We start from the raw sequence: 55,731 nt of genomic DNA on the forward strand, positions 1-55,731 counted from the left end.
GCTGTTCGCCATTTAAAGAGGTACGTGAGCTGGGTTTAAAACGTCGTGAGACAGTTTGGTCCCTATCTTCCGTGGGCGCTGCAGATTTGAGGAAGCCTGCTCCTAGTACGAGAGGACCGGAGTGGACACACCTCTGGTGTATCGGTTGTCACGCCAGTGGCATTGCCGAGTAGCTAAGTGTGGAAGAGATAACCGCTGAAAGCATCTAAGCGGGAAACTCGTTTCAAGATGAGATCTGCCGGGGCCTTGAGCCCCCTGAAGAGTCGTTCAAGACCAGGACGTTGATAGGCTGGGTGTGGAAGCGCAGTAATGCGTTAAGCTAACCAGTACTAATTGCTCGTGCGGCTTGACCCTATAACTTTGATAGCCAATACGCACCCCATCAAGGGTTCGCGAAAAGCTCAAAGTCTGTTATGCCAAGTTAGACGCAGTCAAAATACACCTGCTGATTCCAAACTCTATGAATTCGCCAGGCAGTTCTCAACAACTGCCCAGCACCAAGTTATGCCTGATGACCATAGCAAGTTGGTACCACTCCTTCCCATCCCGAACAGGACAGTGAAACGACTTTGCGCCGATGATAGTGCGGGTTCCCGTGTGAAAGTAGGTCATCGTCAGGCTCTTACAGCCCCAAACCGCCCTTCTGCTCCTCCCGAGTAGAAGGGCGTTTTGCTTTGGCGGGGCGAAAAGACCAGTTTTTCCACTCTCGAAATCTCCAAAATGCGCGCGTCATCGGCCCCATGAGGACGGCTCACGCCGCTGCGCCGACTTCGCGTTGTCGCGTGTTCCGGGTGTTCCCCAGCCCCCGTGCCGGCGAAGGGCCTTGGGATGCAAGTCTGCTCAGGCCTGCGGAGTCCGGTGAAACCGGTACACCCCACCGGAATCCAGCACGCGCTGCAACTGCCCGTCCCGCCACAGCCAGTGCAGGTGTGCGAGGGCCTCGCCCATGGCGAAGGTCATCTGGTGGGTGTCGAGCTTGCGCCGAAACATCAGGTGCATCGCATCGGCGGCCGACAAGGGGCCCTTTTCCGCCGCCTTCAAAATTTCGCTGAGCCGTTCTTCGTGGTGCTGTTGCAGCTGGTGAATGCGTTCCCGCAAGCCCAGAAACGGTTTGCCATGCGAGGGCAACACCAGCGTTGTCGCCGGCAGCGGCAGATAGCGGAGCAGGGACGTCAAGAAGAGCCGAAGGGGGTTTGACTCGGGCTCGGTGGCGTGGACGCTCACGTTGGTGGAGATGCGCGGCAGCACCATATCGCCGCTGATGAGCACGCCCAGCTCTGCACAGTACAGCGCTATGTGCTCGGGCGCGTGGCCATAGCCGCTGATGCACTGCCAAGCGTGGTCGCCAATCTGCACGGCATCTCCGTCCATGAGGCGGTGGTAACGGGCGGGAATGGCGGGCACCAGCGTGGGGAAATACGAGGCCCGGCCGCGTACATGCTGCAGAAACGCCGGGTCTTGCATCCCGTGCACGGTGTAGAAGTCTGCGCCGGCCTCGCCGCCAAAGCCATCGCGGTCATAAACCGCGGTGCGGGCCACGTGGTAGTCGGTGGCGCTGATCCACAGGCGCACGTTCCAGCGCTCGCACAGCCAATGTGCCAAGCCGATGTGGTCGGGATGCATGTGGGTCACGACCACGCGCAGGATCGGCAGGCCCTCCAGGGCACTGGCAAACACCTGCTCCCATTGCGCGCGTGCGCCAGCGCTGTCGATACAGCAATCCACCACGGTCCAGCCTTCCACCAGCGCTCCGTGGGCGTCCACCTGCCGGTCCCGCAGCAGCCACAAATTGATGTGGTCGAGTGCGAACGGCAGCCCGATCCGGATCCACTTGACGCCCGGCGCCACCGTGAGGGCGGAGCCCGGGGGCGGTAGCGCCTCGCCGTGGGGGTAATCGATCTGGTGTTCTTGGGGGTTCATGGCGGCCGATCGCATGCGGTAGGATTGACGTTAACGTAAACGTCACGAATCCGGTGCATTGTAGGCAGCGATGGCCGCGGGGCTGTCTCTTGTGCGAAAGGGCACCGGGCTCCGCTCCAGCACACCATGGCCACCACCTACACCATCAGCGATCTCGCCAAAGAGTTTGATCTCACCACGCGGGCCATCCGCTTCTACGAAGACATGGGCCTGCTGCAGCCGGCACGCACGGGGCCTGCGGGCCGCAACCGCGTCTACAGCGCCCGTGATCGCACCCGGCTGCGGCTGACCCTGCGGGCCAAGCGCCTGGGCCTGTCGCTGACGGAGGCCAAGGAGATCATCGACCTGTACGACAGCCCCCGCGACACCGGGGTACAGCTGCGCAAGTTCCTGGATGTGCTGGTGGTCCACCGCAAGCAGCTGGAGGAGCAGATGGCCGACCTGCGGGCGAACCTGGAAGAGGTTCAGGAGCACGAGGAAGAGGCCCGCGCCCTGCTGCGCAAGGTGGAATCAGAAAAATGATCCATAATTGACGTTTACGTAAACGTAAATCAAAAACCGTGACGACCCAGCCCTCTTTCGAGCCCCGGTGCGCCCACTACGCTGAGCGTGTGCGGGAGAGCTTTGCCCGCCAGGGCGCCATGCAGACGCTGGCGGCGGAGCTGGCCGTGATCGCTCCAGGGGTGGTCGCCATCGAACTGCCCTGGGCCCCGGGACTGACGCAGCAGCATGGGTTTTTGCATGCCGGCATGGTGGCCGCCGCGCTGGACTCGGCCTGCGGCTACGCGGGCTTCACCCTGATGGCGGAAGACGCGGCCGTGCTCACGGTGGAATTCAAGATCAACCTGCTCGCGCCTGCCCAGGGCGAGCGGTTCCGGATGGAGGGCCGCGTCCTCAAGCCCGGCCGGACCCTCACCGTTTGCGAGGGCCGCGCCTTTGCCCTGAACGGCAGCCGCGAGAAGCTCGTCGCCACCATGGGGTGCACCCTGATGGCGGTTACCGGACGAGACACCGTCCAGGGCTGAGCGCGCGGCTTCCTGTCTTTCGATTACCTGCCACTTCCAAGGAGACACCCCATGAGCCTTTCCTCCAACCTGCCCGGCCTCAACTTCCAGTTGGGCGACGACATTGACGCGCTGCGCGACGCCGTGCGGGATTTTGCGCAGGCCGAAATCGCGCCCCGCGCGGGGGAGATCGACCGCACCGACCAGTTCCCCATGGACGTGTGGCGCAAGATGGGCGACCTGGGCGTGCTGGGCATCACCGTGCCCGAGCAGTACGGCGGTGCCAACATGGGCTACCTGGCCCACATGGTGGCCATGGAGGAGATCTCGCGTGCCAGCGCCTCTGTGGGCCTGTCCTATGGCGCCCACAGCAACCTGTGCGTGAACCAGATCAACCGCAACGGCAGCGATGCGCAAAAGCAGAAGTACCTGCCCAAGCTGATCAGCGGCGAACACGTGGGCGCGCTGGCGATGAGCGAGCCCGGTGCCGGGTCCGACGTCATCAGCATGAAGCTCAAGGCCGAGGACAAGGGCGGCTACTACCTGCTCAACGGCAGCAAGATGTGGATCACCAACGGGCCGGATGCGGACACCCTGGTGGTCTATGCCAAGACGGAACCCGAACTGGGCGCCCGTGGCGTGACGGCCTTCCTGATCGAGAAAGGGATGAAGGGCTTTTCCATCGCGCAGAAGCTCGACAAGCTGGGCATGCGCGGCTCGCACACGGGCGAGCTGGTGTTCCAGGATGTCGAAGTGCCGGCCGAAAACGTGCTCGGCACCGTCAACGGCGGGGCCAAGGTGCTGATGTCGGGGCTGGACTACGAGCGCGCCGTGCTCACAGGCGGGCCGCTGGGCATCATGCAGGCGGTGATGGACAACGTGGTTCCCTACATTCACGACCGCAAGCAGTTCGGCCAGAGCATCGGCGAATTCCAGCTCATCCAGGGCAAGGTGGCCGACATGTACACCGTGCTGCAGGCAGGGCGCTCGTTTGCCTACACGGTGGCCAAGAACCTCGATATGCTGGGCACCGAGCACGTGCGCCAGGTGCGCAAGGACTGCGCCAGCGTCATCCTGTGGTGCGCCGAGAAGGCCACCTGGATGGCTGGCGAGGGCGTGCAGATCTACGGCGGCAACGGCTACATCAACGAATATCCGCTGGGCCGCTTGTGGCGTGATGCGAAACTCTACGAGATCGGCGCCGGCACCAGCGAAATCCGCCGCATGCTGATCGGCCGCGAGCTGTTCGCCGAAACCTGCTGACCGCGTCACCCTTCAACCCTTGACCCGCCAACATCCCATGTCTTCCTCCATCGACGACCTGTTTGTCCACAACCGCGCCTGGGCGGCCCAGATGGAGCGCGAGCGGCCGGGCTTCTTCACGGCCCTGCTGGCGCAGCAAAAGCCCAAGTACATGTGGATTGGCTGTTCCGACAGCCGCGTGCCTGCGAACCAGATCACCGGCCTGGAGCCGGGGGAAGTGTTCGTGCACCGCAATGTGGCCAACGTCGTGGTGCCCACCGACCTCAACTGCCTGTCGACCATCCAGTATGCGGTGGACCAGTTGCGGGTGGAGCACCTCATGGTGGTGGGCCACTACGGCTGCGGCGGCGTGCTGGCCGCGCTGGAGGGCACGCGGGTGGGCCTGGCCGACAACTGGATCCGCCATGTGACCGACGTGCGCGACCGCCACCGCGACCTGATCGCGTCCATTGCGCCCCAGTGGCGCCACGATGTGCTGTGTGAACTCAATGCCATCGAGCAGGTCGTGAACGTGGCGCAGACCACCGTGATGCTGGACGCCTGGGGCCGCGGCCAGAAGGTCACGCTACACGGCTGGTGCTACGGCCTCAAGGACGGCCTCATCAACAACCTGCACATGACGGTGGACAGCACGCAGGGGCTGGAGTCGCTCTACAAGGCCGCCATCGCCGGTGTGGCGGCCGTGCAGCGCCAGTAGGCGGCGTGCCGCAGGTACCCCGCGGTTGAGAGCCCGCCATGTTCCCGCCACGGCTTGACGCGCCCCAGGCCTATGGCATTGCCAAGGCCATGATGGACGGGTTCAACCGCCACTACCGCCTGTTCCGCACGGAGTCGGCGCGGGCCAAGCACCGCTTTGAAACCGCCGACTGGGCCGGCCAGCAGCGCGCGCAGCGCGAGCGCATCGAGTTCTACGACCTGCGCGTGAAAGAGTGCGTGCGCCGGCTGGAGAAGGAGTTTGGCGCGGGCTCGCAGCCCATGGAGGTGTGGCACCAGGTGAAGCTGCACTACATCGGCCTGCTGGTGAACCACTACCAGCCCGAGCTGGCCGAGACCTTCTTCAACTCGGTGACGACCAAGATCCTGCACCGCACGCACTTTCACAACGACTTCATCTTCGTGCGCCCGGCCGTGAGCACGGAGTACATCGAAAACGACGAGCCGGCGGCCCGCCCCACCTACCGCGCCTACTACCCGTCGCGCGACAACCTGGCGCAGACGCTGCGGCAGATGGTCGAGCACTGCGAACTCCAGCGCGAATTCTCCGACCTGGCACGCGACAGCGCCCTGGTGGGGGCGGCCATGCGGACGCGGCTGGACAAGGTGCGGCTGCGGGCCAACTTCCAGATCCAGGTGCTCACCAGCCTGTTCTTCCGCAACAAGGGCGCCTACCTGGTGGGCAAGATCATCAACGGCTTCACCGAGATACCGTTTGCCCTGCCCATCCTGCACGGGCAGGACGGCAAGCTGCTGATCGACGCGGCGCTGTTCGGCGAGGACGACCTGCAGGTGCTGTTCAGCTTTGCCCGGGCCTACTTCATGGTGGACATGGAGATCCCCAGCGCCTACGTGCAGTTCCTGCGCAGCCTCATGCCCCGCAAGCCGCGCGCGGAAATCTACAACGCCCTGGGCCTGGCCAAGCAGGGCAAGACGCTGTTCTACCGCGACTTCCTCTACCACCTCAGGCACTCCACCGACCAGTTCCGCATCGCGCCCGGCATCAAGGGCATGGTGATGCTGGTGTTCGACCTGCCGAGCTTTCCCTTCGTCTTCAAGCTCATCAAGGACTATTTTCCGCTGCAGAAGGAAACCACGCGCGAGCAGATCAAGGCCAAGTACCTGCTGGTCAAGCAGCACGACCGCGTGGGCCGCATGGCCGACACGCTGGAGTACAGCGAGGTGGCGTTTCCCCGCGAGCGCTTTGACGACGCGCTGATTGCCGAGATCGAGAAGTTCGCGCCCAGCCAGCTGGAGATCAGCGACCGGGACGGCGACGGCCAGACCGAAGTGATCATCAAGCACCTGTACATCGAGCGGCGGATGATTCCGCTGAACATCTACCTGCAGGAGGCCTTCGACACCGGCCTGTCGGACCCGCGCGCGCGCCAGCAGATGGAGCACAGCGTCATCGAATACGGCAACGCCATCAAGGACCTGGTGGCGGCCAACATCTTCCCGGGCGACATGCTGTGGAAGAACTTCGGCATCACCCGCAACGGCAAGGTGGTGTTCTACGACTACGACGAGATCGAATACCTCACCGACTGCAACTTCCGCCGCGTGCCCGCGCCACGCAACGAGGAGGAGGAGATGAGCGGAGAGGTCTGGTACAGCGTGGGCCCGCACGACGTGTTTCCCGAAACTTTCGGGCCCTTCCTGCTGGGCAACGATGCGGTACGCGAGGTGTTTCTGCGCCACCACGCCGACCTGCTGGACCCCGGCTTCTGGCAAACGCACAAGGAGCGCATCCAGGCCGGCCACCTGTTTGACGTGTTTCCCTACGACGCCGACCGGCGCTTCGAGCACGCGGCCGCGCCCCATGCCGTGGGCAGCGGGTAGGCGCCCAAGCGCCCTGGCGCCGCCGCCTGTCCGTGCCCGTTTGTTTCTCAACCTTTGTTCCAAGACCTTTTGAGGAGACCTCCCATGTCCACCACCGTTCAAGACCCCGTCGTCATCGTCGGCGCCGCGCGCACGCCCATGGGCTCGCTGCAGGGCGATTTCTCCAGCCTTGCCGCGCACGACCTGGGCGGCGCTGCCATCCGGGCCGCTATCGAACGCGCGGGCGTGTCGCCCGGCGCCGTGGGCGAAGTGCTGTTCGGCAACTGCCTGATGGCGGGCCAGGGCCAGGCGCCCGCACGCCAGGCGGCCTTCAAGGGCGGCCTGCCCAAGGAAGCGGGCGCGGTCACCCTCAGCAAGATGTGCGGCTCCGGCATGAAGGCCGCCATGATGGCGCACGACATGCTCCTGGCCGGCACGCACGACGTGATGGTGGCCGGCGGCATGGAGAGCATGACCAACGCCCCGTACCTGCTGCAGAAAGGGCGCGGCGGCTACCGCCTGGGGCACGACCGCATCTTCGACCACATGATGCTCGACGGCCTGGAAGACGCCTACGAGCCCGGCCGCAGCATGGGCACCTTTGGCGAAGACTGCGCCGCCAAGTACCACTTCACCCGCGAGCAGCAGGATGCCTTTGCCACCGCCAGCGTGCAGCGCGCCAAGGCCGCCACCGAGTCCGGCGCGTTCGCGGCCGAGATCGTGCCCGTCACCGTCAAGACCCGCGCGGGCGAAACCGTGGTGTCGGTGGACGAAGGCCCCGGCAAGGTCAAGCTCGAAAAGATCGCCACCCTCAAGCCCGCGTTCAAGAAGGACGGCACCATCACCGCCGCGTCCAGCTCCAGCATCAACGACGGCGCCGCCGCGCTGGTGCTGATGCGCCAGTCCACGGCGCAGAAGCTTGGCTGCAAGCCGCTGGCCCGCATCGTGAGCCACGCCACCCACGCGCAGGAGCCCGAGTGGTTCGCCACCGCCCCGCTCGGCGCCACGCAAAAGGCGCTGGCCAAGGCCGGCTGGCAGGTGGGCGACGTGCAGCTGTGGGAAATCAACGAGGCCTTCGCCGTGGTGCCCATGGCGCTGATGAAAGAGCTGGACCTGCCGCACGACAAGGTCAACGTGAACGGCGGCGCCTGCGCCCTGGGCCACCCCATCGGCGCCAGCGGCGCGCGCATCATGGTCACGCTGATGTACGCGCTGAAGGCGCGCGGCCTGACCAAGGGCCTGGCGACGCTGTGCATCGGCGGCGGCGAGGCCACGGCCGTGGCGCTGGAACTGTTGTGAGCGGGCGGGGCGCACGGCTGCGCGGCCATGCGCCGTGCCTGCGCTGTTGTGCCCTGTCGCTGAATGCTTCTGTTTTGATAGCTGCTAGCGCTTGCTGGTAAAGCGCTAGAGGCCCATTTGCTTAAAAAATGAACGCTGTACTCATCATCGGCGCGTCCCGCGGCATCGGCCTGGAGCTGGTGCGCCAATACACCGAGGCGGGCCGCCGCGTGATCGCCACCGTGCGCGACGACCCCGGCCGCGAGCGCGTGCTGGCGCTGGGGGCCGAGGTGCTGACGGTGGATGTGGCGAACCCCGCCAGCGTCAGCGGCCTGGCCTGGCAGCTCGACGGCGAGAAGATCGACATCGCCTGGTACGTGGCCGGGGTGATCCGCCGCCCGGATGCACGCACGCCGCCCACGCAGCAGGACTTTGATGCCGTCATGCACACCAACGTGCTGGGCGCCATGCAGACGATTCCGCAAGTGGCGCCGCTGGTGGCGGCGGTGGGCGGCGTGTTTGCATTCATCTCGTCCTCCATGTCCCAGATCGGCAGCGTGCCCAACAGCAACGCCTGGCTGTACCGCACCAGCAAGGCCGCGCTCAACATGGCCGTGGCTGCGGCCCAGCACGACTACCCCGGCGCCACGCTCATCACCATCGACCCCGGCTGGGTGCAGACCGACATGGGCGGTGGCGGTGCCCCGCTGGCGGCGGCCGACAGCGTGCGGGGCCTGCGCAACACCGTGGCGGGCCTCACGCCGGCTGACAAGGGCTGCCTGCTGCACCACGACGGCCGCCGCGCTGCGCACTGGTAGGCCCCTTTTCAACGAACAACGAAACGACTTTCGGAGACACCCCAATGCTGCTGACCCAAGACCAGGAAATGATCCGCGACGCGGTGCGCGACTTTGCCCAGACCGAGCTGTGGCCCCACGCCGCGCGCTGGGACAAGGAACACCACTTCCCCAAGGACGCCCACCAGGGCCTGGCCGCCCTGGGCGCCTACGGCATCTGCGTGCCCGAGGATTTCGGCGGGGCGAACCTGGATTACGTCACGCTCGCGCTGGTGCTGGAAGAGATCGCCGCTGGCGACGGCGGCACCAGCACGGCCATCAGCGTGACCAACTGCCCGGTCAACGCCATCCTCCTGCGTTATGGCAATGCGCAGCAACAGCGCGACTGGCTTACGCCGCTGGCCCGCGGCGAAATGCTGGGGGCGTTCTGCCTGACCGAGCCGCATGTGGGTTCCGACGCCTCTGCCCTGCGCACCACGGCCGTGAAGCAGGGTGACGAATACGTGATCAACGGCGTCAAGCAGTTCATCACCAGCGGCCAAAACGGCCATGTGGCCATCGTCATCGCCGTGACCGACAAGGGCGCAGGCAAGAAGGGCATGAGCGCCTTCCTCGTGCCCACCCACACGCCGGGCTACGTGGTGGCGCGGCTCGAAGACAAGCTCGGTCAGCACAGCAGCGACACGGCGCAGATCAACTTCGACAACTGCCGCATCCCCGCCGAGAACCTGATCGGCGCCGAGGGCGAGGGCTACAAGATCGCCCTGGGCGCGCTCGAAGGCGGGCGCATCGGCATCGCGGCGCAGAGCGTGGGCATGGCGAGGAGTGCGTTTGACTTTGCCGTGCAGTACGCGAAAGAGCGCGAGAGCTTCGGCACCGCCATCTTCAACCACCAGGCCGTGGGCTTTCGCCTGGCCGAGTGCGCCACGCAGATCGAGGCCGCGCGCCAGCTCATCTGGCACGCGGCGGCGCTGCGCGATGCGGGCCGCCCCTGCCTGAAGGAGGCCGCCATGGCCAAGCTGTTTGCCAGCGAAATGGCCGAGCGCGTGTGCAGCGCCGCCATCCAGACCCTGGGCGGCTACGGCGTCGTCAACGACTTCCCGGTGGAGCGCATCTACCGCGACGTGCGCGTGTGCCAGATCTACGAGGGCACCAGCGACGTGCAGAAGATCCTCATCCAGCGCGCGCTGGCGTGAAGCGCTTTTGCTATAGAAAGAATAGCTTCTTGCGCTTGCTGGACAAGCGCTGTGGCCGAAATTGGCTTGATTTTTCCTCGGGGCCGGCAAGGCCGCGCGAGGAGCTAGCAACAGCCCCGGGGCCTGTCAAGCGGCGCTGCGCCGGGCCGCCCGCGGCTGGGCCGGCGGGTTGCGGGGGCTGGCCGCGCGGCCCGCTTGCGGCTGCACCTTGGTGAGGTGGCTGGCCACCATGCCCGCCACGGTGCGCGCCACGGCATTCACATCCAGCGGCTCGTCGAAGATCATTTCAACGGTGGCATAGATCAGCTCCACCACGATGCGACTGACCAGCTGCAGTTCGGCCGCGTCCGCCCCGGGCAGCGCCCGGGAAAGCAGGCGCGCCTGCTCCTGCGTGACGGTGGCGTGCGACGCCAGGCGCACCTCCTGCAACGCCGGCACTGCGCGCAGCGCCCGCATGATCCAGACCCCGCCCACCGTCTGCACCGTGGCTTCGTAGGTGTCGAGGATCAGCCCCTCCACGGCGCGCTCCAGGCTCTCCACGCCCCCCGCCAGCGCGTCCAGCGTGATCCAGCGGTCCACGCGCGCGTTCTGCGTTTGCATCAGGCGCTTGCCCAGCTCGGACAGCAGGGCGTACTTGTTGGGGAAGTAGCGGTACAGCGCGGGCGGCGTCAGCCCGGCGCGCTCGCACACCAGGTTGGTGGACAGCCGCTCGATGCCTACGTCGGCCAGCGTCTGGGCCGTCACCTCCAGGATGCGTTCGTACGTCTCTGCGGCCCGCTGCTGCGCAGGCTGTTTCTTGGTGGCCAGCGAAGGCGGGTGGTGGCGGGTGGCAGGCATCGGGGGGAGCGTCCGGGGATATCAGGGATTGTCCCAGTATCCGTGGTTTACGCAAACAATAGTCATAACTATATACTAGCCATCGCTATCTTGGCGGTTTTGCTTTGGCTCAAGAAAGGAGCGCGCGATGAAGACCACGATCTGCTGGCTGGCCCTGGGGAGCTGCCTTCTGGCGGCCGCCGCCCGCGCGGCCGGGCCCGACGATGCCCAGGGCTTGTGGATGACGGCCGAGCGCGATGCGGTGATCCGCTTTGCCGCCTGCGATGACGCACCGGCCGCGCTGTGCGGAACCGTGGTGTGGGACAAGGATGCCGGCACCCCCGCCAGTACCTGCCATGTGCGCATCGCCCAGCTGGCTCGCTATGCCGGTGATGCGTGGCGCGATGGCTGGGTGTTCGATCCGCGCGACCAGAAGAAATACAAGGGCGCCGTGCGCGCCAAAGGGGACGAGCTGCGCATCCGCGCTTTCGTGGGGGTGGAGGTCCTGGGGCAGACCGAGCAGCTCCAGCGCGTCGCGGCCTTGCCGGCGGCACCGTCGTGTGCGCCGGGCTCCTGACCCGCCCCGCTGCAGCTTTCCACGCCGTCGCGCTTTCTTCCGTCCACCCCCACCCAAGGAGTCTTCCATGAGCCTGATCCGTGTCCCGTCCGCCGCGCTTGCCGTGGCCTTCTGCTCCGGCGTGGCCCTGCCGGCATCCGCGCAGGAAACCGCCAGCTATGCGGTCACCACCGATGTGAAGCTCACCACCGACCAGCGCAGCCGAGGCGTGTCGGACTCGCTGCGGGGCCCGGCGGCCAAGCTCAACGTGCAGCTTGCCCATGAAAGCGGCTGGGTCGCCCTGGCCGAGTTCGCCACCGTGAGCCGCAAGCAATTCCTGGACGGTGCGGGCCTGGGCGTCACGCTGGCCGGCGGCTACCGGTTCGGAGACCCGGACGGCTGGCACTACGGCCTGGGCCTGGCCGCCGAGATGTTCCCGGGTGCCAGGTTTCAGGCACCCCATGGCTTCAACATGGAAACCGGTGAGCCCACCGACTGGCGCAGCACCCGCTACAACAGCGCTTTTGCCGTGGCCGAGATCGGCTACGGCAACCTGGAGGCCCGCGTGATGAACGTGATCTCCAAGACCTACCGCGGCATCAACACCGGCGGGGTCTGCGGCACCATGCTGTCGCTGATGGCGGACCCCACCCCGGCGCTGGAATGCTATGCCCGCGGCGACCACAACTCGCGTGGCAGCTGGCTGTTCGACGTGGGCTACAAGCACCCGCTCAACCCGACCACCACGCTCAACCTGCACGCCGGCTACCAGCGCATCGCCCACTTCAAGGAAGCGAACTTCTCGGACTACGCCATCGGCATCACGCACAAGCGCTGGGGCTTCCATTGGACCGCCGAATGGATGACCACCCGCACCCGCGTGCGCGAGCTGTACATCGCCATGGACGGCGCCCGCCCCCGAGCGACGGACAACAGCCGCGTGGTCCTCTCGGTCTCGCGCAGCTTCTGACAGGACCGGTGGATGCACGAAAAGCAGCTGGTGCTGGCGGTGGACCTGGGTACCTCGGGTTGCAAATGCGCCCTGGTCGCGCTGGACGGCAGCGTGCACGCGTGGGCTTTCCGCCCGGTGCCGCTGCAGGTGCAGGGCGCGCTGGCCGAGCAATCTCCCCAGGCGTGGTGGAACGCCTTCCTCGACAGCGCCGGGGAAATCCTGGGGGCGGACGCTGCGCTGCGCCGCCGTGTGGCGGCCGTGTGCTGCTCCACCCAGACCGAGGGCACCGTGTGCGTGGACCGCGATGGCCAGGCCATCGGCAACGCCCTGACGTGGCTGGACGCCCGTGGCGCAGCCGCCATCGCCCGGCGCGTGCGCGGCAGGGCATTGAATATCGAGGGCTATGCGCCGCTTCGGCTCTGGCGCTGGCTGCGGTTGACCGGCGGGGCGCCCTCGCTGTCCGGGCGCGACTCGGCCGGGCACATGGCCTACCTGCACGACGAGGAGCCTGCGCGGTACGCGCGCACGTACAAGTTCCTCAACGTGCTGGACTACCTGAACCTGCGCCTGTCCGGGCGCTTCTGCGCCACGCAGGACTCCGCCGTCACCTCCTGGATCACCGACAACCGAGACCCTCACCGCGTGCGCTACGACGCGGGCCTCGTCCGCCTGCTGGGCCTGGATGCCGCCAAGCTGCCAGACATCGTGCACTCCACCGACGTGCTGGGCCCGCTGCTGCCGCAGGTCGCGCAGGCGCTGGGGCTCAGCCCGCAGACCGTGGTGGTGGCGGGTGCGGTGGACACCTCGGCCGTGGCCGTGGGCGCGGCAGTGGCCGATTTCGAGACCCACCTGTACCTGGGCACCTCCTCCTGGCTGGGCGCGCACGTGCCCTTCATGAAGACCGATGTGCGCCACAAGATCGCCGCCATCCCCAGCGCCGTCGATGGCCGTTACCTGGCCATGGCGCTGCAGTCCACGGCCGGAGCCAACCTGTCGTTCCTGCGCGACCGCATCCTCTACCACCCGGACGAGCTGGCCAGCGACGAGGAACATCCCGCCGTGTACGAGGTGCTCAACCGCATTGCCGCCCGCGTGCCGCCGGGCGCGCGGGGCCTGATCTACACGCCCTGGCTGCTGGGCGAGCGCACCCCGGTGGACGACCCGCGCCTGCGCGCCGGCCTGCTCAACCTGTCGCTGGAGCACACGCGCGAGGACATCTTCCGTGCCTTCCTGGAGGGCGTGGCGCTCAACACCCGCTGGATGCTGGAACCGTTTGCGCGCCTGCTGGGCCGCGAGGCCGGCGCCATCAACGCCGTGGGCGGCGGCGCCCAGTCGGACGTGTGGTGCCAGATCATGGCCGACGTCACGGGCCAGCCCGTGCGGCAGCTGGAGAACCCCATCCAGACCAACGCCATCGGCGCGGCCTTCATTGCCGGCGTGGGCCTGGGCGTGTGCACCTTTGCCGACCTGGCCCACCTGCGGCGAACCCGCGCCGTGTACGAGCCCAGCCGCGCGCTGCGCCGCCTGTACGGGGACCAGTTCGAGACCTTCAAGGAAGTGCGCACCCGCCTGGCGCCGCTCTACCACCGCATCAACGCCCCGCGGGGCGCCGCCGCATGAAGCACACCCCCGCCACCTTGCCCATCCGCCAGAGCGTCGTCGAGCTGTGCCTGGAGCTGTCGCGCCGCGGCCATTTCTCGGGCACCGGCGGCAACATTGCGCTGCGCGTCGATGCCGGGCACATCGCCGTCACGCCCTCGGCCACCGACTACCTCACCATGGCGGCCGACGACATCTGCGTGCTGCGCCTGGCCGACCTGCAGCAGGTCGCGGGCGCACGCGCCCCGTCGGTGGAAAGCGGCCTGCACGCCAAGGTGCTGCGCGCCCGGCCCGACGTGCAGGCCAGCATCCACACCCACCAGCCCGTGGCCAGCGCCTGCGCGCTGCTGGGGCGGCCGTTGGCCGTGCCGCCGGGGCGCCTGCAGGCCACGCTGGGGCCGTCCATCCCGGTGGTGGGCTATGCGCCTTCGGGCAGCGGCTGGCTGTCGTCCCGGCTGGCGCGCGCGTTGCGCCCGGACACCCATGCCTACCTGATGCGCAACCACGGCGTGCTGTGCTGCGGCTCCTCCGCCGGGGCGGCCGTGCAGGCGGTGGAAGCGCTGGAGGCGCTGTGCCGCCAGCAGCTCTTGCAGGCCCTGTCGGAGCGTGCCCGCCGCGAGCCCGCCCTGCAGGCCGCGCTGCGCCGTGTGGCCGACGCGCTGGCGGCTTGAGCGACCTCCTCCTCCACCTTTTCACCTTCGCACCTCCGCACTTGTTCACCATGAGCAACCTTGCCCCCCTCCACACCGCCGCATCGGCTGCCACCCCGCGCCCTGCCATTTCCGCCTGGCCCGACGTGGACGATCTGTACCGCCGCTTTGCCGAGCTGGTGAAGCAGCCCATGCGCCCCATCCGCGCCGACAAGATGCCGCAGGTGATGCGCTACTTCGACGAGCGCTGCCAAGGCTCCAAACGCTTGTCCGAGCGCGCCAAGGCCGTGATCCCTGGCGGCGTGCAGCACAACCTGGCCTTCAACCATCCGTTCCCGCTTGCCATCACGCAGGCCGATGGCGCGCACATGACCGACGTGGACGGCAACCGCTACATCGACTTTCTGCAGGCCGGTGGCCCCACGCTGCTGGGCTCCAACCACCCGGCCCTGCGCCAGAAGGTGAACGAGGTGCTGGATTCGTGCGGCCCCGTCACCGGCCTGCTGCACGAATACGAGGTCAAGCTGGCCGAGCTGGTGTGCCAGAGCATGCCCGGCGTTGACATGGTGCGCCTGCTGGGCTCAGGCACCGAGGCCGTGATGGGCGCGGTGCGCCTGGCGCGCGCCTACACCGGCAAGAAGCGCATCATCAAGGTGGGCGGCGCCTACCACGGCTGGAGCGACCAGCTGGTCTACGGCATGCGCCTGCCCAAGACCGGCCGCATGGAGGCCGTGGGCATCCCGCGCGGCGCCACGGGCAACACGCAGGAATGCAACCCCAACGACCTGGACGCCCTGCGCAGCCAGCTGCGCTGGAACCGCCTGCGCGGCGGCACTGCGGCAGTGCTGGTGGAACCCCTGGGCCCCGAGAGCGGCACCCGCCCCGTGCACCCCGACTACAACCGCCAGGTGCGGGCGCTGTGCGATGAGTTCGGCGCGCTGCTGATCTTTGATGAAGTGGTCACGGGCTTTCGCATCGGCATGGGCGGCGCGCAGGCCTACTTCGGCGTCAAGCCCGACCTCACCGTGCTGGGCAAGTGCCTCACGGGTGGCTACCCCATGGCCGGCGCCATCGGCGGGCGCCGCGACATCATGATGATGCTGGTGGGCGGCATCGGCACCACCGCCAAGCGCGCCTTCGTGGGCGGCACGCTGTCGGCCAACCCGCTGTCGTGCGTGGCCGGCTACTACGCGCTGCGGGAGGCGCAGCGCACCGACGCGGCCGGCGTGGCCGGGCGCGCCGGCGACCGGCTGCGCCAGGGGCTCGACGGCATCATCAACCGCCTGGGCCTGCCCTACGTGACCTACAACCTGGGTTCCATCGTGCACCTGCAGACCTCGGGCGTGCTGCTGCTGGACACGGGCAGCCTGTGGAAGCTCTTCCGCGCCAAGGACGAGGCCAAGCGCCGCAAGCACATGATGGAAGAGATGGGGGCGGCCTACACCGCCCACGGCCTCATCACCCTGGCCGGCAGCCGCATCTACACCAGCCTGGCCGACACCGATGCGGTGATCGACGATGCGCTGAACCGTTTTGAAGACGTGTTCAAGCTGGTGTGACGCGTGCTGCTTTACCCCATGCACCAACCGTTCGGGCTGTGCTTGTCGAAGCGCTGCGCAAGGCTTCGACTGGCCCAGCCCGAACGGGCATGAATGATCGAACACGGATTCGCAGGAGGCATCACCCCATGAACACCCCAGACCCGCTGCGCCAAGAGTGGACCGCGTTGCGCAACCGCCTGCAGGCCAGGCAACTGTTGCAAGGCGAGGGCGCCAGCCTGTCGCTGCGCATCCCCGGCAGCGGTGCCATGTGGTTCGGCTTGGTCGCGGACGAGCAGCCGCAGCGCGTGCCCCTGCACACGCCGCTGCCGCAGGCCGCGGTGCACCGGCAGGTCTATGCGCGGCGCGCCGACGCAGGCGCGGCGGCCCTGGGCGGCGGGGCGTTCGGCCAGTGCCTGGCGGACTTTGGCGGCACCCTGCCCCAGGTGTTTGACGAGCAGGCGCGCCACCTGGGCCCCATGCACCCAGCGGGCGCCGCAGTGGCCGTGCCTGGGCGCGGCAATGTGGCGCTGGTGGCGGGGCAACCGCTTTGCCTGGGCACCACGGCGCTGCGGCTTGCGCTCAACGCCGAACTGTTTGAAAAATGCGCCAAGGCCTATGTGCTGGCCGTGGCCGGCGGCGGGCGCGTGCGCCCCTTGCCCTGGATCGTGCGGTGGGTGGCCAACCGCCGGCTGGGCAAAGATCAGCAGCGCGCTGCGGCACGCCTCCAGCAGGGCTTGCTGCCCGAGGAAAGCGCGGGCTACTGACCGGCCTCCACCCCCACAACGAAGGGCGACCCCATGAGCATGCACCCCACCGCACCCATTCCTGCCTCTCAGGTGGTCGCCGCGCTGGCCATCGGCACCATCGCCGTGCTCATGGTGGGCGTGCAGCCCATCGTGCTGGGCGAACTGGTGGACGCGCGCCAGGTCAGCCTGGAAGGCGTGGGCATCGTGGCCATGGCCGAGATCATCCTGCTCGGCCTGGGTGTGGTGCTGGGCGACGTGCTGCTGCCCGTGGGCCAGCTGCGCTGGATCACCCTGGCTGCCGCGCTGGCGGCCGGGGGCTTGGACGCGCTGACCGTGCGGGCCACGGGCGATGGCGCCATGACAGCGGTGCGTGCAGCCGCGGGCCTGGCCGAGGGCGTGCTCATCTGGGGCACCACCGGCGTCATCGTGCGCACGGCCCATCCGGCGCGCGTGGGCGGCATCTTCTTCGTGCTGCAGACCCTGGCGCAGGCCCTGCTGGGCCTGGTGCTGGCCCACGCCATCATCCCGCGCTGGGGGTGGCAGGGCAGCTTCGGCATCCTGGGCGTGCTGGCACTGTCGTGCTGCGTGCTGGCCTTCCTGCAGCCGGCGCGCCTGGCGCCGCTCGTGCCGCCCACCGTGTCGGGCTTTCGCTGGTCCGGGCGCACGCTGCAGCCGCTGGCCGTGGCCTTCCTGCAGCTGGCCACGCTGGGCTCCTTCTGGGCTTACCTGGAACCCTTGGGCCAGGCCGCGGGGTTTGATGGGCGCGGCGCCCAGACCCTGATTGCGGCCGTGCTGGCCACCCAGGTGGTGGCCGGCTGCGTGGCCACGTGGGCCGTGCGCCGCCTGCCTGTCGTCCCCACGCTGGTGGCCTGTTCGCTGGCGCTGGCGGCTGTCACCGCCACCGTGTACCAGCTGCCCGCCGGCAGCACGCGCAACTTCGCGCTGGCCTGCCTGCTGTTCGGCTTTGTGTGGCTCTTCATGCTGCCCTTCCATATCGGGCTGGCCTTTCGCGCCGACCCCAGTGGGCGCCTGGCCGGCCTGGTGCCTGCTGCGCAGTTGCTGGGCAGCGCGTTCGGGCCGCTCATGGCGTCGTTCATCGTGCACGGCGACGACGCCAGTGCCGTGCCGCTGCTCAGCGCGGGGTTTGCCCTGGCGGCAGGCGTGCTGGTGCTGGCCGGCCGCGCACCACGCTCTACCGCACGGGCCGCGGCCTTGCCGTGAGCAGCCGGCGGGCCCGCTACCGAAAGTTCCCATGGACCCTGCCGACGACACCGCCCCCCAGGTGCTCCAGCACCTGTTTGACCGCCAGGCGCCCACCGCCTTGGCCCTGCGCAGCTCCACCGCCCGCGAGCGCGCGGCCAAGCTGCGGCGACTGCGCGACGGCCTGCTCAGCCGCCGCGAGGCGCTGTACCAGGCCTTCGCGGCCGACCTGCGCAAGCCGCCGCTGGAGGTGGACCTGACCGAGCTGCTGCCCGTGGTGGACGAAGCGCGCCACGCCATCGCCCACCTGGCGCGCTGGATGCGGCCCCGGCGCGTGGGGCCCACGCTCACCACGCTGGGCACGCGCGCCCGGGTGCTTTGCCAGCCCCGGGGGCGCTGCCTCATCATCGGCCCGTGGAACTACCCGGTGAACACCTTGCTGGGGCCGCTCGTCTCCGCCATCGCGGCGGGCAATGCCGTCATCCTCAAGCCCTCGGAGTTCACGCCCCACGTCAACGCCGTGGTGGCCGAGCTGGTCGCCGCGCTGTTCGACCCCGCCGAGGTCGCGCTGGTGCAGGGCGGCGTGGCCACGGCCCAGCACCTGCTGGCACTGCCGTTCGACCACGTGTTCTTCACCGGTTCGCCCGCGGTAGGCAAGGTGGTGATGGCCGCGGCCGCCCGGCACCTCACGTCGGTCACGCTGGAGCTGGGCGGCAAGTCGCCCGTGGTCGTGGACGCGTCGGCCGACCTGCGCCGCGCGGCCGCGCTGGTGCTGTGGGGCAAGTTCACCAATGCCGGCCAGACCTGCGTGGCGCCCGACCATGTGTACGTGCACCGCAGCGTGTACGCCCGCTTTGTGCAGCTGTGCCGGGAGACCCTGGCCGCGCGCTACGGCAGCACCGACGCGGCCGTGCAGGCCAGCCCCGACCTGGCGCGCATGGTCACGCGCCGCCATGCTGAGCGCCTGGGCGGACTGATCGATGATGCCCTGGCGCGCGGCGCCACGCTACTGGCCGGCGGCCGGCATGACGCCGCACAGCGCTACGTGGCGCCCACGCTGCTGGGCGATGTGCCCGCCGGCGCGCGCATCAGCGGCGAAGAGATCTTCGGCCCCGTGCTGCCCATCGAGACGTATGACGATCTGCAGCAGGTCATCGACCGCATCAACGCCCAGCCCAAGCCGCTGGCGCTGTACCTCTTCAGCCACCACCGGCCTGCGCAGGCGCTGGTCACGGCGCAGACCAGCTCGGGCGGCATCTGCCTCAACCACTGCATGCAGCAGTACGCGCATGGTGGGTTGCCGTTCGGCGGGGTGAACCATTCGGGCATTGGCAACGCGCATGGGCGCTACGGCTTCAAGGCGTTTTCGCACGAGCGCGCCTGTCTGGCCGCGGGGCCGTTCACGGTGGTGCGGCTGTTCTTTGCGCCCTACACCGTGCTGCGGCACCGGCTCAGCACGGTTTTGGTCAAAGCCTTGCGCTGGGTGTGATGGCACGCCAAGAAACCAGGAGACGGGCCATGCCATCCGAAGCGAAATCCCCCGGCGCCGCCACCCTGCGGGAGGCGCGGTGTGGCGCCCCATGGAGGGCCGTGCGCGCGCGGGTCACCGCCCGGGTTCTCTCCCTTTGCTGCGCGGGTGGGGTGTGGCTGCTGGCGGGTTGCGGCCCCAACCCTGCGCCGCCCACGGACGCCGACGTGCGCCGCGCCGAAGCCCTGCGCCCGCGCGATGCGCAGCTGGCCGCCAAGTACGAGCGCTCCTGCCTGCTGTGCCACGGCGTGCGCAGCGGCGCACCGCTGGCGGGGTTTGCCCCCGCCTGGAAGGCCCGCGCAGCGCAGGGCGAGGGCGCCTTGCTGGCCCATGTGCGCGAGGGCTTCAACGCCATGCCCGCCATGGGGCTGTGCACCGACTGCAGCGACACCGAGCTGCGCCAGCTCATCCACTTCCTGATCCAGGGGTCATGAATGACCATGCCAACCCACCCTTCGGCGTTCGCGCGATTCAGCCGCCGCCGCGCCATGGCCGCGAGCGCCTCCGCCGTGGTGGCCGGCCTGCTCGCCCCGCCGCAGCTGGCGGGCAGCGCCCGGGCACAGAGCCAGCCCGCGCCAGGGACGGGGCTGCCCACGCCGCCGGCCCCGCCGCAGCCCTGGCAGAACTGGTCGGGCGTGCTGCGCGCACAGCCCCGGGCGCGCGCCCTGCCGGCCGATGAGGCCGAGCTCGCCGCGCTGCTGGCGCGCTCCACCGGAGAGGTGCGGGTGGCGGGGGCGGGGCATTCGTTCTCGGCCCTGGTGCCCACCGCTGGCACGCTGGTGTCGCTGGACCGCCTGTCCGGCATCGTGCGCATCGACAAGGCTGCGATGACCGCCACGGTGCACGCGGGCACGCGCCTGGGCGCCCTGGCGCGCCTGCTGGACGCCGAAGGCCTGGCGCTGCCCAACCTGCCGGACATCGACGCGCAGACCCTTGCCGGCGCCATTGCCACCGGCACGCATGGCACCGGTGCCGCGCTGCCCGCGGTGCACGACGGCGTGGCGGGTGCGCGGCTGGTCACCGCGGCCGGGCAGGTGGTGGAGCTGGGCGGGCCGCGCGACGCGGATGCACTGGCGGCGCTCCGCGTCTCCCTGGGCTGTCTGGGCGTGGTGTCGCAGCTCACGCTGCGCGTGGTGCCCGCGTTCAACCTGCGGCGCAAGGTGTGGCTGCAGCCCGTGCAGGACCTGCTGCGCGACGCACCGGCCCTGGCCGCCAGGCACCGCCACTTCGAGATGTTCGTGCTGCCCTTCACCGGCTATGCGGCCGGCGTGGCCCATGAGGTGTACGAGGGCAACGACCTGCTGCTGCCCAGTTCTGCCGAGGATGCGATGCTGGCCGACCTGCAGCGCCTGCGCGACTGGCTGGGGCGCTTTCCCGCGTTGCGCACCTGGGCGGCGCAGCGCTTCATCGACCCGCAGCAGACCGAGGAAGCCCGCGAGCGCGCCCACCGGCTGCTCTCCACCGTGCGGGCGTCGCGCTTCAACGAGACCGAGTGGCATGTGCCGGCGGAGAACGGCATCGCCTGCTTGCGCCAGGTCATCGATGCCCTGCAGCAGCACAACGAGGCTTTCTACCCCATCGAGTTCCGCTGGGTGCGGGGCGACGGCGCGTGGCTCAGCCCCTTCCATGGCCGCGACAGCTGCTCCATCGCCCTGCACGCCGCCGCGGGCGAGCCCTACGACTACATCGTGCAGATCGGCGCCACCATTTGCCGGGCCCACGGCGGCCGCCCGCACTGGGGCAAGATGCACCCGCTCGCGGCCACCACGCTGGCGCCGCTGTACCCGCGCTGGCGCGACTTCCAGGCGCTGCGCGCGTCGTTCGACCCGCAGGGCCGCATGCTCAATGCGCACCTGCGGTCGGTGTTTGGCATTGCCTAGGGGACCCCATGAAGCGTCAAGGACTCACCCGGCGCCGCGTGGTGGCGGCGGGTGCGCTCGCCGCCACGGGCGCCGCGCTGCTGGCCGCACGCCCGGCCGACCGGGGCGCGCCCCACACCGGCGACTTCGCCGCCATGGCCCAGGCGCTCAAGGCTGCCGGCCTGGCCCTGCAGCCTACGCTGGTGGTGGACCGGGCGCGGCTGCGCGCCAACGCGGCCAAGGTGCGCGCGCACGTGCAGGGCCGACCGCTCGCGCTGCGGCTGGTGAACAAATCCCTGCCCTGCCTGGGCCTGCTCGACGAGGTGGGCGCCGCCACCGGCAGTGCCCGGCAGATGGTGTTCAGCCTGCCTTATCTGGCCCTGATCGCCCAAGAGCGGCCGCACACCGATGTGCTGCTGGGCAAGCCCGTGCCCGCCGCGGCGGCGGCGGCCTTTCTGGCCATGCCGCCAGCCTCCGGCTTTGACCCGGCGCGCCAGCTGCAGTGGCTGGTGGATACGCCCCAGCGCCTGGCGCAGTACCGTGAAATTGCGCGTGGGCGTGGGCAGCCGATGCGCATCAACATCGAGATCGACGTGGGCCTGCACCGCGGCGGCGTGGCGGACGCCGACACGCTGCGCGCCCTGCTGCAGATGGTGCAGGAAGAGCCGCTGCTGCGCTTTGCGGGCTTCATGGGCTACGACGCGCACACCCAGAAAATTCCGGACATCGCCGGAGCGCGCGCCCGCGCGCACCACGACGCGCTGGCGGCCTACCAGGGCTTTGTGGATGTGCTGCGCGCAAGCCCGCTGCCATCGCCGTCCGGGCCGTGGACCTTCAACACCGCCGGCTCGCCCACCTTCCGCCTGCACGACGGCAGCGGCGCGGCCAACGAGGTGGCGGTGGGCTCCGCCATGGTGCTGCCCTCGGACTTCGACACGCCCCTGCTGGTCGACCTGGCGCCCGCCGCGTGGATCGCCACGCCCGTCCTCAAGGTGGGGGCGTTCGCGGCGCCCGACGGCGTGGGCGCCCTGGGCCGTCTGGCGCGCGCGTGGGACGCCAATGAGCGCACGGCGCATTTCATCCACGGCGGCAACTGGCTGGCCGACCCCGTGTCTCCGCCGGGCCTGGGCACCAGCGTGCTCATGGGCCTGTCGTCCAACCAGCAGCTGCTGGTCGGCTCCGGCACCCAGGCCCTGCGGCCCGACGACGTGGTGTTCTTCCGCCCCCGGCAGAGCGAGGCCGTGCTGCAGCAGCTGGGCGATATCGCCGTGTACGAGGGCGGGCGCATCGTGGGCCAATGGCCCGTGTTCCCGGCGCGGGGCTGAGCCCGGCAGCGGGTGCGGGGGCGCGCCGCTCAGCCCGGCGCGCTGTCGCGCCGCTTCAGCACCACGGTGATCTGGCCGTTGGTCTCGATGGTCGCGCGCTCCACCTCGTGCAGGTCCAGGCAGCCGCCGGCCCGCAGCGCGGCCTGCAGGTCGCGGGTGGACAGCAGCTCGCTGCGCATGAGCGCGGTGTCCAGCTGCCCGTGCTGCACCAGCACCTGCGGCCTGCCGTCCACCAGTCGTTCCAGCCAGGCATGGCGGAAGGTGAGCCAGGCCAGCGCCATGTGGCACATGATGAGTGTCGATGCCGAAATGAGGCCGCCGACGAGCGAGTTGTCGCCCGCGTTCATCGAGTTCTGCACGGCGTTCGACAGGATCAGCAGCAGCACCAGGTCGAAGGGCGCGAACTGCCCCGTCTGCCGCTTGCCCGTCAGGCGCAAGAAGACCAGCAGAAACACATACACCACCACGCCGCGCAGGATGAACTCCCACCACGGCACGCTTGTTGTCCACATTGCCTGACTCCTTCTGTTGGGCTGCAAGCACCATGGTACCCAGCGCCGTCCGTTGACGCCAAGGCGACTGTGAGGCGCCCCGTTGCGGGTTGTGCAGGTTGCGCCTGGCGTTGCCCGGCGTGCAAGATGGCCGCTTCATTCCAGCAAGGAGCCCTGCATGCCTTTTGCGCACGTCAACCAACAGAAGCTGTACTACGAAGACACCGGCGGCGACGGCCCGGTGATCGTCTTTTCGCACGGGCTGCTCATGGATGGCAGCATGTTCGCGCCGCAGGTGCAAGCCCTGCGCGGCGCCTGGCGCTGCATCACCTGGGACGAGCGCGGCCACGGCCAGACGGCCGATCCGGCGCGGTGCGAACCCTTCAGCTACTACGACTCGGCCGACGATCTGGCCGCCTTGCTGGCGCACCTGGGCGTCCGGCAGGCGGTGCTGGCCGGCATGTCGCAAGGCGGGTACCTGTCGCTGCGCTGCGCGCTGACCCATCCGGACATCGTGCGCGCGCTGGTGCTCATCGACACCCAGGCCCTGCAGGAAGACCCGGCCAAGATGGTGGGCCACGAGGCACTGATGAAGGCCTGGCTGGAGGGTGGGCTGTCGGACGAGATTGCCGCCGTGGTGGCCCACACCATCCTGGGCGACGGATGGCCCGGCACGCCGGCGTGGCAGGCCAAGTGGCGCCAGCTCACCGTGCCCAACCTGGTGCAGTGCTTCACCACCCTGGGCAGCCGCGACGACATCAGCGACCGCCTGGGCGCGATCACCGTGCCAGCCCTGGTGGTGCACGGCACGCTGGACCACGCCATCGACCTGTCGCGGGCGAAGGCCATGGCCCATGCCTTGCCCCAGGCGCGGATGGTGGAGATCCCCGGCGGCGGCCACGCCAGCAACCTCACGCACCCGGAGCCCGTCAACGCCGCGCTGGTGGAGTTCCTGCGCGCGCTGCCTTAGGCGTCCTCTCGGCGCGAATCGCCGTGCCGCCAGGAGAGGGGCCCCGTGTGGGCGAAAATCAGCGGTTCCGGCGCGGGCGCACCCGCTTGAAAGGGCGCGGCTTCCACGGCAGCGCCCGGCGCGGCGCCCGCGGGGCCGCTTGCCGGACCGTTCTCCCGCCACCCTCACCACAAGGACTCTTTCGCCATGCTGCGTCGCCAGTTCCACCACACCAGCGCGGCGCTCTCGCTGGGCGCCCTGCTGCTGTTCACCCACCAGCGGGCACGGGCGCTGTCGATGGGCGACCTCACCAATGCGGACGCGGCCAGCGGCGTCAAGGCGGCGCTGGGCCAGGGCGCGCAGGCGGCCGTGGCGCTGCTGGGCCGGCCCGACGGCTTCCTGGGCAACCCGCAGGTGCGCATCGGCCTGCCGGGCGCCCTGGACGACGCGGCCAAGGTCATGAAGTCGCTGGGCCAGGGCCGGCGCGTGGACGAGCTGGTCACCGCCATCAACCGCGCCGCCGAGGCGGCCGTGCCCCTGGGCAAGGACCTGCTGGTGCGCGCCGTGCAGACCATGACGGTGACCGACGCCAAGAACATCCTCACCGGCGGCAACACCTCCGTGACCACCTTCTTTGCCGACAAGACGCGCACCCCGCTGTCCGAGCGCTTCCGGCCCGTGGTGAACCAGTCCATCGAGAAGGTCGGCCTGGCACAGAAGTACAACACCTTCGCCAGCAAGGCGGCCGGCTTTGGCCTGCTGCGCCCCGAAGAGGCCGACCTGGGCCACTATGTCACCGGCAAGACGCTGGACGGCCTGTACTTCATGATCGGCGAGGAAGAGCGCCGCATCCGCCAGAACCCGGCCGGCGCCGGCAGCGCCATTGCCCGCAAGGTGTTTGGCGCGTTGCGGTAGATGGCGCGCCCCTTGAGCCGCCGCGCCACTGTGCGCTCCGGCGCCCGGCGGCGGCGCCACCCCGTCCCTTGAAACAGCCCGCTCCACCCCATGGCATCCCCTGAACCCACCGGCGCCTGCCCCTGCGGCCGGCTCAATGCACGCCACAAACCCCTGGCCTACGCGGACTGCTGCGGCCGCTACCTGGACCACTGGGACGCCACCCCCGCGCCCGACGCCGAAAGCCTCATGCGATCGCGCTACACCGCCTTCGTGGCCGAGCGTGCCGACTACCTGCAGGCCACCTGGCACGCCAGCACCCGGCCGGCCACGCTGGAGTTCGACGCCGGCGCCAAGTGGCTGGGCCTGGACGTGCGCAGTCACCGCAGCACCGGACCCGACCGGGCCGAGGTGGCGTTTGTCGCACGCTACCGCGTGGGCGGCCGCGCCGTGCGCCTGCAAGAGACCAGCCGCTTCGTGCGCGAAGGCGGGCGCTGGTTCTATGTGGATGGCGACCTGGGCGCGTAGTTTTTAATGAAATTGACCCCCAAACGTTGCTGGACAAGCGCAAGCAGCTATGAAATTTGAAGCAATCCTGTTTGACTGCGACGGCGTGCTGGTCGACAGCGAACCCATTACCAACGGCGTGCTGCGCGACATGCTGGAAGAGGCCGGCTGGGCCCTGACCGCTGACGATTGCATGCGCCTCTTTGTCGGCAAGACGGTGCGCAGCGAAGCCGCCCGCATCGAGGCCCACACCGGCCGCCCGCTCACCGACGCGTGGATGGCCGACTTCTACGCGCGCCGCAACGCCGAGCTGGAGGCGCGCCTCACCGCCATCGAGCACATCCACCCCACCATCGAGCGCGTGCACGCCCACCACGGCGGGCGCATCGCCTGCGCCTCCGGCGCCGACCGGTACAAGGTGGAGATGCAGCTGGCCAAGGTGGGCCTGGCCCCGTTCTTTGCCGGCCGCGTCTTCAGCGGCCACGAGATGCCGCGCACCAAGCCCGCGCCGGACGTGTACCTGGCCGCCGCCGCAGCGCTGCAAGCACCAGCACCGCGCTGCGCCGTGGTGGAAGACACCGTCACCGGCGTGATGGCCGGCGTGGCCGCGGGCGCCACGGTGTTTGCCTACGCGCCGCTTGACGATGGCGAGGCCCTGCTTGCCGCAGGCGCAGCGCAGGTGTTTCGCAGCATGGCCGAGCTGCCCGCTCTGCTGGGCTGCTGAGCGCATGCACGGCCGGGTGCCCCTTCAGGGCCGTGTGTCGGGCGCCGGGGTGCTGGGCACGTCCTGCTCTTGTGCCGCCCGCTGCTGCACCGCCATCGCCCGCTGGTAGCCCGGCCGCGCTTGCAGCCGCTGCCAATAGGCCTGCGTGGCCGGCCCGAACTGCGACACCAGCCCCAGGTGCTGCGCCAGCAGCAGCGCATACCCCACCGCCACATCCGCTGCCGTGAAGCGGCCCGCGCACAGGTGGTCGCTGCGGCTGTGGGTCAAGGCCGTCTCCACCGCCCGCAGCCGGGCCAGGAACCAGCGCGTGTAATCCTCCACCACCTGCGGCTGCTGGCGCTCGGCAGGCTCAAAGCGGCCGTAGCGCAGCACCAGCGTCTGCGGAAAGGTCAGCGTCGCATCGCTCATGTGCAGCCAGTTCAGGTAGGCGCCATAGGCCGGGTGCGTGGGCGCCACGTCCAGCCCTGCGTCGGGGTGCGTGGCCGCCAGGTACTGGCACATCGCGGCCGATTCGGTCATGCGCACCTCGCCCTGCACCAGCAGCGGTACCGTGCCCAACGGGTTTGCGTCCAGAAACCACCGCGCCTTGGTGCGCGGTGGGAAGGGGAGCATGTGAAGGGTGTAGGGCAGTTCCAGCTCTTCCAGCATCCACAGGGGGCGGAAGGAGCGGGCGCTGACGCAGTGGTGGAGGTGGAGCATGGGGGCATTGATTAGCGTTGATTGAATGTTGGCCACCATGTGGACCTAGTTAGCGCACACCGCCATAACCCTTCATCCGGCCAAGTTGGATCGCCGACAAAATCGGAAGCAGCGTGGTTCCAATGATGAGACCTTCTTTCTCCTTGAAGGAATGCACCAACCCGACAAGCTTGGGTAACGACCAGTCATCAGATATCTCTTGTCCTTTCGGCCATGCAAATATTCCGCCGCCACTGATTCCTCTAAGGCTGGGAGTTGGAAAAGACTTCAAGGTTGCGGGGTCTACGGCGCTCTTCTTGTTGAAGTGAAGCACGATATTGATATCCGTAGACAAGTTCCATTTCTCGTACGCATCAGGCGCCGCAGAAACTCCTCGGAAAGAAAACACTTCCGATGTGTATGCGCCATCTGCAGTTTTGCGCGACTTTGACGCCGGATACCCTGAAGCTGAACAGGCCATGGGTTCAAGTGTCGGCGAAATAAGCTCGCAACGCTGTTGCGCCAATGGAAGGAAGTGATGACATAGGTGTCGCGCGAACTCTGAGGAGAGGCGGTAGTAAGCGATATCCACATCGTCTTCGCTACGTCGGGTCTCGGGCAGCAAGTCCACATACCCGACGTAGCCTTCGATTGGGGAAAGTCCGCGATTGGTAGGAACAAGAAGTTCGCCCCGCTCGCGATCATCAGTGACATGCGCAGCGGTAAAAAGGAAGGGTTCTCCATGCACTTCAACGAAAACCGCCGTCCCTGTTTGAGCTATCCGGCGAGGTATGTCGGTTTCGAGGTAAACCGGGACCAACGCATCATAAGGATCGAGTGCGAACATGTAGTTTTACGGGCTAGACCTTGATCGCACTGCTCTGACAGCGCTAGTCGAAAGAAGGCAGTTGAAGTGCGGTTGCAAAGTTACAGCATAGTTGCGAGCCGCACTAAAGAGACAAAGGGCGAAGTAATTTTTGCTAACTATCGAGTGCGTGCGGGCAGCCCTCTGCAAGCGATTACACCCTCGCCTCCCTCCGAAACTCCGCCGGCGACTGCCCCGTCCACCCCCGAAACGCCCGGATAAAGCTCTTCTCGTTCTCAAACCCCGCCGCCTCCGCCACCTGCTTGATGGGTCGCTGCGTGCGGTGCAGCAGCTCCACCGCGCGGGTGCGGCGCACCTCGTCTTTCAGGCCCTGCAGCGTGGCGCCTTCCTCCTTCAACTGCCGGTGCAGCGTGCGCGGCGACACGTGCAGCAGCGCGGCCAGCGATTCGGCGCTGTGCTGGGGCAGGGCGTGCGCGGGCTGGCCCGGCAGGGGCGCGGCCAGCAGCTGGCGCACGCGCTGCACCAGCAGGCGGTCGCGGCGGTAGTGCAGCACCGTCAGGGGCAGGGCGTGCTGCAGCATCTGGCGCAGGGCCTGTTCGTCGCGGCGCAGGGGCAGGTGCAGGTAGCGGGCGTCGAAGTGGATAGCGGTGCGCGGCGCGTGGAAGGTGACGGGGCCGCGGAACAGCACGGCATACGCATCGGCATGCGGCGGCGCGCCGAATGCGAATTCGACCGCGATGAGGGGGATGCGGGAGTCCACCATCCAGCAGGCCAGGCCGTGCGCATTGCGCAGCACGGATACCAGGCAGAACTCGCGCAGGGCGCCCAGGTCGCGCGCCTCGGTGATGGCCAGGGTGGCGGTGTCGCCGGTGGTGGTGAGGTGCAGGGCAATGTCGTCCGCCAGCAGGCCGTGGTGGCGGCACCAGCGGGCCAGGGCGACCTGCAGCGTGGGTGAGCTGATGCTGGCGCGTGCCAGCATGCCGTAGCTGCCCCAGGGCAGGCGGCGGCTGAACCAGCCCAGGGCTTCGTCGTCCAGCTCGCGCATGGCGGCATCGGAGATGCGCTCCATCTGCCAGGCGGTGATGCGGGCGCTGTCGTCCTGCAGCAACTGCGGCGCAATCTGTGCCTGGGCCAGGGCGTGGCCGGGGCTCAGGCCGCGCCGGTCGTAGGCCAGGGCGATGGCGCGCACGAAGGCGATGGGCGTGGCCGCTGGTGCGATGGGCGCGCTGGCGGAGGGCGCAGCGGGCGGGGGCGGGAGCGGGGCAGAAGGGGCGGGTGGCGTCACGCTGCAGAGTGTGCCAGCCGTGGCACGATTTGCAACCATTGTGGCAACCTGGCCGGGGTGCAGGCTTCTATCCTTACGGGATCGCCCGCGGGGTCCCAAGGGGCCGGGGCAGGACGACCAAGCCAAGGAGACAACACCCATGACGAGTGCAGCCGCAACCCCTTCCGCACCGCTGGTGGAGAGCTACGCCCGGGGCGCGACCGGCGTGCCGCTCATTGAGCAGACGATCGGCGCCTTCTTTGCCGGCATGGTGGCCCACCAGCCCGACCGCGAGGCGCTGGTGAGCGTGCACCAGGGGCGGCGCTTCACGTATGCCCAGTTGCAGACCGAAGCCCTCCGTCTGGCCAGCGCACTGCTGGGCATGGGCCTCGCCCCCGGCGACCGCGTGGGCATCTGGTCGCACAACAATGCCGAATGGGTGCTGATGCAGCTGGCCACCGCGCAAGTGGGCCTGGTGCTGGTCAACATCAACCCGGCCTACCGCACGGCCGAGGTGGAATACGCGCTGAACAAGGTGGGCTGCAAGCTGCTGGTGAGCATGGCGCGCTTCAAGACCAGCGACTACCTGGGCATGCTGCGCGAGCTGGCGCCCGAGTGGCAGCACCAGCGGCCCGGGCAGCTGGGCTCCGTCAAGCTGCCGCACCTGCACACCGTGGTGTGGATCGACGAGACCGGGCAGGGGGCGGATGAGCCGGGTTTGCTGCGCTTTAGCGACCTGATCGCGCGCGGCAACGCGGCCGACCCCCGCCTGGCGCAGGTCGCGGCGGGCCTCCAGGCCACCGACCCCATCAACATCCAGTTCACCAGCGGCACCACGGGCTTCCCCAAGGGGGCCACGCTCACGCACCGCAACATCCTGAACAACGGCTTCTTCATTGGCGAATGCATGAAGCTCACGCCCGAAGACCGGCTGTGCATCCCCGTGCCGCTGTACCACTGCTTTGGCATGGTGCTGGGCAACCTGGCGTGCTTCACGCATGGCGCGACCATCGTGTACCCCAACGACGGATTCGACCCGCTCACCGTGCTGCAGACGGTGCAGGATGAAAAATGCACCGGCCTGCACGGCGTGCCCACCATGTTCATCGCCGAGCTGGACCATCCGCGCTTTGCTGAGTTCAACCTGAGCACGCTGCGCACCGGCATCATGGCCGGATCGCCCTGCCCCACGGAGGTGATGAAGCGCGTGGTGGAGCAGATGCACCTGCGCGAGGTCACCATTGCCTACGGCATGACCGAGACCAGCCCCGTGAGCTGCCAGAGCAGCACCGACACCCCGCTGGAAAAACGCGTCTCCACCGTGGGCCAGGTGCAGCCGCACCTGGAGGTCAAGATCGTGGACCCGGACACCGGCGCCATCGTGGCCATCGGCCAGCGCGGCGAGCTGTGCACCAAAGGCTATTCCGTGATGCACGGCTATTGGGGTGATGAGGCCAAGACCCGCGAGGCGATTGACGAAGGCGGCTGGATGCACACCGGCGACTTGGCCACCATGGACGCCGAGGGCTACGTGAACATCGTCGGCCGCATCAAGGACATGGTGATCCGCGGCGGCGAGAACATCTACCCGCGCGAGATCGAAGAATTCCTGTACCGCCACCCCCAAGTGCAGGACGTGCAGGTGGTGGGCGTGCCCGACCAGAAGTACGGCGAGGAGCTGTGCGCCTGGATCATCGCCAAGCCCGGCACCCAGCCCACCGAGGACGACATCCGCGCCTTCTGCAAGGGCCAGATCGCGCACTACAAGGTGCCGCGCTACATCCGCTTCGTCGCCAGCTTCCCCATGACGGTGACGGGCAAGATCCAGAAGTTCAAGATCCGCGACGAGATGAAGGACCAGCTGGGCCTGGAAGAACAAAAGACTGCTTGAAGAGCAAACGTATGACCATTCTCGACACCCAACTCAACCCCCGCTCCGCGGACTTCCAGGCCAATGCCACCGCCATGCGCGCGGTGGTGGAAGACCTGCGTGCCCAGCTCGACAAGGTCGCCCAGGGCGGCGGCGAAGCGGCCCGCGCCAAGCACACCGCGCGCGGCAAGCTGCTGCCGCGCGAGCGGGTGGCGAACCTGCTCGACCCCGGCACGCCCTTCCTGGAGCTGGCCCCGCTGGCGGCGCTGAACATGTACAACAACGACGCACCGGGCGCGGGCCTGATCGCCGGCATCGGCCGCGTGAGTGGGGTGGACTGCATGATCGTGTGCAACGACGCCACGGTGAAGGGCGGCACCTACTACCCAATGACGGTGAAGAAGCACCTGCGCGCGCAGGAGGTGGCCGCGCAGAACCGCCTGCCCTGCATCTACCTGGTGGACTCGGGCGGCGCCAATCTGCCCAACCAGGACGACGTGTTCCCCGACCGCGACCACTTCGGCCGCATCTTCTACAACCAGGCCAACATGAGCGCCCAGGGCATCGCGCAGATCGCGGTGGTCATGGGCAGCTGCACGGCCGGGGGGGCGTACGTGCCCGCGATGAGCGACGAGTCCATCATCGTCAAGAACCAGGGCACCATCTTCCTGGGCGGCCCGCCGCTGGTCAAAGCCGCCACGGGCGAGGTGGTGAGCGCGGAAGATTTAGGGGGCGGCGACGTGCACACGCGCCTGTCGGGCGTGGCGGACCACCTGGCGCAAAACGACCTGCATGCGCTGCAACTGGCACGCACGGCGGTGCGCAATTTGAATAGAAACAAGGCCCCAGCGCTTGCTGATAAAGCGCCGGCAGCTCCTAAATTTGTAGCGGAAGAGCTGTACGGCGTGATCCCCGTGGACACGCGCAAGCCCTTTGACGTGCGCGAGATCATTGCCCGCGTCGTGGACGGCAGCGAGTTCGACGAGTTCAAGGCCCGCTTCGGCAACACGCTGGTCTGCGGCTTTGCGCGCATCGAAGGCATGGCCGTGGGCATCATCGCCAACAACGGCATCCTGTTCAGCGAGAGCGCGCAAAAGGGCGCGCACTTCATCGAGCTGTGCTGTCAGCGCAAGATCCCGCTGGTGTTCCTGCAGAACATCACCGGCTTCATGGTGGGCCGCAAGTACGAAAACGAGGGCATCGCGCGCCATGGCGCCAAGCTGGTCACGGCCGTGGCCACGGCGAGTGTGCCCAAGTTCACCATCATCATCGGCGGCAGCTTTGGCGCGGGCAACTACGGCATGTGCGGCCGGGCGTACAGCCCGCGCTTCCTCTGGATGTGGCCCAACGCGCGCATCAGCGTGATGGGCGGCGAGCAGGCCGCCAGCGTGCTGGCCACCGTCAAGCGCGACGGCATCGAGGCCAAGGGCGGCCAATGGAGCATGGAGGAAGAAGAAGCCTTCAAGGCCCCCATCCGCCGCCAGTACGAAGAGCAGGGCCACCCTTACTACGCCACCGCCCGCCTGTGGGACGACGGCGTGATCGACCCGGCCGACACGCGCCGCGTACTGGCACTGGGCCTGGCCGCCACGCGCAATGCGCCGATCGAAGACACGAAGTTCGGCATCTTCCGCATGTGAGGTGGTTGATGGACGCCGTGGCCCACTTCACCCAGCTCGCGCGTTACAACGTGTGGGCCACGTCGCGCCTGCTGGATGCGGTGCGGGCGCTGCCGGAGGAGGGCTACCGGCGTGATGCGGGCCTGTTCTTCCACAGCATCCACGGCACGCTGAACCACCTGCTGGTGGGCGAGCACCTGTTGTGGTTCGTGCGGTTTGCTGAAGGCCGCTCGCCTACGGTGGCGCTGAACGCCGAGGTGGAACCCGACCGCGCACAGCTGGACGCCCGGCTGCGCGAAGGGGCGGCCCGCTGGGCGCCGCTGATCGCCTCGTTTTCACCCGACCGGTGGGGCGGCACGCTCGACTACACCACCATGCGCGGCACGGCGGCATCGCTGCCGTTTGCGGCCACGCTGGCCCATGTGTTCAACCACGGCACGCACCACCGCGGGCAAATCACGGCGGCCTTGACCGCCATGGGCCAGCCCAGCCCCGAGCTGGACCTTGTCTACTTCCTGCAAAACCCTTCCCAGCCATGAGCAGCCAGAACCTGACGATCACCCAATCCGGCGCGGTGGCGCGCATCACGCTCACGCAGCCCGAGGTGCGCAACGCCTTCAGCGATGAGGTCATTGCCGAGATCACCGCTGCCTTTGTCGATGTGGGCAGCCGCGCCGACGTGCGCGCCGTGGTGCTGGCGGCCGAAGGCCCGGCCTTCTGCGCCGGTGCCAACCTGAACTGGATGCGCCGCATGGCCGACTACACGCGTGACGAAAACGTCGCCGACGCCGGCAAGTTGGCCGAGATGCTGCGCGTGATCTACGAATGCCCCAAGCCCACGATCGCCCGCGTGCAGGGCGACGTGTACGCCGGCGGCATGGGTCTGGTGGCCGCCTGCGATATGGCCGTGGCGGTGGACTCGGCAGGCTTTTGCCTGAGCGAGGTGAAGCTGGGCCTGATCCCCGCCACCATCAGCCCTTACGTGATCCGGGCCATGGGCGCGCGGGCGGCGCACCGCTACTTCCTCACGGCCGAACGTTTTGATGCGGCCGAGGCGCTGCGCATCGGCTTTGTGCACAGCGTGGTGGCGGCCGAGCAGCTCGACGCCAAGGTCGACGAGCTGCTCAAGCACCTGACCAGCGCCAGCCCCAACGCGGTGCGCGTGTGCAAGAAGCTGGTCATCGACGTGGCCGAGCGCGAGATCAACGCGGGCTTGATCGCCGCCACTGTGCAGGGCATTGCCGACATCCGTGCCAGCGACGAGGGCAAGGAAGGCGTGCAGTCCTTCCTGAACAAGCGCAAGCCGAACTGGTTATGAGACGCCCCCCTGAGGCGCTGCGCACCTTCCCCCCGCTCTCGCTGCGCTGCGCGCAGCGGGCAGGGGGACGACGCCCTCGCTGCGGGGCGGCCCTTGCTCTGCGTCCCGCGCATAGTGCGCGCCATTTTTTGCCGCTAGCGAACTTTCACTGTGGTGGGGAGAGCTTCTGACATGGACACCCTCTGGTTCAACATCGTGCAGTGGCTCCACACGCTGGGGCTGCATGTGGACGGCGGCACGGCCCGTGCCGTGGGCGAGGCCGCGGCCAACGCCACGGCGCGGCTCGACATGCCCAGCCTGCTGGCGCTGGCCGCCGCCCTGGGCTGGGCCAGCGGCTTCCGGCTGTATGCCGTGGTGTTCCTGGTGGGGATGATGGGCGTGCTGGGCTGGATGCCGCTGCCGCCCGGCCTGGCCATGCTCCAGCACCCGCTGGTGCTGATGGTCAGCGGCTGCATGCTGCTGGTGGAGTTCTTTGCCGACAAGGTCCCGTGGGTGGACAGCGCGTGGGATGCCGTGCATGCCTTCATCCGCGTGCCGGCGGGCGCCCTGCTGGCCGCGGGGGTGTTCGGCGCCGACAACGCCACCATGGCCGTGGTGGCCGGGCTGCTGGGCGGCTCGCTGTCGGCCACGGCCCTGGCCACCAAGATGACCACCCGCGCGGCTGTGAACACCTCGCCCGAGCCGTTTTCCAACTGGGGCTTGTCGTTCTTTGAAGACGGCCTGGTCGTGGCCGTGGTGTGGCTGTCCACGCAGCACCCGGTGGCCTTCGGCATCGCGTTGGTCGTGATGGTGGTGGTGTCGGTGCTGCTGCTGGTGGTGCTGTTCAAGTTTCTGCGCGCTGTGGTGCGGCGTCTGTCTTCTTTCTTTTCTGGTTCTGCCAAGGTGGCTTAGATGTTTACGAAAATTTTGATTGCCAATCGCGGCGAGATCGCCTGCCGCGTGGCTGCAACGGCCAAGCGCCTGGGCGTGAAGACCGTCGCTGTGTATTCCGACGCCGACGCCAACGCCAAGCACGTCGCCGTCTGCGACGAGGCCGTGCACATCGGCGGCAGCGCGCCCAAGGACAGCTACCTGCGCTGGGAGCGCATCATTGAAGCCGCCCAGGCCACGGGCGCGCAGGCCATCCACCCGGGCTACGGCTTTTTGAGCGAGAACGAAGACTTCGCCCAAGCCTGCGCGGCGGCGGGCCTGGTGTTCATCGGCCCGCCCGCTTCGGCCATCAAGGACATGGGGCTCAAGGCGGAGTCCAAGCAGCTCATGGAAAAGGCGGGCGTGCCCCTGGTGCCCGGCTACCACGGCAGCGACCAGGACCCTGCTCTGCTGCAGCGCGAGGCCGACCGCATCGGCTACCCTGTGCTCATCAAGGCCAGCGCGGGTGGTGGCGGCAAGGGCATGCGCGCGGTGGACAAGGCTGAGGACTTCGCCGCCGCGCTCGACTCTTGCAAGCGCGAGGCCATCAACAGCTTTGGCGACGACGCAGTGCTGGTCGAAAAATACGTGCAGCGCCCCCGCCACATCGAGATCCAGGTGTTTGGCGACACGCACGGCAATTGCGTGTACCTGTTCGAGCGTGACTGCTCGGTGCAGCGCCGCCACCAGAAGGTGCTGGAAGAAGCCCCGGCCCCCGGCATGACGCCCGAACTGCGCGCACAGATGGGCGAGGCCGCCGTGGCCGCCGCCAAGGCCGTGAACTACGTGGGCGCGGGCACGGTGGAATTCATCGTGGAGCAGCCGGGCGGCTATGAGCGGCCCGACCAGATGAAGTTCTACTTCATGGAGATGAACACCCGACTGCAGGTGGAGCACCCCGTGACCGAGGCCATCACCGGGCTGGACCTGGTGGAGTGGCAGCTGCGCGTGGCCTCGGGCGAGCCGCTGCCTTTGAAGCAGGCCGACCTGCGCATCATGGGCCACGCCATCGAGGCGCGCATTTGCGCCGAGAACCCGGACAACAACTTCCTGCCCGCCACCGGCGCGCTCAACGTGTATGCGCTGCCCGAGTGCTTGACGTTCGAGCGGGGCGCGGTCCGCGTCGATTCCGGCGTGCGCCAGGGCGATGCGATCAGCCCGTTCTACGACTCCATGGTGGCCAAGCTCATCGTGCACGGCGACACGCGCGAACAGGCGCTGGCGCGGCTGGACGAGGCGCTGGCGCAGACCCACATCGTGGGCCTGGCGACCAATGTGCAGTTCCTGCGCCGCGTGGCGCGCACCGAGGCGTTTGCCGGCGCCCAGCTCGACACCGCGCTCATCCAGCGCGAGCAGGCCGTGCTGTTCCACCAGGAGCCCGTGGGCCTGCCCCTGGCCGCAGCAGCGGCTGTGGCCCAGACGCTGTTGCGCGAGCGCGCCAGCGAAGGCGCGGACCCGTTCAGCCGCCGTGACGGCTTCCACACGCATGGCGTGGTGCAGCGCCGCTTTGCGTTTGAATTTGGCGGAGAGCACGCCAAGGCGCTGCTGACCTACGAGCGCGGCGGCAGCCTGCATCTGGCCGTGGGGGAAGGTGAAAACGCCGTGGCCGGGCCGCTGGTGTTTGCGCCGCAGGCCGAAGGCATCGAACTGCAGTTTGCCGGCCAGCGCACCCGCGCCGCCGTGTATGCGCAGGGCGAGGTGGACCATGTCTTCACCCCGCGGGGTGCCACGCAGATCACCGCGATCGACCTGTTGGCCCACGCCGGCGAAGCCGCGGCCGAGGGCGGGCGCCTGACGGCCCCCATGCCCGGCAAGGTCGTGTCGTTCGCCGTGAAGGCGGGCGATACCGTCACCAAAGGCCAGCCGCTGGCGGTGATGGAGGCCATGAAGATGGAGCACACCATTGCCGCCCCAGCCGATGGTGTGGTGCAGGAACTGCTCTACGCGCCCGGCGACCAGGTGGCCGAAGGGGCCGAGCTGCTCAAGCTGGTGGCGGCCGAGAAATCCTGAGCCACCAACCCGCGCCCTGCAGGCGACAGCATCGGATGCCCAATGCGGCTACGCTTGGGCCCCATGAAAATCACCTTTTGCTGTACCGACACCAAGGCCGATCCCTGGCTGCAGGGACTGTCCGCCGCATTGCCCGGCGCCGAGATTTCCGTGTGGCTGCCGGGCGCGCCCCCGGCCGACTACGCCGTGGTCTGGGCGCCGCCCCAGCAGTTCATGGACGAGCAGCCGGGCCTGAAAGCCTTGTTCAACATCGGCGCGGGCGTGGATGCCTTGCTCAAGCTGCGCTTGCCCCCGCAGGCGCTGGTGGTACGGCTGGATGATGCGGGCATGGCCGTGCAGATGGCCGAATACGTGTGCCATGCGGTCATCCGCCACTTCCGTGAACTCGATGGCTACGAGGCCGACACCCAGGCCGGCCGCTGGGGCTACCGCAAGCCGCGCCTGCGCAGCGACTATCCCATCGGCGTGATGGGCCTGGGCGTGCTGGGCGAGCGCGTGGCCCGTGCGCTGGCGCAATTTGACTTTCCGATCAACGGCTGGAGCCGCAGCGAAAAGGCGATTGACGGTGTGCGCGGCTTTGCGGGCGCGGCGCAGTTCAACGACTTTCTGGCGGCCAGCCGCGTGCTGGTGAACCTGCTGCCCCTCACGCCGGATACCGCCAACATCATCAACCAGGCCACCCTGGGCCGTTTGTTGCCTGGCGCCTATGTCATCAACGTGGCGCGCGGCGCCCATCTGGTGGACGAAGACCTGCTCGCAGCTCTCGACAGCGGCCACGTGGCAGGCGCCACGCTGGATGTGTTCCGCACCGAGCCGCTGCCCGCCGGCCACCCGTTCTGGACGCACCCCCGCATCACCGTCACGCCCCACACCTCGGCACGCACGCTGCGCGACGAGAGCATTGCCCAGATCGCGCGCAAGATGGCGGCGCTGGCACGGGGCGAGGCCGTGGCGGGTGTGGTGAACCCCGGCCGCGGCTACTGAGCCGCGCCAGCACGCCGCTCAGTCCACCGTCACGCCCGCGTCGCGCACCAGCTTGCCCAGGCGCTGTGCGTCGGCCTTGATCAGCGCGCCAAAGTCGGCCGCGCTGCCTGCCACCACGGGCGTGCCGATGGCCTCCCATTTGGCGCGGAAGGCCGGCTCCTTGAAGATCGCATTCACCGTGGCATTGAGCTTGTCGATGACGGGCTGGGGCGTGCCGGCCCGCACCGCAATGCCGTGCCAGCCGGTGATCTGGTAGCCGGGCACGCCGGCCTCGGCCAAGGTGGGCACGTTGGGCAGCACCTTGGCCCGTTCGCTGGAGGTCACGGCCAGCGGAACCAGCTTGCCCGCCTGGATGTGCGGCAGCGAGCTGCCCACGATGTCGAACATCACATTGACCTGGCCGCCGATCAGGTCGTTGAGTGCCGGGCCCGCGCCCCGGTACGGAATATGCGCCAGCTTCACGCCCAGCATGCTGTTGAACAGCTCGCCCGCCAGGTGCTGGGGCGTGCCGTTGCCGGCCGATGCGTAGCTGAGCACCGGCTTGCCGGCCTTGGCCAGGGCCAGGAATTGGGCCAGCGTTTTCACCCCCAGCGACGGATGCACTTCGAGCACCAGCGGAAAGGCGGACAGTTGCACCACCGGGGCCAGGTCGGTCAACGGGTTGAACGGCATGCTGCTGTACAGCGAAGCATTCACCGCCATGGGGCCGCTGGCCGCCAGCAGCAGCGTGTGGCCGTCGGCGGGGGCCTGCTTGGCGACCTCGGCGCTGCCGGTGTTGCCGCCCGCGCCGCCCTTGTTGTCCACGATCACGGGCACGCCCAGGCGGCTTTGCAGCTCGGGTTGCAACATGCGCGCCATCAGATCGGTGGGGCCGCCGGGCGGGTAGGGCACGACGAAGCGGATGGTCTTGCTGGGCCAGGCGCTGGCCGCTGTCTGTGCGGTGGCTGCGCCTGCCATGCCCAGTGCCAGCGGCACGGCGCAGGCGGCGTGCAGCAGGGCGCGCCGGGTGGCGCGCAGCGCGGGGGGAGGGGTGCGGTGGTGTTGCATGTCTGTCTCCTGGGGGGATGGATAAGGCCCGTCTGGCGCGGGTTGTGGTCGGTGAGTTGCGGGCGCTTTTCAGCCTGCGCCAAAGCGCTGCCGGATATCGGCGGCCGTGGCCAGCGGGCGGCCTAGCGCCTGTGCCGCTTCCACCGCCTGGCGCACCAGTGCGGCGTTGTCGGGCGCCACGCGGCCGTCCTTGCACAGCAGGTTGTTTTCAAACCCCACGCGGGCGTGGCCGCCGAATACGGCGGCGGCGGCCACGCAGGCGTTCTCGGCCGCCCCAAAGGCGCACACGGCCCAGGGCTCGTTGCCGTCGTGGGCGTTCAGAAACGGCAGCAGGTCGCGCGGGCTGGAGGTCTGGCCCGCGCTGTAGCGGCCCAGCACGAACAGCAGGAACCACGGTGCCTCAGGCACTACGCCGCTGGCGCGCAAGGCCTGCCAGCGGCGCAGGTCGGCCACGTCGTAAAGGATGACCTGCACCATGGTGCGGCGCTGGGCCAGGCCGGTGAAGAAGCGCTGCAGCCCGGCTTCGCCGATCTCGGGCTTGTCCACCTCGCGCAGGCCGATGGAGACGGCCTCGGGCTGCAACGCCTCCACCATGGCGATCTGCGCCGGGGCCTGGTACACGGCGGCGGCTTCGCTGGTGATCTGGATGACCATGGCATCGCCCACGGCCTGGCGCACCGCGCGCTGTGCCTCGCGGTAGCCCTCCACATCCAGGCTGTGGCGGCCTTGTGCATCGCGGATATGCATGTGCAGCATGGCCGCGCCCGCATCCAGGCAGGCCTTGGCCGTGGTGGCCAGCGTGGCAGGGGTGATGGGCACGGCCGGGTGGTCGGCGGGCTGTTTGTACGCGCCGTTGGGGGCGACGGTCACGATCAGCGGGTCGGCCCACGGGCTGGCCATGGCAAGTGATGCGGGCGATGCGGTCATGAACGATCTCGGTTATGGGGGGATGCGTCGGTAGGGGGCTCGATGGTGGGCAGTTCGCTGGCCAGCAGGGCCAGGCCCTGGCGCAGCAGCGTGTCATAGCGCGCGCGCTCGGCCTGCTTGCGGTCTTCGGGCCAGTCAAAGAAGCCTTTGCCGGTCTTCATGCCCAACTGGCCCAGGGCCACCTTGTCGCGCAGGGCCTGGGCGGGCACGTCGGTGTTGGACAGCGTGGGGTACATGGTGGCTGCGGCGGCGGTGTGTACCTCGATGCCCGCGTGGTCGCGCTGCAGCACCGGCCCGGCCGCGAGAAAGCGAAAGCCAAAGCCAAAGCGCACGGCGGCGTCCACGTCCTCCGGCGAGGCAATGCCTTCGTCGATGAGCGCAAACGCCTCGCGCGACAGCGCATGCTGCATGCGGTTGGCCAGAAAGCCCGGCTTGTCTTTCTTGACCAGCACCGGCACGCTGCCGCAGCCGCGCATGAAGGCATGCAGCCAGGTGCCCAGGGCCGCGTCGCTGCGCTCGCCCAGCACCACCTCCACCAGCGGCACCAGGTGGGCGGGCATGAAGAAGTGCAGCCCCAGCATGCGCTGCGCCGTGGCCAGCCCCTGGGCAATGGCGCTGATGGGAAAGCCCGAGCTGTTGCTGGCCAGCACGGCGTTGGCGGGCGCGATGGCTTCCAGCTCGGCAAACAGCTGCTGCTTGGCGGCCAGCTGTTCGGTGATGCATTCGACCACCAGCACCACGCTGGCCCAGTCCACCTCCTGCAGCGACGCGCATACCTGCACCGGGCCTGCATGGGTGGCCTGGCCTGCAGCGGCCAGCTCCTGGGCGATGTGGGGCAGAAGCCGGTTGCGGCGCTCGCTGTGCGGGTCCACCACCGTGACATGGGCGCCCCCGCGCGCCAGGACCACGGCCACATCGGCCCCCATGGTGCCTCCGCCCACCACCACGGTGCGTGCGTTGCGAGGCGAACTGTTGTCCATCGTGTCTCCTGTTGATTGCTGAGCGTGCTTGCGTGCAATGCAGTCTAGGGAGCCTGCATTGCGCGGTCCAGACGTCTTTTTCGATAGACTGATCGGCTATGAAGATCAATTGGTCTGCCCGCGAGGTGGATGTGTTCCTGTCGCTGGCCGAGACGCTGAGCTTTCGGCGCACGGCCTTGCAGATGCATTTGTCGCAGTCGGCGGTGTCGGGCACGGTGGCGCGGCTGGAGGAGATGCTGGACGTGCGCCTGTTCGAGCGCACCACGCGCACCGTGCAGCTCACGCTGGCGGGCGAGGTGTTTGCCGAGCAGGCGCGGTTCCTGCGCCACCAGATGGAGGAGACCGTGCGCCGCGTGCAGGAGGTGGCGCAACTGCAGGTGGGCCGCGTGGCGCTGGCGGCGCTGCCGTCGCTGGCCGCCGGGGCCGTGCCGCGCGCGTTTGCCCGGTTTGCCGCGCAGCACCCAGGCGTGCAGATGGAGCTGATCGACAGCCTGGCAGGCCCGGCGTTTGACATGGTGCGCGCCGGGCGGGTGGACTTTGCCCTCACGGCCGCCAACCCCGCCTATGCGGACCTGGACTACACCCCGCTGGTGTCCGACCGGTTTGTGCTGCTGCTGCCGCGCACCCACTCCCTGGCCCATGGGCGGGGCGCCATTGCCTGGGCCGACGTGGCCGAACTGCCCCACATCTCCATGCCCGCGGGCACCAGCGTGCGGCAGTACGCGCAAGAGGCCTTGCTGACGCACCGCATTCGCTTTGAACCCCACTACGAGGTGGAGCACCTGGCCACCATTGCGGCCATGGTGGCGGCGGGGCTGGGGGTGAGCGCGCTGCCCGAGCTGGCAGCTCAAGTAGTGCGCAGGCCCGAGGTGGTGACGCGAGCGCTCAAGGCGCCCGTGCTGCACCGGCCCATCGGGCTGATCACGCTGCGCGGGCGGCCGCTGTCGCTGGCGGCGCAGGCCATGGTGGCCTTGCTGCGGCAAGAGGTGGAAGGCGCTGACAGGCAAGGGGCCTGATGGCGCGTCCGGCGAATGGTCTGGCACGATATGGGGTGGCTCCGCGGCGGCGCTGGCGAGACAATGGCGGCATCTCTTGATCTCACTCCCTGGTAGCCCCATGAGCATTCCCTCCCGCGTCCGCCTCATCGACGTTGGCCCCCGCGACGGCCTGCAGAACGAAAAGACCCCGGTGCCCGCCGCCGTCAAGATCGAGCTGGTGCACCGCCTGCAGCAGGCGGGCCTGCAAGAGATTGAGGTCACCAGCTACGTCAGTCCCAAGTGGGTGCCGCAGATGGCCGACAACCACGAGGTGATGAGTGGCATCACCCGCCAGAGCGGCGTGGCGTATTCGGTGCTCACGCCCAACCTCAAGGGCTTTGAGGCGGCCGTGCTGGACCAGCCGGACGAGATCGTGGTGTTCGGCTCCGCCAGCGAGGCGTTCAGCCAGCGCAACATCAACTGCAGCATTGCCGAGAGCATTGAGCGCTTTGCACCCGTGGTGCAGGCCGCATTGGCCGCAGGAATCCGCGTGCGCGGCGCGATGAGCTGCACCGTGGGCTGCCCGTACGAAGGCGACATCGCCCCCGAACGCGTGGCGTACCTGGCGGGCCTGCTCAAAGGCATTGGCGTGCAGCGCGTGGACGTGGCCGACACCATCGGCGTGGGCACGCCGCGCAAGGTGCAGCGCGCCATCGAGGCGACCTTGCAGCACTTCGGCATTGACGAGGTCTCGGGACACTTCCATGACACCTACGGCCAGGCGCTGTCCAACACGCTGGCGGCGCTGGAACTGGGGGTGTGGAACTTCCAGTCGTCCGTGGCCGGGCTGGGCGGGTGCCCCTATGCCAAGGGCGCCACCGGCAACGTGGCCACCGAAGACGTGGTCTACATGCTGCAGGGCATGGGCATCGAAACCGGCATCGACCTGGACCGGCTCATTGATGCGGGAGCCTACATCAGCGGTTTTCTGGACCGCAAACCCAACTCGCGCGCAGCCAATGCCTTGCTGACCAAGCGCGCGGGCTGAGCGCCGATTCACGCCCCCCGGATGCCGTCAACCGGCGTCCGGCGTGCCGCCTAGCACCTTCCACAGCGTCACACGGTTGACCTGCTCGGCCAGGCGCAGGCCGATCAGGGCCTGCTGCGCCGCATACAGGCTGCGCTGCGCATCCAGCACCGTGAGGTAGTTGTCCACCCCGGCCTTGAAACGCGCCTCCGACAGATCGAACGCCTTTTGGGTGGAGGCCACCAGCCGCGTCTGCGCGGCGATGCGCTCGTCCCATTGCGCACGGTCGGCCAGCACATCGGCGGTCTCGCGGAAGGCGGTCTGCACGGCCTTTTCGTACTGGGCCACCGCGATGCGCTGGTTGGCCTCGGCCACCTGCACGTTGGCGCGGTTGCGACCGGCGTCGAAGATGGGCAGGCGAACCAGCGGCACAAAGCTCCAGGTGCCGCTGCCCGCGCCAAACAGGCCGTCCAGCTCGCGGCTGCCGGTGCCCACGTTGGCCGTGAGGCTGATGGTGGGGAACAGGGCTGCCCGCGCCGCGCCGATGTTCGCCTCGGCGGCGCGCAGGGCGTTCTCGGCGGCCTGTACATCGGGCCGGTTGAGCAGCACGCTGGAGGCCAGCGGCACCGGCACGGGCTGCAACGCCGCCGGGGCCTGCGCGTCTGCACGCAGCGTGCTGGCGGTGGGCCCGAGGGCCGCAGGCACCGGGCCGCCCACCAGCAGTTGCAGGGCGTTGCGGTCGCGCTCCACCTGGGCCAGGTAGGTCGCCACATCGCCGCGTGCGGCGTCTACCGTGGTTTGCGCCTGGGCCAGCACCAGCCCCGAGGTCGATCCGATGGCGTGGATGCGTTCGGTCAGGGCATAGGCCTTCTCGCGGCTGGCCAGGGTGTCGCGCGCCAGTTGCAGCCGGGCCTCATCGGCGGCCAGGGTGAGCCAGGCGTTGGCCACATCAGCCACCAGGCCGGTCTGGATGTTGCGCCGGTTTTGCTGGCTTTGCAGGAATTGCTGCAGTGCCGCCTCGTTGAGGTTGCGCACGCGGCCCCAGAAGTCGATCTCGTAGCTGGCAAACCCCAGCTGGGCCGTGTATTGCGTGGCCACCTGTGCGGGCGCCGTGGCACTGCTCATGCCGGCGGCCGTGCGTGCGCGGTTGGCCTGCGCCTGCGCGGTGACGCTGGGCAACAGGTCGGCGCGGGTGATGCCGTACTGGGCGCGGGCCCGCTCGATGGCCTCGACAGCCACGCGCAGGTCGCGGTTGTTGGACAGCGCCAGTGCGATGACATCGCGCAGCGGCGGGGCCTGCACCCAGCCCAGCGCGGCGGCCGCCTGCAGGCCGGCCTCGGTGGCCTCGGCGGACTGCTCGCCCCGGGGGCCGACGGTATCCGGCACGGGGAGGGCGGGCGCCTGGTGGACGGGGGCCAGGTTGCAGCCCGCGAGCAGCGCGGCAGCGGCCCAGGCTGCGGCAAGGGCAGCGGGCCGGTGCGGGCGGCCCTGCGACAAGGGTGGGCGCGTCATGCTGCGCTCTCCTGAGTGGGGTGCGGTGGGGTCGTGGCAGAGGGTGGCGGCGCGTCGTCTCCGCTGCGCGACCGGCTCTTGAACCAGCGGCGGATGAGCAGGAAGAACACCGGCACCAGGAAGATGCCCAGCACCGTGGACGCCAGCATGCCCCCCAGCACAGCGGTGCCGATGGCCACCCGGCCGCCCGCGCCCGCCCCGGTGCCGATGGCCAGTGGGATCACCCCGAAGCCAAAGGCCAGCGAGGTCATGAGGATGGGCCGCAGGCGCAGGCGCACAGCGGCCACGATGGCATCGAACAGGTTCTTGCCCTGCTCCTGCAGCTGCACCGCGAACTCGACGATCAGGATCGCGTTCTTCGACGCCAGCCCCACCGTGGTCAGCAGCCCCACCTGGAAGTACACATCGTTGGTCAGGCCGCGCGTGTAGGTGGAGGCGAGCGCGCCCACCACGCCCAGCGGCACGGCCAGGATCACCGACAGCGGCACGGTCCAGCTCTCGTACAGGGCGGCCAGGCACAGGAACACGAACAGGATCGAGATCGCGTACAGCATGGGGGCCTGCGCGCCCGACTGGCGTTCCTGCAGCGAGGCACCCGTCCATTCGTAGCCGATGCCCGGGGGCAGGGTGCGCAGGATGTCTTCCGCGATCTTCATGGCCGCGCCCGAGCTCACGCCCGGCGCGGCACGGCCTTCCAGCTCGTAGGCCGGGTTGCCGTTGTAGCGCATCAGCTGCGGCGAGCCGTAGGCCCAGTAGCTGGACGAGAACGCGCCGAACGGCACCATCTCGCCCTTGCTGTTGCGCACGCTCCAGCGGGCCACGTCCTGCGGCAGCATGCGCGCCGGGGCGTCGCCCTGGATGTACACGCGCTTGACCCGTTCGTTGTTCAGAAAGTCGTTCACGTACGTGCCGCCGATGGCGCTGGAGAGCACGCTGTTGATGTCGTTGTACGAGAGCCCGAGCGCGGCGGCCTTGCGGTCGTCGATGTCCAGGCGCAGCTCGCTGGCGTCTTCCAGGTTGGTCATGCGCAGGTTGGTCAGCTCGGGCCGCTTGCGCGCTTCGCTCAGGAAGGTGTTGGTGGCGGCCAGCAACGCCTGGTGGCCCAGGCCGTTCATGTCCTTGATCACAAAGTTGAAGCCCGAGCTGGAGCCTAGGCCCCGCACGGCCGGCGGCATGACGACCAGCACCCGCGCGTCCCGGATGGAGGCCAGGTCGCGCGTGGCCTTGTAGGCGATCTGCGCGGCCGCCTGGTTGGGCAGCGGGCGGTCTTCCCAGGGTTTCAGGCGCACAAAGCCGCGGGCCGAGGCCTGGTCGCCGTTGATGCCCGAGACCTGGTAGAAGCTCAGCACATCGGGCTGCTGCGCGAAGTACTCGCGCACCTGGTCCAGCACGCTCTGCAGCCGCGCATCGGCGGCGCCCGAGGGCAGGTTCACGTTCACATACAGGAAGCCCTGGTCTTCGTCGGGCAGGAACGAGGTGGGCAGGCGCGCCATGAGCAGCCACACCACGCCGCACACGGCCAGAAAGATCAGCGCCATGCGCTTGGTGCGGCGCAGGGTGTAGGCCACCGTGCCCTGGTAGCGCGAGGCCGTGGCATCGAAGTGGTGGTTGAACCAGCGGAAGAACCGGTCGTTCAGGCCCAGCAGGCCGCGGCGGATGGGCCGGTCGTGCCCGGCCGCTGCGGCTGCGGGCTTGAGCAGCGTGGCGCACAGCGCGGGGGTGAGCGTCAGCGCCACGAACACCGACAGCGCCATGGCCGCCACGATGGTGATGGAGAACTGCCGGTAGATCACGCCGGTGGAGCCGCCGAAGAACGCCATGGGCACGAACACCGCCGATAGCGTGACCCCGATGCCCACCAGGGCGGGCGTGATCTCGCGCATGGACTGGCGGGTGGCGTCCTTGGCGGACTGGCCGGTCTCGTGCATCACCCGCTCGACGTTCTCGACCACCACGATCGCATCGTCCACCAGCAGGCCGATGGCCAGCACCATGGCGAACATCGTCAGCGTGTTGATGGAATACCCCGCCAGCGACAGCACGCCGAAGGTGCCCAGCAGCACCACCGGCACGGCAATGGCAGGGATCAGGGTGGCGCGGAAGTTCTGCAGGAACACGAACATCACGATCACCACCAGGATCATGGCCTCGCCCAGCGCGCTGACCACTTCCTTGATGGAGGCGCGCACGAAAGGCGTGGAGTCCGAGCTCACGAAGTAGTCGATCTGGTTGGGAAAGTAGGGCTTGAGCTCGGCCAGCTTGGCGGCGATGGCGTCGGCCACCTGCATGGCGTTGGCACCGTCGGCCAGCACGATGCCCATGCCCGCGCCAGGCATGCCGTTGAGTTTGGCCTTCACGGTCAGGTTCTCGGCGCCCAGCTCCACCCGGGCCACGTCCTTGATGGTGACGACCGAACCGTCGAGCGCCGACTTGAGCACGATGCGCTCGAACTGCTCCACGGTCTTGAGCTTGGTGCGGGCCGTGATGGTGGCGTTGAGCTGCTGGTCGGCCACGGCCGGCAGGGCGCCCAGCTGGCCGGCGGACACCTGGGCGTTCTGGGCGTTGAGCGCATTGACCAGGTCCGACGGCATCAGCGCGTACTTCTCCATCTTGGCCGGGTCCATCCAGATGCGCATGGCGTAGTTGGTGCCGAACACCGTCACGTCACCGACGCCGTCGATGCGGCCGATCACGTCCACCAGGCTGCTGGTCAGGAAGTCGCCGATGTCCACGGCGCTCATCGACGGGTCCTTGGAGAAGAAGCTGTAGGTGACCAAAAAGTCCTGCCCGCCCTTGTTCACGAACACGCCCCGGCTCTTGACGGCGTCCGGCAGGCGGTTGGTGGCGGCCTGCAGCTTGTTCTGCACCTGCACCTGCGCGACGTCGATGTTGGTGCCGGGCGCGAAGGTCAGCGTGGTGCGCGAGCGGCCCGAGGCGTCCGAGGTCGAGCTCATGTAGAGCATGTTGTCGATGCCCTTGAGCTGCTGCTCGATGATCTGCGTCACCGAGTTCTCGACCGTCTCGGCCGAGGCGCCGGTGTACTGCGAGCCGATGGTCACGCGCGGCGGAGCGATGTTGGGGTATTGCTCCAGCGGCAGCGTGACGATGGACAGCGCGCCGCCCAGCATGATGATGATGGCGATGACCCAGGCAAAGATGGGCCGGTTGATGAAGAACTGAGCCATGTGCCGCGTCCTTCGTGGTCAGCGCGAGGCGGCTGCGGCGGGCGCGGGGGCCGCAGCAGATGCGGATGCGCTGGCGGGCGGCGCGCCGGCCCCCGGCGAAGGCTTGCCGCCGCCCTTGGCGGGTGCGCGCGGGTCCACCTCCACCGGCTTGACCTTGTCGCCGGGCTTCACGCGCTGGAAGCCTTCGACAACCACGCGTTCGCCCGCGGCCAGTCCACTTTGCAGCAGCCATTGGTTGCCCACCGCGCGGTCGATGCCGACGGGGCGCTTTTCCACCACGTCGCCTTCCTTGACCACCAGCACGCTGGGCTTGCCGGTGAGATCGCGGGCCACGGCCTGCTGGGGCACCAGCAGAGCCTCGGGCGCGAGCCCCGTGGGCAGCAGCGCCTGCACGTACATGCCGGGCATCAGCGTGCCCTTGGGGTTGGGCACCACGGCCCGCAGCGTGACGGTGCCGGTGGTGGCGTTGACGATCATGCCGGCAAACTGCAGCTGGCCGCGCTGCGGGTATTCGCTGCCGTCGTCCAGCCGGATGCGCACGGGGATCTTGTCGCCCTCGACCTTCTGGAAGCGGCCGGCGTCCCAGTCGCGCTGCAACTGCATCAGCTCGGTGGTGGACTGGGTGAAGTCCACGTACATCGGGTCGAGCTGGACGATGGAGGTCAGCGCGTCGGCCTGGTTGGCCGTGACCAGCGCCCCCGGCGTGACGTTGGACAGGCTGATTCGGCCGCTGATCGGGGCCTCGATGCGGCTGTACTTGAGGTTGATGCGCGCCGTGGCCAGGTTGGCCTGGGCCACGGCCACGTCCGAGCGCGACTGAGCGGCGGCGGCCTGGCTTTCTTCAAACGCCTGCTGGCTGATGGCGTCGATCTTCACCAGCTCGGCATTGCGCCTGGCCGTGGCCTCCTGGGTGCGCGCGGTGGCCTCGGCCTTGGCCAGGGCCGCCTGGGCGCTGGCCTCCGTGGCCCGCAGCGACGCGTCGTCGATTTGGTACAGCGGCTGGCCCTGGCGCACCAGCATCCCTTCGGTGAACAGGCGCTTTTGCAGGATGCCCGACACCTGGGGCCGCACTTCGGCCGTGAGCGAGGCGCGGGTGCGGCCGGGCAGGGTGGCTTCGAGCTGCTGGCTTTGCGGCTGGAGCGTGACCACGCCCACCTCGGGCGCGGGCTTGGCCGGTGGGGCCGCTTCGCCCGCCTTGCCGCAGCCCGCCAGGGCCCCGGCGATCAGCAGCAGCCCCAGCATCGCTCCCCGGTACGGCAAGGCCCCCAGGGCCGGGCGGGCAGCGCGGCGCAAAGCAGGGCAGGCAGGGGTGGGCGCAGGCAGGCTCGGGCCCAGCGGGGACAGCGCGGCATCGTTCATGGGTGTGGGAGCGTGGGGTTTCGGAGGGGGACGGCCCATTGTGGGGGCCGCACATTTCCTGTTTGTAAAGCAGCCCCCGATATTGGCATGCCGCGGCGGGGTTGCGCAGCGCACGGCAAAATAGGGGGAGAACCGCTACCCCATCCTTCCCTGTCAGCCGCTGGAGACCAACCCGCATGTGTGGAGCCGAACTGAAAAACCTGCCCGAGGGCGTGCAGCGCGTGGCCGCGGCCCTGGAATCCCTGGGCCACCCCCACCGCCCGCAGATGCTGGACGACGCTGCGCGCACCGCGCAGCAGGCGGCCGATGCGCTGGGCATTGCCGTGGGGCAGATCGCCAAGAGCATCATCTTCCGCCGCAAGAGCGATGACGCGGCCGTGCTGGTGGTGACCTCGGGCGACCGGCGGGTGGACGAGAAAAAGGTGGAAGCGCATGTGGGCGGCAAGATCGGCCGTGCCGACGCGGAGTTCGTGAAGAGCCGCACGGGCTTTTCCATTGGCGGCGTCTCGCCCGTGGCCCATGCCACGCCGCCCGTCACGCTGATCGACCAGGACCTGCTGCGCTTTGACGTGGTGTGGGCGGCGGCCGGGCATCCGCACGGCGTGTTTGCGCTGCACCCGAGCGACCTGCAGCGCCTGACTGGCGCGCCCGTGGTGGACGTGGTGCAGGTGCCCGTGCCCGACGCCGCGGCAGCCACCGGGGCGGCAGCCGCATGAGTGATGCTACTGAATCGATAGCTGCTCGCGCCCGCCTGATGGACGATGCGGGCTATTTTGATCCGAATTCTGACGAGGTCGTGCCGTCGCCGTGCATTTCGGTGTGCCGCATGACGGAAGACCGCAGCCGCTGCGAAGGCTGCTTTCGCACCATCGACGAGATCCGCGCCTGGTCCGGCGCCGACAGCGCCCGGCGGCGGGGCATCTGGGTGCTGCTGCTGCAGCGTGCCGGCGCGGCCGTGCCGCCGTCGCTGGCCGGCGCTGACTGCGGCGCGAAGGAGCCGCACGCATGAAGCACATCACCTTCTACCTGGACTTTGTCTCGCCCTACGCCTGGCTGGCTTTCGAGCGCCTGCCCGAAGCCCTGGCGGGTTTGAGCTACCACGTGGAATACCGGCCGGTGCTGCTGGGCGCGCTGCTGCAGCAGCACGCCAACCCCGGCCCGGCGGGCATTGCCCCCAAGCGCGACTGGACCTACCGCCACGTGAGCTGGCTGGGCCATGCGCAGGGCACGCCGCTGCAGATGCCCGCCCGCCACCCGTTCAACCCGCTGCCGCTGCTGCGCCAGGCCCTGGCCTGCAGTGACGATGGCCGCATCAACCGCTATGTGGCGGGCACGGTGCTGCGCCATGTGTGGGTGGGCGGGCACGACGCGCTGGACCCCGCGCGGCTCGCCGCGCTGTCGGCCGCGCTGGCCGAGCAGATCCGCCCCGGGCAGGACGTGAACAGCGCCGAGCCCAAGGCCCTGCTGCGCGCCAACACCGAGGCGGCGCAGGCGGCCGGGGTGTTTGGCGTGCCGGCCTTCGGGGTGGATGGCAAGATCTTCTGGGGCCTGGACGCCCTGCCCATGCTGCGCGCGTACCTCGACGGCGACGCCTGGTTCGATGGGCCCGACTGGGACGTGGCGCCGCGCACCCCGTCGGGGCTGCCGCCCGCCACGCGCTGAGCCGGGCCGGCGCCTTGGTGGGCAGGCGCTGCAAGCGTCCCGCAAGGGGCCGGTGGTGCAATGGCTTCAACGCTGCCCGGCAGCGAGCGAGGTCTGCATGCCCAACGCCTTTTCCTTTGCCCATTCGCCGTTCGACTGCCTGGAGGCCGAAGAGCAGCGCATGGTGCGCGACCACGTCGACATCGGCTACTACGCGCCCGGGCAGGTGCTGCTGGAGCGCGGCGCCGCCCCCACGCACCTGTTTGTCATCGTCAAGGGCCATGTGGCGCAGGAGGACCAGGGCGACACGGTGGTCACCTACGGCCCCGAGGACAGCTTTGACGGCCGCAGCCTCGTGGCCGGCCGCGCCAGCAGCCGCTTTGTGGCCACCGAGGAAGTCATCACCTACGAGCTGGCCCGCGCCACGGTGCTGGAGCTGATCGCGCGCAACGCCACGTTCGGCGCGCTGCTGTTTTCTGACCTGGGCCACAAGCTCAGCGTGCTGGCGCAGCGCCAGCACCCGCGCGACCTGCCCTCGCTCAGCCTGTCGCGCGTGGGCGACGCCTTCCTGCGGCCGGTGCATGAGGTGCCCGCCACGCTGGACGTGCTCAGTGCCGTGCGCCGCATGCACGCCGAGCGCACGGCCAGCGTGCTGGTGCGCGACGACGCCGCCACGCCGCCGCGCCGCGGCATCTTCAGCCGCACGCTGCTGGAGCGCGCCATCCTGTCGGGCCGGCCCCTGGACCAGATGCCCGTGGGCGAGTGGGCGCGCTTCCCGGTGGTGGAGGTGCGCGCGGGCGACGCGGTGGGCGACGCCATGGCGCTGATGCTGCGCCACCGCATCCACCGCCTGGTGGTGGTGGACGGCGAGCGCACGCTGGGCATGCTGGAGTCGCTGGATTTGCTGAGCTATGTGTCCAATCCCTCGCACCTGGTGGCGCTGCAGATCGACAACGCCAGCTCGCTGGACGCGCTGGCCGACGCCGCGGCGCAGATCGACCGCGTGGTGTCGGTGCTGTTTCGCAGCGGCACGCGCGTGGGGCTGGTGGCGCACCTGGTGCAGCAGCTCAACGCGCGCCTGTTCCTGCGGGCCTGGCAGCTGATTGCGCCGCCGGAGCTGGTGGCGAACAGCTGCCTGTTCGTGATGGGCAGCGAGGGGCGGGGCGAGCAGCTGCTCAAGACCGACCAGGACAACGGCCTCATCCTGCGCGACGGCTACACGCCGCCGCCCGACCTGGCGGACCTCTGCGACCGCTTCTCGCAGGCGCTGGGCCGCTTCGGCTACCCGCCGTGCCCCGGCGGCATCATGCTCAGCCAGCCCCTGTGGCGGCGCAGCAGCAGCGAATGGGCGCGCCAGCTGCAGGACTGGGTGTGGCGGCCCGAGGGCGAGGCGCTGATGCACCTGGCGATCTTCCTGGACGCGCACGCCGTGGCGGGCGACGCCGCGCTGCTGGACGCGGCGCGGGCCAGCCTGCTCGCGCTGGCCACGGACCATGAAGGGCTGCAGAGCCGCTTTGCCGCTGCCATCGACGCCTTCGGCCACGCCGGCCCCAGCTGGTGGAGCCGCTTGCTCACCCCCGGTGCCGCACCCGAGCCCTGGCACATCAAGAAGGAAGGGCTGTTCCCGCTGGTGCATGGCGTGCGCAGCCTGGCGCTGGCGCACCGGGTGACCGCCACCGCCACCACCGACCGCATCGAGGCGCTGGTGGCCCTGGGCGCCTTGAGCCCTGGCGAGGGTGAAGACCTGGCTGAGGCCCTGCAGGTGCTGATGGCCCTGCGGCTGAAGGCCGGCCTGGCCGAGCGCGAACAGCAGCGCCCCATCTCCGGCACGGTGGCGCCCGACCAGCTGGGCAGCCTGGACCGCGACCTGCTCAAGGACGCGCTGGGCGTAGTCAAGCGCTTTCAGCAGATGCTGCGCACGCGCTTTCACCTGGGGGTGCTCTGATGGCGCTGCACAGCCCCTGGTCCGCCGCGCGCCGCCGCTGGCTGCAGCACCGCCTGCGCCGGCCCGACTACGCGTTTGTGCTGGAGCCCGGCCCGCCCGACGAGTGGGTGGCCATCGACTGCGAAACCACGGGGCTCGATGTGCGCACGGACGAGGTGGTCTCCATTGGCGCCGTGCGCGTGTGCGGCCAGCGCATCGTGGCCAGCGAGCGGCTGGAGCTGCTGGTGCGGCCCGCCGGCCCGGTGTCGGCCCAGAGCGTGCGCATCCACCGCCTGCGCGAGCAGGACGTGGCGCAGGCCCGGCCGCTGCCGGAGCTGCTGCCCCAGCTGCTGCACTTCATTGGCGGGCGGCCGCTGGTGGGCTACTACCTGGAGTTCGACGTGGCCATGCTCAACCGCGCCGTGCGGCCCTGGCTGGGCATCGGCCTGCCGCAGCCGTGCATCGAGGTCTCGGCGCTGTACTACGACTACCGCTTCCGCCAGCTGCCGCCCTACCAGCAGCACGCCAATGCCGACATCGACCTGCGCCTGGCCACTCTGGTGCGCGAGCTGGGCCTGCCCGCGCGCGACGCGCACGACGCGGTGAATGATGCCGTGACGGCGGCGCTGGCGTTCATCAAGCTGCGGCGGCTGCTGGGTGGGGCGTGACGCCGGGCGGCAGCCTGGGTGCCTTTGGCTGCTATTGAAATGGTAGCTGCTTGCGCTTATTCATCAAGCGCTGGAGGCTGATTTCTCTATGAATCAGTCACCCCTGGCACACCCCGCCCGTTCGGGCTGAGCCCATCGAAGCCGGGGCACGGTGCCTCCGCAGCCCTTCGACCAGTTCAGGGCGAACGGCCCAGCCCCGCTCACAGCACCTTCACCGCCAGCTTGAAGTCCGGGTCTTCCTCAAAATGCTTGATCTGGAAGCCCAGGTGGCGCATGAGCTTGAGCATGTTGCTGTTGTGGGCCAGCACCAGCCCCTCGATCTGCGCCAGCCCCTTGTTGCGGGCGAACTCGGTGATGGCCGCCATGAGCCGCGAGCCCAGGCCCTGGCCCGCGAACTCGTCGGCCACCAGCAGCGAGAACTCGCAGGTCTTGAGGTCCGGATTGGTCACGTAGCGCGACACGCCGATGATGCGCTCCGTGTCGATGAACTCGCCGTCGGCCCCCAGCTTGCGTTCGCGGTGCACGGCCACCAGGGCCATCTCGCGGTCGTAGTCGATGAGCGTGAAGCGCGCCAGCATGCGCGAGGGCAGCTCGGGCATGGACGAGGCAAACCGGAAGTAGCGGCTCTCGGACGACAGGCCCTTGACCAGCGCCTGCAGCATCGAGGCATCGTCCGGCCGCACGGGGCGCACGGTGTAGAGGCCGCCGCCGCGCATGGGCCATTCCTGCTCGAAGTGCGAGGGGTAGGGCAGGATGGCCAGGTGCCCGTAGTGCTGCCCGTGCGCGGACGTGGGCTGCACCACGATGCGCGCATCCACCGCCAGCGCGCCGGATTCGTCCAGGATGATGGGGTTGATGTCCATCTCGCGCAGCTGGGGCAGCTCGCACACCATTTCGGACACGCGCAGCAGCACGTGTTCCAGCGCCGCCATGTCCACGGGCGGCGCGCCGCGCCACTCGCCCAGCGTGGCGGCCACGCGGGCGCGCTGCACCAGGCCGCGCGCCAGGAACTGGTTGAGCGGCGGCATCTCCATGCTGCGGTCGCCGATCAGCTCGATCATCGTGCCGCCCGCGCCGAACGTGATCACCGGGCCGAACAGATCGTCGGTCACCAGGCCGATGTACAGCTCGCGCCCGCGCCGCTGCGCGGACATGTTCTGCACCGTCACGCCGTTGATGTGCGCGTCCGGCCGCAGCTGCGCCACGCGCTTGACCATGTCGTTGTAGGTGTCGCGCACCTGCGTGGCGTTGGGCAGGTTCAGCGCCACGCCCTGCACGTCGGACTTGTGCGAGATGTCCGGCGAGTCGATCTTGAGCGCGGCGGGGTAGCCCAGCTGGGTGGCGATCATCATGGCCTCGTGCGCGTTGCGCGCCAGGATGGTCTTGGTGACGGGGATGTGGAACGCCGCCAGCAGCGCCTTGGATTCCAGCTCGGTGAGCACATAGCGGCGCTCGGCCAGCACGCTCTCGATGAGCAGGCGCGCGCCCTCCACGTCGGGCTTGGCCAGGTCGTGCGCCAGCGGGGGCGGCGTCTGCTGCAGCAGCAGCTGGTTCTCGTGGTGGTTGGCGATGTTGGAGAACGCGTCCACACCCGCTTCGGGCGTGCGGAACGTGGGGATGGAGGCGGCGTTGAGCACGGCCCGCGCCTCGTTCACGGTGGAGTCGCCCATCCAGCAGGTGAACAGCGGCTTGCTGACCGACAGCTGCGTCTGCACCAGCGCCTGGGCCACGCGGGTGGGGTCCGAGCCCAGCTTGGGCGAGTAGATGACCAGGATGCCGTCGATGCCGCGCGTGGCGCTGGCCGCCTCGATGGCGGCGGTGAAATGCTCGGGCGTGGCGTCTTCCGACAGGTCGATCAGGTCCTTGAGCGAGGCCTGCGGCGACAGCCGGGGCGCCAGCGCGGTGGCCGTGGCGTGGTCCAGCTTGCCCAGCTGCAGCCGCAGTTCATTGGCCCAGTCGGCCGCCAGCACGCCGGGCCCGCCGCCGTTGGTGATGACGGCCAGGTGCCGGCCCGAGGGCTGGTAGCGCGAGGCCAGGCAGCGCACGGCCGAGAACAGCTGCGAGAACGTGCGCACGCGCACCGCGCCCGCACGGCGCAGGGCGGCGTCGAACACATCGTCGCTGCCCACGATGGCGCCCGAATGCGTGAGCGCCGCCTCGTTGCCCGCGGGCTTGCGGCCGGCCTTGAGCACGATCACCGGCTTGGCACTGGCCGCGGCGCGCAGTGCGCTCATGAAGCGGCGCGCATTGCGGATGCCCTCCATGTAGATCACGATGCTGTGCGTGTGCGGGTCCGCCGCCAGAAAGTCGAGCGCGTCCGCCAGGTCCAGCGCCGTGTTGGGCCCCAGGGACACCACGGCCGAGAACCCCACGCCGCTGCGCTGCGCCCAGTCCAGCGTGGACGCCGTGAGCGCGCCGGATTGCGACAGCAGCCCCAGCGGCCCGGGCTTGGCCAGCGCCCCGATGACGCTGGCATTCAGATGGTGGTGCGGCCGCTGAAAGCCGTTGCAGTTGGGCCCCAGCAGGTGCAACTGGTGCCGCTGGGCGGTCGCGTGCAGCCGGGCCGCGTCCTGCGCGTTCAGGCCCGAGGAGACCACCAGCGCCGCACGGCAGCGGATGCGGCCGGCCACTTCCAGCGCGCTGTCCATCTCGTCCACCGTGGGCAGCGCGATCACC

Annotated in this window: 50 protein-coding genes and 2 rRNA genes (1 of these 52 only partly in view); 39 read left to right on the forward strand and 13 right to left on the reverse strand. The window is 69.0% G+C overall.

What is annotated here, in order from left to right; genetic code table 11:
* Together LWW96_RS03665 and rrf are read left to right on the forward strand one after the other, a co-directional pair.
* A 23S ribosomal RNA gene (locus LWW96_RS03665) occupies positions 1–354 on the forward strand; the annotation flags it as partial.
* Between the two features lie 153 nt (positions 355–507).
* A 5S ribosomal RNA gene (gene rrf, locus LWW96_RS03670) occupies positions 508–620 on the forward strand.
* 220 nt (positions 621–840) lie between these two features.
* On the opposite strand, the gene LWW96_RS03675 is transcribed toward rrf, so the two are convergent.
* Positions 841–1,920 (reverse strand): MBL fold metallo-hydrolase, encoded by a 1,080-nt coding sequence (locus LWW96_RS03675; RefSeq protein WP_291484316.1) that lies wholly within the window; start codon positions 1,918–1,920, stop codon positions 841–843.
* Between the two features lie 126 nt (positions 1,921–2,046).
* Between LWW96_RS03675 and LWW96_RS03680 the strand changes: the two genes are divergently transcribed.
* From LWW96_RS03680 to LWW96_RS03715, 8 genes are all read left to right on the forward strand, one after another.
* Positions 2,047–2,442 (forward strand): MerR family DNA-binding transcriptional regulator, encoded by a 396-nt coding sequence (locus tag LWW96_RS03680; protein ID WP_291484317.1) that lies wholly within the window; start codon positions 2,047–2,049, stop codon positions 2,440–2,442.
* Positions 2,443–2,480: 38 nt separating this feature from the next.
* Positions 2,481–2,945: a PaaI family thioesterase gene (locus LWW96_RS03685; RefSeq protein WP_291484318.1), complete on the forward strand. Its 465-nt coding sequence runs from the start codon at positions 2,481–2,483 to the stop codon at positions 2,943–2,945.
* Positions 2,946–2,996: 51 nt separating this feature from the next.
* Entirely contained in the window at positions 2,997–4,187 is a 1,191-nt protein-coding gene (locus LWW96_RS03690; RefSeq protein WP_291484319.1) for an isovaleryl-CoA dehydrogenase, read from the forward strand.
* Between the two features lie 37 nt (positions 4,188–4,224).
* Positions 4,225–4,884 carry a carbonate dehydratase gene (can, locus tag LWW96_RS03695; RefSeq protein WP_291484320.1) on the forward strand — a complete coding sequence of 220 codons (660 nt, stop codon included), beginning with the start codon at positions 4,225–4,227 and terminating at the stop codon, positions 4,882–4,884.
* A 38-nt stretch (positions 4,885–4,922) separates the two neighbouring features.
* Entirely contained in the window at positions 4,923–6,743 is a 1,821-nt protein-coding gene (gene aceK, locus LWW96_RS03700) for a bifunctional isocitrate dehydrogenase kinase/phosphatase (protein ID WP_291484321.1), read from the forward strand.
* A gap of 84 nt (positions 6,744–6,827) precedes the next feature.
* The gene (locus LWW96_RS03705) at positions 6,828–8,021 is read left to right on the forward strand and encodes an acetyl-CoA C-acyltransferase (RefSeq protein ID WP_291484322.1); all 1,194 of its coding nucleotides are present in this window, start codon (positions 6,828–6,830) and stop codon (positions 8,019–8,021) included.
* A gap of 128 nt (positions 8,022–8,149) precedes the next feature.
* Positions 8,150–8,818 carry an SDR family oxidoreductase gene (locus LWW96_RS03710; protein WP_291484323.1) on the forward strand — a complete coding sequence of 223 codons (669 nt, stop codon included), beginning with the start codon at positions 8,150–8,152 and terminating at the stop codon, positions 8,816–8,818.
* A 44-nt stretch (positions 8,819–8,862) separates the two neighbouring features.
* Positions 8,863–9,993, forward strand: coding sequence for an acyl-CoA dehydrogenase family protein (locus tag LWW96_RS03715; protein WP_291484324.1), 1,131 nt, complete (start codon positions 8,863–8,865; stop codon positions 9,991–9,993).
* Positions 9,994–10,119: 126 nt separating this feature from the next.
* On the opposite strand, the gene LWW96_RS03720 is transcribed toward LWW96_RS03715, so the two are convergent.
* Positions 10,120–10,830, reverse strand: a complete 711-nt coding sequence (locus LWW96_RS03720) for a TetR/AcrR family transcriptional regulator (protein WP_291484325.1) — start codon at positions 10,828–10,830, stop codon at positions 10,120–10,122.
* Between the two features lie 127 nt (positions 10,831–10,957).
* Between LWW96_RS03720 and LWW96_RS03725 the strand changes: the two genes are divergently transcribed.
* The 11 genes from LWW96_RS03725 to LWW96_RS03775 all read left to right on the forward strand — a co-directional run bounded on the left by LWW96_RS03725 (position 10,958) and on the right by LWW96_RS03775 (position 22,765).
* Positions 10,958–11,386 (forward strand): DUF2147 domain-containing protein, encoded by a 429-nt coding sequence (locus tag LWW96_RS03725; RefSeq protein WP_291484326.1) that lies wholly within the window; start codon positions 10,958–10,960, stop codon positions 11,384–11,386.
* A gap of 67 nt (positions 11,387–11,453) precedes the next feature.
* Positions 11,454–12,335, forward strand: a complete 882-nt coding sequence (locus tag LWW96_RS03730) for a TorF family putative porin (RefSeq protein ID WP_291484327.1) — start codon at positions 11,454–11,456, stop codon at positions 12,333–12,335.
* Between the two features lie 12 nt (positions 12,336–12,347).
* Complete coding sequence (locus tag LWW96_RS03735) at positions 12,348–13,937, forward strand: FGGY-family carbohydrate kinase (protein WP_291484328.1); 1,590 nt, start codon at positions 12,348–12,350, stop codon at positions 13,935–13,937.
* Positions 13,934–14,587, forward strand: a complete 654-nt coding sequence (locus LWW96_RS03740; protein ID WP_291484329.1) for a class II aldolase/adducin family protein — start codon at positions 13,934–13,936, stop codon at positions 14,585–14,587. Before LWW96_RS03735 ends, LWW96_RS03740 begins: the two co-directional genes overlap by 4 nt.
* A 50-nt stretch (positions 14,588–14,637) precedes the next feature.
* Positions 14,638–16,125, forward strand: coding sequence for an aminotransferase class III-fold pyridoxal phosphate-dependent enzyme (locus LWW96_RS03745; RefSeq protein ID WP_291484330.1), 1,488 nt, complete (start codon positions 14,638–14,640; stop codon positions 16,123–16,125).
* Positions 16,126–16,253: 128 nt separating this feature from the next.
* A complete protein-coding gene (locus LWW96_RS03750; RefSeq protein ID WP_291484331.1) occupies positions 16,254–16,871 on the forward strand; it encodes a hypothetical protein in 618 nt (205 codons plus the stop codon).
* Positions 16,872–16,904: 33 nt separating this feature from the next.
* On the forward strand, positions 16,905–18,074 hold the full coding sequence (locus LWW96_RS03755) for an MFS transporter (RefSeq protein WP_291484332.1): 1,170 nt from the start codon (positions 16,905–16,907) through the stop codon (positions 18,072–18,074).
* A gap of 31 nt (positions 18,075–18,105) precedes the next feature.
* Positions 18,106–19,542 carry an aldehyde dehydrogenase family protein gene (locus LWW96_RS03760; RefSeq protein ID WP_291484333.1) on the forward strand — a complete coding sequence of 479 codons (1,437 nt, stop codon included), beginning with the start codon at positions 18,106–18,108 and terminating at the stop codon, positions 19,540–19,542.
* A 29-nt stretch (positions 19,543–19,571) separates the two neighbouring features.
* Positions 19,572–20,015: a c-type cytochrome gene (locus tag LWW96_RS03765; protein WP_291484334.1), complete on the forward strand. Its 444-nt coding sequence runs from the start codon at positions 19,572–19,574 to the stop codon at positions 20,013–20,015.
* A complete protein-coding gene (locus LWW96_RS03770) occupies positions 20,016–21,461 on the forward strand; it encodes a D-arabinono-1,4-lactone oxidase (RefSeq protein ID WP_291484335.1) in 1,446 nt (481 codons plus the stop codon). It abuts the gene before it with no gap.
* An 8-nt stretch (positions 21,462–21,469) separates the two neighbouring features.
* On the forward strand, positions 21,470–22,765 hold the full coding sequence (locus LWW96_RS03775) for an alanine racemase (protein ID WP_291484336.1): 1,296 nt from the start codon (positions 21,470–21,472) through the stop codon (positions 22,763–22,765).
* 29 nt (positions 22,766–22,794) lie between these two features.
* On the opposite strand, the gene LWW96_RS03780 is transcribed toward LWW96_RS03775, so the two are convergent.
* A complete protein-coding gene (locus LWW96_RS03780; RefSeq protein ID WP_291484337.1) occupies positions 22,795–23,277 on the reverse strand; it encodes a YetF domain-containing protein in 483 nt (160 codons plus the stop codon).
* A 157-nt stretch (positions 23,278–23,434) separates the two neighbouring features.
* Between LWW96_RS03780 and LWW96_RS03785 the strand changes: the two genes are divergently transcribed.
* The 4 genes from LWW96_RS03785 to LWW96_RS03800 all read left to right on the forward strand — a co-directional run bounded on the left by LWW96_RS03785 (position 23,435) and on the right by LWW96_RS03800 (position 26,330).
* Positions 23,435–24,226 (forward strand): alpha/beta hydrolase, encoded by a 792-nt coding sequence (locus LWW96_RS03785; RefSeq protein ID WP_291484338.1) that lies wholly within the window; start codon positions 23,435–23,437, stop codon positions 24,224–24,226.
* A 186-nt stretch (positions 24,227–24,412) separates the two neighbouring features.
* Positions 24,413–25,120: a DUF4197 domain-containing protein gene (locus LWW96_RS03790; RefSeq protein ID WP_291484339.1), complete on the forward strand. Its 708-nt coding sequence runs from the start codon at positions 24,413–24,415 to the stop codon at positions 25,118–25,120.
* 90 nt (positions 25,121–25,210) lie between these two features.
* Positions 25,211–25,627, forward strand: a complete 417-nt coding sequence (locus tag LWW96_RS03795; RefSeq protein WP_291484340.1) for a YchJ family metal-binding protein — start codon at positions 25,211–25,213, stop codon at positions 25,625–25,627.
* A 49-nt stretch (positions 25,628–25,676) separates the two neighbouring features.
* On the forward strand, positions 25,677–26,330 hold the full coding sequence (locus tag LWW96_RS03800) for an HAD family phosphatase (protein ID WP_291484341.1): 654 nt from the start codon (positions 25,677–25,679) through the stop codon (positions 26,328–26,330).
* A 24-nt stretch (positions 26,331–26,354) separates the two neighbouring features.
* Here LWW96_RS03800 and LWW96_RS03805 read toward each other — a convergent pair whose 3' ends face one another.
* The 3 genes from LWW96_RS03805 to LWW96_RS03815 form a co-directional block, all read right to left on the reverse strand.
* Entirely contained in the window at positions 26,355–27,029 is a 675-nt protein-coding gene (locus LWW96_RS03805) for a glutathione S-transferase family protein (protein ID WP_291484342.1), read from the reverse strand.
* 49 nt (positions 27,030–27,078) lie between these two features.
* On the reverse strand, positions 27,079–27,855 hold the full coding sequence (locus tag LWW96_RS03810) for a hypothetical protein (protein ID WP_291484343.1): 777 nt from the start codon (positions 27,853–27,855) through the stop codon (positions 27,079–27,081).
* A gap of 172 nt (positions 27,856–28,027) precedes the next feature.
* Positions 28,028–29,158: an AraC family transcriptional regulator gene (locus LWW96_RS03815; protein WP_291484344.1), complete on the reverse strand. Its 1,131-nt coding sequence runs from the start codon at positions 29,156–29,158 to the stop codon at positions 28,028–28,030.
* A 100-nt stretch (positions 29,159–29,258) separates the two neighbouring features.
* On the opposite strand from LWW96_RS03815, the gene LWW96_RS03820 reads away from it, so the two are divergent.
* The 7 genes from LWW96_RS03820 to LWW96_RS03850 all read left to right on the forward strand — a co-directional run bounded on the left by LWW96_RS03820 (position 29,259) and on the right by LWW96_RS03850 (position 37,808).
* Positions 29,259–30,989, forward strand: a complete 1,731-nt coding sequence (locus LWW96_RS03820) for an AMP-binding protein (RefSeq protein WP_291484345.1) — start codon at positions 29,259–29,261, stop codon at positions 30,987–30,989.
* 11 nt (positions 30,990–31,000) lie between these two features.
* Complete coding sequence (locus tag LWW96_RS03825; RefSeq protein ID WP_291484346.1) at positions 31,001–32,608, forward strand: carboxyl transferase domain-containing protein; 1,608 nt, start codon at positions 31,001–31,003, stop codon at positions 32,606–32,608.
* An 8-nt stretch (positions 32,609–32,616) separates the two neighbouring features.
* On the forward strand, positions 32,617–33,126 hold the full coding sequence (locus tag LWW96_RS03830; RefSeq protein ID WP_291484347.1) for a DinB family protein: 510 nt from the start codon (positions 32,617–32,619) through the stop codon (positions 33,124–33,126).
* On the forward strand, positions 33,123–33,905 hold the full coding sequence (locus LWW96_RS03835; protein ID WP_291484348.1) for an enoyl-CoA hydratase/isomerase family protein: 783 nt from the start codon (positions 33,123–33,125) through the stop codon (positions 33,903–33,905). Before LWW96_RS03830 ends, LWW96_RS03835 begins: the two co-directional genes overlap by 4 nt.
* Positions 33,906–34,076: 171 nt before the next feature.
* Positions 34,077–34,796: a DUF4126 domain-containing protein gene (locus LWW96_RS03840; protein WP_291484349.1), complete on the forward strand. Its 720-nt coding sequence runs from the start codon at positions 34,077–34,079 to the stop codon at positions 34,794–34,796.
* Positions 34,797–36,824 carry an acetyl/propionyl/methylcrotonyl-CoA carboxylase subunit alpha gene (locus LWW96_RS03845; protein WP_291484350.1) on the forward strand — a complete coding sequence of 676 codons (2,028 nt, stop codon included), beginning with the start codon at positions 34,797–34,799 and terminating at the stop codon, positions 36,822–36,824.
* Positions 36,825–36,887: 63 nt separating this feature from the next.
* Positions 36,888–37,808 (forward strand): glyoxylate/hydroxypyruvate reductase A, encoded by a 921-nt coding sequence (locus LWW96_RS03850; protein WP_291484351.1) that lies wholly within the window; start codon positions 36,888–36,890, stop codon positions 37,806–37,808.
* Positions 37,809–37,826: 18 nt separating this feature from the next.
* Here LWW96_RS03850 and LWW96_RS03855 read toward each other — a convergent pair whose 3' ends face one another.
* The 3 genes from LWW96_RS03855 to LWW96_RS03865 form a co-directional block, all read right to left on the reverse strand.
* A complete protein-coding gene (locus LWW96_RS03855) occupies positions 37,827–38,855 on the reverse strand; it encodes a tripartite tricarboxylate transporter substrate binding protein (protein ID WP_291484352.1) in 1,029 nt (342 codons plus the stop codon).
* A gap of 69 nt (positions 38,856–38,924) precedes the next feature.
* Positions 38,925–39,782 carry a 3-keto-5-aminohexanoate cleavage protein gene (locus tag LWW96_RS03860; RefSeq protein ID WP_291484353.1) on the reverse strand — a complete coding sequence of 286 codons (858 nt, stop codon included), beginning with the start codon at positions 39,780–39,782 and terminating at the stop codon, positions 38,925–38,927.
* Entirely contained in the window at positions 39,779–40,762 is a 984-nt protein-coding gene (locus tag LWW96_RS03865) for a 3-hydroxyacyl-CoA dehydrogenase NAD-binding domain-containing protein (RefSeq protein ID WP_291484354.1), read from the reverse strand. The genes LWW96_RS03860 and LWW96_RS03865 overlap by 4 nt, the downstream gene beginning before the upstream one ends.
* A 98-nt stretch (positions 40,763–40,860) precedes the next feature.
* Between LWW96_RS03865 and LWW96_RS03870 the strand changes: the two genes are divergently transcribed.
* Together LWW96_RS03870 and LWW96_RS03875 are read left to right on the forward strand one after the other, a co-directional pair.
* Complete coding sequence (locus tag LWW96_RS03870) at positions 40,861–41,778, forward strand: LysR family transcriptional regulator (protein ID WP_291484355.1); 918 nt, start codon at positions 40,861–40,863, stop codon at positions 41,776–41,778.
* A 100-nt stretch (positions 41,779–41,878) separates the two neighbouring features.
* Positions 41,879–42,787 (forward strand): hydroxymethylglutaryl-CoA lyase, encoded by a 909-nt coding sequence (locus LWW96_RS03875; RefSeq protein WP_291484356.1) that lies wholly within the window; start codon positions 41,879–41,881, stop codon positions 42,785–42,787.
* Between the two features lie 27 nt (positions 42,788–42,814).
* Here LWW96_RS03875 and LWW96_RS03880 read toward each other — a convergent pair whose 3' ends face one another.
* Genes LWW96_RS03880 through LWW96_RS03890 form a run of 3 tightly spaced genes read right to left on the reverse strand, consistent with a single transcriptional unit; the run spans position 42,815 to position 48,822 of the window.
* Positions 42,815–44,278 carry an efflux transporter outer membrane subunit gene (locus LWW96_RS03880; protein ID WP_291484357.1) on the reverse strand — a complete coding sequence of 488 codons (1,464 nt, stop codon included), beginning with the start codon at positions 44,276–44,278 and terminating at the stop codon, positions 42,815–42,817.
* Positions 44,275–47,463, reverse strand: a complete 3,189-nt coding sequence (locus LWW96_RS03885) for an efflux RND transporter permease subunit (protein WP_291484358.1) — start codon at positions 47,461–47,463, stop codon at positions 44,275–44,277. Before LWW96_RS03885 ends, LWW96_RS03880 begins: the two co-directional genes overlap by 4 nt.
* Positions 47,464–47,481: 18 nt before the next feature.
* On the reverse strand, positions 47,482–48,822 hold the full coding sequence (locus LWW96_RS03890) for an efflux RND transporter periplasmic adaptor subunit (RefSeq protein WP_291484359.1): 1,341 nt from the start codon (positions 48,820–48,822) through the stop codon (positions 47,482–47,484).
* 176 nt (positions 48,823–48,998) lie between these two features.
* Between LWW96_RS03890 and LWW96_RS03895 the strand changes: the two genes are divergently transcribed.
* The 5 genes from LWW96_RS03895 to LWW96_RS03915 all read left to right on the forward strand — a co-directional run bounded on the left by LWW96_RS03895 (position 48,999) and on the right by LWW96_RS03915 (position 53,055).
* Positions 48,999–49,538: a YbaK/EbsC family protein gene (locus LWW96_RS03895; RefSeq protein ID WP_291484360.1), complete on the forward strand. Its 540-nt coding sequence runs from the start codon at positions 48,999–49,001 to the stop codon at positions 49,536–49,538.
* A 38-nt stretch (positions 49,539–49,576) separates the two neighbouring features.
* Positions 49,577–49,831: a DUF1289 domain-containing protein gene (locus LWW96_RS03900; RefSeq protein ID WP_291484376.1), complete on the forward strand. Its 255-nt coding sequence runs from the start codon at positions 49,577–49,579 to the stop codon at positions 49,829–49,831.
* Complete coding sequence (locus LWW96_RS03905) at positions 49,828–50,484, forward strand: 2-hydroxychromene-2-carboxylate isomerase (protein WP_291484361.1); 657 nt, start codon at positions 49,828–49,830, stop codon at positions 50,482–50,484. Before LWW96_RS03900 ends, LWW96_RS03905 begins: the two co-directional genes overlap by 4 nt.
* Positions 50,485–50,581: 97 nt before the next feature.
* Positions 50,582–52,408, forward strand: a complete 1,827-nt coding sequence (locus tag LWW96_RS03910; protein WP_291484362.1) for a DUF294 nucleotidyltransferase-like domain-containing protein — start codon at positions 50,582–50,584, stop codon at positions 52,406–52,408.
* Positions 52,408–53,055, forward strand: a complete 648-nt coding sequence (locus tag LWW96_RS03915; RefSeq protein ID WP_291484363.1) for a 3'-5' exonuclease — start codon at positions 52,408–52,410, stop codon at positions 53,053–53,055. The genes LWW96_RS03910 and LWW96_RS03915 overlap by 1 nt, the downstream gene beginning before the upstream one ends.
* A 200-nt stretch (positions 53,056–53,255) precedes the next feature.
* Here the strand turns inward: LWW96_RS03915 and LWW96_RS03920 are convergent, their stop codons facing one another.
* Positions 53,256–55,731: the 3' portion of a bifunctional acetate--CoA ligase family protein/GNAT family N-acetyltransferase gene (locus LWW96_RS03920; RefSeq protein ID WP_291484364.1), read on the reverse strand. Its footprint extends 209 nt past the window's final position; only the last 2,476 of its 2,685 coding nucleotides appear in the window; its start codon lies off the right edge, out of view — the gene reads right to left on this strand; its stop codon occupies positions 53,256–53,258.

The organism is Acidovorax sp. (assembly GCF_021287135.1).
Classification (GTDB): Bacteria; Pseudomonadota; Gammaproteobacteria; order Burkholderiales; family Burkholderiaceae_C; genus Acidovorax.

Bases quoted from the DNA above. Each gene is read 5' to 3' on its own strand.
- LWW96_RS03690 (WP_291484319.1), top strand. From the start codon at position 2,997: ATGAGCCTTTCCTCCAACCTGCCCGGCCTCAACTTCCAGTTGGGCGAC.
- LWW96_RS03900 (WP_291484376.1), top strand. From the start codon at position 49,577: ATGGACGATGCGGGCTATTTTGATCCGAATTCTGACGAGGTCGTGCCG.
- LWW96_RS03775 (WP_291484336.1), top strand. From the start codon at position 21,470: ATGAAGCGTCAAGGACTCACCCGGCGCCGCGTGGTGGCGGCGGGTGCG.
- LWW96_RS03810 (WP_291484343.1), bottom strand. From the start codon at position 27,855: ATGTTCGCACTCGATCCTTATGATGCGTTGGTCCCGGTTTACCTCGAA.
- LWW96_RS03885 (WP_291484358.1), bottom strand. From the start codon at position 47,463: ATGGCTCAGTTCTTCATCAACCGGCCCATCTTTGCCTGGGTCATCGCC.
- LWW96_RS03745 (WP_291484330.1), top strand. From the start codon at position 14,638: ATGAGCAACCTTGCCCCCCTCCACACCGCCGCATCGGCTGCCACCCCG.
- LWW96_RS03705 (WP_291484322.1), top strand. From the start codon at position 6,828: ATGTCCACCACCGTTCAAGACCCCGTCGTCATCGTCGGCGCCGCGCGC.
- LWW96_RS03765 (WP_291484334.1), top strand. From the start codon at position 19,572: ATGCCATCCGAAGCGAAATCCCCCGGCGCCGCCACCCTGCGGGAGGCG.
- can (WP_291484320.1), top strand. From the start codon at position 4,225: ATGTCTTCCTCCATCGACGACCTGTTTGTCCACAACCGCGCCTGGGCG.
- LWW96_RS03845 (WP_291484350.1), top strand. From the start codon at position 34,797: ATGTTTACGAAAATTTTGATTGCCAATCGCGGCGAGATCGCCTGCCGC.
- LWW96_RS03835 (WP_291484348.1), top strand. From the start codon at position 33,123: ATGAGCAGCCAGAACCTGACGATCACCCAATCCGGCGCGGTGGCGCGC.
- LWW96_RS03760 (WP_291484333.1), top strand. From the start codon at position 18,106: ATGGACCCTGCCGACGACACCGCCCCCCAGGTGCTCCAGCACCTGTTT.
- LWW96_RS03725 (WP_291484326.1), top strand. From the start codon at position 10,958: ATGAAGACCACGATCTGCTGGCTGGCCCTGGGGAGCTGCCTTCTGGCG.
- LWW96_RS03860 (WP_291484353.1), bottom strand. From the start codon at position 39,782: ATGACCGCATCGCCCGCATCACTTGCCATGGCCAGCCCGTGGGCCGAC.
- LWW96_RS03815 (WP_291484344.1), bottom strand. From the start codon at position 29,158: ATGGTTGCAAATCGTGCCACGGCTGGCACACTCTGCAGCGTGACGCCA.
- LWW96_RS03750 (WP_291484331.1), top strand. From the start codon at position 16,254: ATGAACACCCCAGACCCGCTGCGCCAAGAGTGGACCGCGTTGCGCAAC.
- LWW96_RS03790 (WP_291484339.1), top strand. From the start codon at position 24,413: ATGCTGCGTCGCCAGTTCCACCACACCAGCGCGGCGCTCTCGCTGGGC.
- LWW96_RS03740 (WP_291484329.1), top strand. From the start codon at position 13,934: ATGAAGCACACCCCCGCCACCTTGCCCATCCGCCAGAGCGTCGTCGAG.
- LWW96_RS03875 (WP_291484356.1), top strand. From the start codon at position 41,879: ATGAGCATTCCCTCCCGCGTCCGCCTCATCGACGTTGGCCCCCGCGAC.
- LWW96_RS03880 (WP_291484357.1), bottom strand. From the start codon at position 44,278: ATGACGCGCCCACCCTTGTCGCAGGGCCGCCCGCACCGGCCCGCTGCC.
- LWW96_RS03735 (WP_291484328.1), top strand. From the start codon at position 12,348: ATGCACGAAAAGCAGCTGGTGCTGGCGGTGGACCTGGGTACCTCGGGT.
- LWW96_RS03830 (WP_291484347.1), top strand. From the start codon at position 32,617: ATGGACGCCGTGGCCCACTTCACCCAGCTCGCGCGTTACAACGTGTGG.
- LWW96_RS03825 (WP_291484346.1), top strand. From the start codon at position 31,001: ATGACCATTCTCGACACCCAACTCAACCCCCGCTCCGCGGACTTCCAG.
- LWW96_RS03805 (WP_291484342.1), bottom strand. From the start codon at position 27,029: ATGCTCCACCTCCACCACTGCGTCAGCGCCCGCTCCTTCCGCCCCCTG.
- LWW96_RS03905 (WP_291484361.1), top strand. From the start codon at position 49,828: ATGAAGCACATCACCTTCTACCTGGACTTTGTCTCGCCCTACGCCTGG.
- LWW96_RS03780 (WP_291484337.1), bottom strand. From the start codon at position 23,277: ATGTGGACAACAAGCGTGCCGTGGTGGGAGTTCATCCTGCGCGGCGTG.
- LWW96_RS03910 (WP_291484362.1), top strand. From the start codon at position 50,582: ATGCCCAACGCCTTTTCCTTTGCCCATTCGCCGTTCGACTGCCTGGAG.
- LWW96_RS03720 (WP_291484325.1), bottom strand. From the start codon at position 10,830: ATGCCTGCCACCCGCCACCACCCGCCTTCGCTGGCCACCAAGAAACAG.
- LWW96_RS03710 (WP_291484323.1), top strand. From the start codon at position 8,150: ATGAACGCTGTACTCATCATCGGCGCGTCCCGCGGCATCGGCCTGGAG.
- LWW96_RS03800 (WP_291484341.1), top strand. From the start codon at position 25,677: ATGAAATTTGAAGCAATCCTGTTTGACTGCGACGGCGTGCTGGTCGAC.
- LWW96_RS03795 (WP_291484340.1), top strand. From the start codon at position 25,211: ATGGCATCCCCTGAACCCACCGGCGCCTGCCCCTGCGGCCGGCTCAAT.
- LWW96_RS03895 (WP_291484360.1), top strand. From the start codon at position 48,999: ATGTGTGGAGCCGAACTGAAAAACCTGCCCGAGGGCGTGCAGCGCGTG.
- LWW96_RS03915 (WP_291484363.1), top strand. From the start codon at position 52,408: ATGGCGCTGCACAGCCCCTGGTCCGCCGCGCGCCGCCGCTGGCTGCAG.
- LWW96_RS03865 (WP_291484354.1), bottom strand. From the start codon at position 40,762: ATGGACAACAGTTCGCCTCGCAACGCACGCACCGTGGTGGTGGGCGGA.
- LWW96_RS03680 (WP_291484317.1), top strand. From the start codon at position 2,047: ATGGCCACCACCTACACCATCAGCGATCTCGCCAAAGAGTTTGATCTC.
- LWW96_RS03675 (WP_291484316.1), bottom strand. From the start codon at position 1,920: ATGAACCCCCAAGAACACCAGATCGATTACCCCCACGGCGAGGCGCTA.
- LWW96_RS03730 (WP_291484327.1), top strand. From the start codon at position 11,454: ATGAGCCTGATCCGTGTCCCGTCCGCCGCGCTTGCCGTGGCCTTCTGC.
- LWW96_RS03890 (WP_291484359.1), bottom strand. From the start codon at position 48,822: ATGAACGATGCCGCGCTGTCCCCGCTGGGCCCGAGCCTGCCTGCGCCC.
- aceK (WP_291484321.1), top strand. From the start codon at position 4,923: ATGTTCCCGCCACGGCTTGACGCGCCCCAGGCCTATGGCATTGCCAAG.
- LWW96_RS03820 (WP_291484345.1), top strand. From the start codon at position 29,259: ATGACGAGTGCAGCCGCAACCCCTTCCGCACCGCTGGTGGAGAGCTAC.
- LWW96_RS03870 (WP_291484355.1), top strand. From the start codon at position 40,861: ATGAAGATCAATTGGTCTGCCCGCGAGGTGGATGTGTTCCTGTCGCTG.
- LWW96_RS03840 (WP_291484349.1), top strand. From the start codon at position 34,077: ATGGACACCCTCTGGTTCAACATCGTGCAGTGGCTCCACACGCTGGGG.
- LWW96_RS03770 (WP_291484335.1), top strand. From the start codon at position 20,016: ATGACCATGCCAACCCACCCTTCGGCGTTCGCGCGATTCAGCCGCCGC.
- LWW96_RS03855 (WP_291484352.1), bottom strand. From the start codon at position 38,855: ATGCAACACCACCGCACCCCTCCCCCCGCGCTGCGCGCCACCCGGCGC.
- LWW96_RS03755 (WP_291484332.1), top strand. From the start codon at position 16,905: ATGAGCATGCACCCCACCGCACCCATTCCTGCCTCTCAGGTGGTCGCC.
- LWW96_RS03715 (WP_291484324.1), top strand. From the start codon at position 8,863: ATGCTGCTGACCCAAGACCAGGAAATGATCCGCGACGCGGTGCGCGAC.
- LWW96_RS03850 (WP_291484351.1), top strand. From the start codon at position 36,888: ATGAAAATCACCTTTTGCTGTACCGACACCAAGGCCGATCCCTGGCTG.
- LWW96_RS03785 (WP_291484338.1), top strand. From the start codon at position 23,435: ATGCCTTTTGCGCACGTCAACCAACAGAAGCTGTACTACGAAGACACC.